At 54.3% G+C, this 57,417-nt stretch carries 57 protein-coding genes (2 of these 57 cut by a window edge); 13 read left to right on the top strand and 44 right to left on the bottom strand.

What is annotated here, in order from left to right:
• Positions 1-167, bottom strand: the 5' end (the start) of a protein-coding gene (locus tag AC0XWG_RS14480) for a GNAT family N-acetyltransferase (protein ID WP_475680733.1). 295 nt of this gene lie to the left of the window's left edge; only the first 167 of its 462 coding nucleotides appear in the window; it begins with the start codon at positions 165-167; its stop codon lies beyond the left edge, outside the window.
• 71 nt (positions 168-238) lie between these two features.
• Here AC0XWG_RS14480 and rbn point away from each other — a divergent pair, with 71 nt between their 5' ends.
• Together rbn and AC0XWG_RS14470 are read left to right on the top strand one after the other, a co-directional pair.
• On the top strand, positions 239-1,156 hold the full coding sequence (gene rbn, locus AC0XWG_RS14475) for a ribonuclease BN (RefSeq protein WP_475680732.1): 918 nt from the start codon (positions 239-241) through the stop codon (positions 1,154-1,156).
• A 64-nt stretch (positions 1,157-1,220) separates the two neighbouring features.
• The gene (locus AC0XWG_RS14470) at positions 1,221-2,225 is read left to right on the top strand and encodes a chemotaxis protein (RefSeq protein ID WP_108090827.1); all 1,005 of its coding nucleotides are present in this window, start codon (positions 1,221-1,223) and stop codon (positions 2,223-2,225) included.
• Between the two features lie 89 nt (positions 2,226-2,314).
• On the opposite strand, the gene nuoN is transcribed toward AC0XWG_RS14470, so the two are convergent.
• The 14 genes from nuoN to lrhA form a co-directional block, all read right to left on the bottom strand.
• Positions 2,315-3,772, bottom strand: a complete 1,458-nt coding sequence (nuoN, locus tag AC0XWG_RS14465; protein ID WP_028016249.1) for an NADH-quinone oxidoreductase subunit NuoN — start codon at positions 3,770-3,772, stop codon at positions 2,315-2,317.
• Between the two features lie 6 nt (positions 3,773-3,778).
• A complete protein-coding gene (nuoM, locus tag AC0XWG_RS14460; protein WP_028016248.1) occupies positions 3,779-5,308 on the bottom strand; it encodes an NADH-quinone oxidoreductase subunit M in 1,530 nt (509 codons plus the stop codon).
• A 76-nt stretch (positions 5,309-5,384) separates the two neighbouring features.
• On the bottom strand, positions 5,385-7,226 hold the full coding sequence (nuoL, locus tag AC0XWG_RS14455) for an NADH-quinone oxidoreductase subunit L (RefSeq protein WP_028016247.1): 1,842 nt from the start codon (positions 7,224-7,226) through the stop codon (positions 5,385-5,387).
• Positions 7,223-7,525, bottom strand: a complete 303-nt coding sequence (nuoK, locus tag AC0XWG_RS14450; protein ID WP_003861496.1) for an NADH-quinone oxidoreductase subunit NuoK — start codon at positions 7,523-7,525, stop codon at positions 7,223-7,225. Before nuoK ends, nuoL begins: the two co-directional genes overlap by 4 nt.
• A complete protein-coding gene (gene nuoJ / locus AC0XWG_RS14445; protein ID WP_008500212.1) occupies positions 7,522-8,076 on the bottom strand; it encodes an NADH-quinone oxidoreductase subunit J in 555 nt (184 codons plus the stop codon). Before nuoJ ends, nuoK begins: the two co-directional genes overlap by 4 nt.
• A 10-nt stretch (positions 8,077-8,086) precedes the next feature.
• The gene (nuoI, locus tag AC0XWG_RS14440; RefSeq protein WP_003861491.1) at positions 8,087-8,629 is read right to left on the bottom strand and encodes an NADH-quinone oxidoreductase subunit NuoI; all 543 of its coding nucleotides are present in this window, start codon (positions 8,627-8,629) and stop codon (positions 8,087-8,089) included.
• 13 nt (positions 8,630-8,642) lie between these two features.
• The gene (gene nuoH / locus AC0XWG_RS14435) at positions 8,643-9,620 is read right to left on the bottom strand and encodes an NADH-quinone oxidoreductase subunit NuoH (protein ID WP_008500211.1); all 978 of its coding nucleotides are present in this window, start codon (positions 9,618-9,620) and stop codon (positions 8,643-8,645) included.
• Complete coding sequence (gene nuoG, locus AC0XWG_RS14430; protein ID WP_475680731.1) at positions 9,617-12,340, bottom strand: NADH-quinone oxidoreductase subunit NuoG; 2,724 nt, start codon at positions 12,338-12,340, stop codon at positions 9,617-9,619. Before nuoG ends, nuoH begins: the two co-directional genes overlap by 4 nt.
• A gap of 54 nt (positions 12,341-12,394) precedes the next feature.
• Positions 12,395-13,732 (bottom strand): NADH-quinone oxidoreductase subunit NuoF, encoded by a 1,338-nt coding sequence (gene nuoF / locus AC0XWG_RS14425; RefSeq protein ID WP_023312536.1) that lies wholly within the window; start codon positions 13,730-13,732, stop codon positions 12,395-12,397.
• Positions 13,729-14,229, bottom strand: coding sequence for an NADH-quinone oxidoreductase subunit NuoE (gene nuoE, locus AC0XWG_RS14420; RefSeq protein ID WP_006176513.1), 501 nt, complete (start codon positions 14,227-14,229; stop codon positions 13,729-13,731). The genes nuoF and nuoE overlap by 4 nt, the downstream gene beginning before the upstream one ends.
• 2 nt (positions 14,230-14,231) lie before the next feature.
• A complete protein-coding gene (gene nuoC, locus AC0XWG_RS14415; RefSeq protein WP_028016245.1) occupies positions 14,232-16,034 on the bottom strand; it encodes an NADH-quinone oxidoreductase subunit C/D in 1,803 nt (600 codons plus the stop codon).
• An 89-nt stretch (positions 16,035-16,123) separates the two neighbouring features.
• Positions 16,124-16,798: an NADH-quinone oxidoreductase subunit NuoB gene (gene nuoB, locus AC0XWG_RS14410; protein WP_003861482.1), complete on the bottom strand. Its 675-nt coding sequence runs from the start codon at positions 16,796-16,798 to the stop codon at positions 16,124-16,126.
• 15 nt (positions 16,799-16,813) lie between these two features.
• A complete protein-coding gene (nuoA, locus tag AC0XWG_RS14405) occupies positions 16,814-17,254 on the bottom strand; it encodes an NADH-quinone oxidoreductase subunit NuoA (protein ID WP_014171000.1) in 441 nt (146 codons plus the stop codon).
• Between the two features lie 630 nt (positions 17,255-17,884).
• Positions 17,885-18,823 carry a transcriptional regulator LrhA gene (gene lrhA / locus AC0XWG_RS14400; RefSeq protein ID WP_028016244.1) on the bottom strand — a complete coding sequence of 313 codons (939 nt, stop codon included), beginning with the start codon at positions 18,821-18,823 and terminating at the stop codon, positions 17,885-17,887.
• Positions 18,824-19,759: 936 nt separating this feature from the next.
• Here lrhA and alaA point away from each other — a divergent pair.
• Positions 19,760-20,974, top strand: coding sequence for an alanine transaminase AlaA (alaA, locus tag AC0XWG_RS14395; protein ID WP_108090831.1), 1,215 nt, complete (start codon positions 19,760-19,762; stop codon positions 20,972-20,974).
• 94 nt (positions 20,975-21,068) lie between these two features.
• Positions 21,069-21,668, top strand: a complete 600-nt coding sequence (yfbR, locus tag AC0XWG_RS14390) for a 5'-deoxynucleotidase (RefSeq protein WP_475680730.1) — start codon at positions 21,069-21,071, stop codon at positions 21,666-21,668.
• Positions 21,669-21,708: 40 nt separating this feature from the next.
• Here yfbR and AC0XWG_RS14385 read toward each other — a convergent pair whose 3' ends face one another.
• The 4 genes from AC0XWG_RS14385 to yfbV all read right to left on the bottom strand — a co-directional run bounded on the left by AC0XWG_RS14385 (position 21,709) and on the right by yfbV (position 25,330).
• Positions 21,709-23,541 (bottom strand): SLC13 family permease, encoded by a 1,833-nt coding sequence (locus AC0XWG_RS14385; protein WP_475680729.1) that lies wholly within the window; start codon positions 23,539-23,541, stop codon positions 21,709-21,711.
• Between the two features lie 76 nt (positions 23,542-23,617).
• On the bottom strand, positions 23,618-24,277 hold the full coding sequence (locus tag AC0XWG_RS14380) for a sugar phosphatase (protein ID WP_049005854.1): 660 nt from the start codon (positions 24,275-24,277) through the stop codon (positions 23,618-23,620).
• 11 nt (positions 24,278-24,288) lie between these two features.
• Positions 24,289-24,783 carry a YfbU family protein gene (locus AC0XWG_RS14375; protein ID WP_028016239.1) on the bottom strand — a complete coding sequence of 165 codons (495 nt, stop codon included), beginning with the start codon at positions 24,781-24,783 and terminating at the stop codon, positions 24,289-24,291.
• 91 nt (positions 24,784-24,874) lie between these two features.
• The gene (yfbV, locus tag AC0XWG_RS14370) at positions 24,875-25,330 is read right to left on the bottom strand and encodes a terminus macrodomain insulation protein YfbV (RefSeq protein ID WP_028016238.1); all 456 of its coding nucleotides are present in this window, start codon (positions 25,328-25,330) and stop codon (positions 24,875-24,877) included.
• A 337-nt stretch (positions 25,331-25,667) separates the two neighbouring features.
• Between yfbV and ackA the strand changes: the two genes are divergently transcribed.
• Complete coding sequence (gene ackA / locus AC0XWG_RS14365) at positions 25,668-26,870, top strand: acetate kinase (protein ID WP_028016237.1); 1,203 nt, start codon at positions 25,668-25,670, stop codon at positions 26,868-26,870.
• A gap of 76 nt (positions 26,871-26,946) precedes the next feature.
• Entirely contained in the window at positions 26,947-29,088 is a 2,142-nt protein-coding gene (pta, locus tag AC0XWG_RS14360) for a phosphate acetyltransferase (protein ID WP_028016236.1), read from the top strand.
• Positions 29,089-29,132: 44 nt separating this feature from the next.
• Here pta and AC0XWG_RS14355 read toward each other — a convergent pair whose 3' ends face one another.
• The 5 genes from AC0XWG_RS14355 to AC0XWG_RS14335 form a co-directional block, all read right to left on the bottom strand.
• The gene (locus AC0XWG_RS14355; protein ID WP_108090834.1) at positions 29,133-30,086 is read right to left on the bottom strand and encodes a transketolase family protein; all 954 of its coding nucleotides are present in this window, start codon (positions 30,084-30,086) and stop codon (positions 29,133-29,135) included.
• Positions 30,079-30,909 carry a transketolase gene (locus AC0XWG_RS14350; RefSeq protein ID WP_128347389.1) on the bottom strand — a complete coding sequence of 277 codons (831 nt, stop codon included), beginning with the start codon at positions 30,907-30,909 and terminating at the stop codon, positions 30,079-30,081. Before AC0XWG_RS14350 ends, AC0XWG_RS14355 begins: the two co-directional genes overlap by 8 nt.
• A complete protein-coding gene (locus AC0XWG_RS14345; RefSeq protein ID WP_028016233.1) occupies positions 30,906-32,297 on the bottom strand; it encodes a PTS ascorbate transporter subunit IIC in 1,392 nt (463 codons plus the stop codon). Before AC0XWG_RS14345 ends, AC0XWG_RS14350 begins: the two co-directional genes overlap by 4 nt.
• Before the next feature lie 21 nt (positions 32,298-32,318).
• On the bottom strand, positions 32,319-32,591 hold the full coding sequence (locus AC0XWG_RS14340; RefSeq protein WP_003861447.1) for a PTS sugar transporter subunit IIB: 273 nt from the start codon (positions 32,589-32,591) through the stop codon (positions 32,319-32,321).
• Positions 32,592-32,671: 80 nt separating this feature from the next.
• Complete coding sequence (locus AC0XWG_RS14335) at positions 32,672-33,115, bottom strand: PTS sugar transporter subunit IIA (protein WP_128347388.1); 444 nt, start codon at positions 33,113-33,115, stop codon at positions 32,672-32,674.
• A gap of 235 nt (positions 33,116-33,350) precedes the next feature.
• Here AC0XWG_RS14335 and AC0XWG_RS14330 point away from each other — a divergent pair, with 235 nt between their 5' ends.
• Entirely contained in the window at positions 33,351-34,370 is a 1,020-nt protein-coding gene (locus AC0XWG_RS14330) for a LacI family DNA-binding transcriptional regulator (protein WP_128347387.1), read from the top strand.
• Positions 34,371-34,373: 3 nt separating this feature from the next.
• Here AC0XWG_RS14330 and yfcD read toward each other — a convergent pair whose 3' ends face one another.
• Genes yfcD through yfcF form a run of 3 tightly spaced genes read right to left on the bottom strand, consistent with a single transcriptional unit; the run spans position 34,374 to position 36,236 of the window.
• Positions 34,374-34,928: an NUDIX hydrolase YfcD gene (yfcD, locus tag AC0XWG_RS14325; protein WP_028016230.1), complete on the bottom strand. Its 555-nt coding sequence runs from the start codon at positions 34,926-34,928 to the stop codon at positions 34,374-34,376.
• 55 nt (positions 34,929-34,983) lie between these two features.
• Entirely contained in the window at positions 34,984-35,535 is a 552-nt protein-coding gene (gene yfcE, locus AC0XWG_RS14320; protein ID WP_028016229.1) for a phosphodiesterase, read from the bottom strand.
• A gap of 56 nt (positions 35,536-35,591) precedes the next feature.
• A complete protein-coding gene (gene yfcF / locus AC0XWG_RS14315; protein ID WP_028016228.1) occupies positions 35,592-36,236 on the bottom strand; it encodes a glutathione transferase in 645 nt (214 codons plus the stop codon).
• Between the two features lie 139 nt (positions 36,237-36,375).
• Between yfcF and yfcG the strand changes: the two genes are divergently transcribed.
• From yfcG to AC0XWG_RS14295, 4 genes are all read left to right on the top strand, one after another.
• Positions 36,376-37,005, top strand: coding sequence for a GSH-dependent disulfide bond oxidoreductase (gene yfcG, locus AC0XWG_RS14310; protein ID WP_049005864.1), 630 nt, complete (start codon positions 36,376-36,378; stop codon positions 37,003-37,005).
• A 67-nt stretch (positions 37,006-37,072) separates the two neighbouring features.
• Complete coding sequence (gene folX, locus AC0XWG_RS14305; RefSeq protein ID WP_028016226.1) at positions 37,073-37,441, top strand: dihydroneopterin triphosphate 2'-epimerase; 369 nt, start codon at positions 37,073-37,075, stop codon at positions 37,439-37,441.
• A gap of 13 nt (positions 37,442-37,454) precedes the next feature.
• Complete coding sequence (locus tag AC0XWG_RS14300; protein WP_128347386.1) at positions 37,455-38,348, top strand: TIGR01777 family oxidoreductase; 894 nt, start codon at positions 37,455-37,457, stop codon at positions 38,346-38,348.
• A gap of 44 nt (positions 38,349-38,392) precedes the next feature.
• Complete coding sequence (locus AC0XWG_RS14295) at positions 38,393-38,902, top strand: GNAT family N-acetyltransferase (protein ID WP_108090839.1); 510 nt, start codon at positions 38,393-38,395, stop codon at positions 38,900-38,902.
• A gap of 47 nt (positions 38,903-38,949) precedes the next feature.
• Here the strand turns inward: AC0XWG_RS14295 and hisP are convergent, their stop codons facing one another.
• From hisP to pdxB, 15 genes are all read right to left on the bottom strand, one after another.
• On the bottom strand, positions 38,950-39,723 hold the full coding sequence (gene hisP, locus AC0XWG_RS14290) for a histidine ABC transporter ATP-binding protein HisP (RefSeq protein ID WP_028016220.1): 774 nt from the start codon (positions 39,721-39,723) through the stop codon (positions 38,950-38,952).
• Positions 39,724-39,731: 8 nt separating this feature from the next.
• Positions 39,732-40,448 carry an ABC transporter permease gene (locus AC0XWG_RS14285; RefSeq protein WP_028016219.1) on the bottom strand — a complete coding sequence of 239 codons (717 nt, stop codon included), beginning with the start codon at positions 40,446-40,448 and terminating at the stop codon, positions 39,732-39,734.
• Positions 40,445-41,131 carry a histidine ABC transporter permease HisQ gene (locus tag AC0XWG_RS14280; RefSeq protein ID WP_014832782.1) on the bottom strand — a complete coding sequence of 229 codons (687 nt, stop codon included), beginning with the start codon at positions 41,129-41,131 and terminating at the stop codon, positions 40,445-40,447. Before AC0XWG_RS14280 ends, AC0XWG_RS14285 begins: the two co-directional genes overlap by 4 nt.
• A gap of 88 nt (positions 41,132-41,219) precedes the next feature.
• Positions 41,220-42,002 carry a histidine ABC transporter substrate-binding protein HisJ gene (hisJ, locus tag AC0XWG_RS14275; RefSeq protein WP_008502592.1) on the bottom strand — a complete coding sequence of 261 codons (783 nt, stop codon included), beginning with the start codon at positions 42,000-42,002 and terminating at the stop codon, positions 41,220-41,222.
• Positions 42,003-42,228: 226 nt separating this feature from the next.
• A complete protein-coding gene (gene argT, locus AC0XWG_RS14270; RefSeq protein WP_028016218.1) occupies positions 42,229-43,011 on the bottom strand; it encodes a lysine/arginine/ornithine ABC transporter substrate-binding protein ArgT in 783 nt (260 codons plus the stop codon).
• A gap of 291 nt (positions 43,012-43,302) precedes the next feature.
• On the bottom strand, positions 43,303-43,872 hold the full coding sequence (locus tag AC0XWG_RS14265) for a UbiX family flavin prenyltransferase (RefSeq protein WP_108090840.1): 570 nt from the start codon (positions 43,870-43,872) through the stop codon (positions 43,303-43,305).
• An 89-nt stretch (positions 43,873-43,961) separates the two neighbouring features.
• Complete coding sequence (gene purF, locus AC0XWG_RS14260; RefSeq protein ID WP_049005877.1) at positions 43,962-45,479, bottom strand: amidophosphoribosyltransferase; 1,518 nt, start codon at positions 45,477-45,479, stop codon at positions 43,962-43,964.
• A 33-nt stretch (positions 45,480-45,512) separates the two neighbouring features.
• Complete coding sequence (cvpA, locus tag AC0XWG_RS14255; RefSeq protein WP_000262116.1) at positions 45,513-46,001, bottom strand: colicin V production protein; 489 nt, start codon at positions 45,999-46,001, stop codon at positions 45,513-45,515.
• 165 nt (positions 46,002-46,166) lie between these two features.
• A complete protein-coding gene (gene dedD / locus AC0XWG_RS14250; protein WP_028016215.1) occupies positions 46,167-46,865 on the bottom strand; it encodes a cell division protein DedD in 699 nt (232 codons plus the stop codon).
• On the bottom strand, positions 46,855-48,123 hold the full coding sequence (folC, locus tag AC0XWG_RS14245; protein ID WP_049005878.1) for a bifunctional tetrahydrofolate synthase/dihydrofolate synthase: 1,269 nt from the start codon (positions 48,121-48,123) through the stop codon (positions 46,855-46,857). Before folC ends, dedD begins: the two co-directional genes overlap by 11 nt.
• Before the next feature lie 70 nt (positions 48,124-48,193).
• On the bottom strand, positions 48,194-49,099 hold the full coding sequence (accD, locus tag AC0XWG_RS14240) for an acetyl-CoA carboxylase, carboxyltransferase subunit beta (RefSeq protein ID WP_003861408.1): 906 nt from the start codon (positions 49,097-49,099) through the stop codon (positions 48,194-48,196).
• A 154-nt stretch (positions 49,100-49,253) separates the two neighbouring features.
• Positions 49,254-49,913, bottom strand: coding sequence for a DedA family protein (locus AC0XWG_RS14235; protein WP_475680728.1), 660 nt, complete (start codon positions 49,911-49,913; stop codon positions 49,254-49,256).
• A gap of 28 nt (positions 49,914-49,941) precedes the next feature.
• Complete coding sequence (truA, locus tag AC0XWG_RS14230; protein ID WP_028016212.1) at positions 49,942-50,754, bottom strand: tRNA pseudouridine(38-40) synthase TruA; 813 nt, start codon at positions 50,752-50,754, stop codon at positions 49,942-49,944.
• The gene (locus tag AC0XWG_RS14225) at positions 50,754-51,767 is read right to left on the bottom strand and encodes an aspartate-semialdehyde dehydrogenase (RefSeq protein WP_049005881.1); all 1,014 of its coding nucleotides are present in this window, start codon (positions 51,765-51,767) and stop codon (positions 50,754-50,756) included. The genes truA and AC0XWG_RS14225 overlap by 1 nt, the downstream gene beginning before the upstream one ends.
• 67 nt (positions 51,768-51,834) lie before the next feature.
• The gene (gene pdxB, locus AC0XWG_RS14220; RefSeq protein ID WP_257247451.1) at positions 51,835-52,971 is read right to left on the bottom strand and encodes a 4-phosphoerythronate dehydrogenase PdxB; all 1,137 of its coding nucleotides are present in this window, start codon (positions 52,969-52,971) and stop codon (positions 51,835-51,837) included.
• Positions 52,972-53,084: 113 nt separating this feature from the next.
• Between pdxB and flk the strand changes: the two genes are divergently transcribed.
• Positions 53,085-54,089 carry a flagella biosynthesis regulator Flk gene (gene flk, locus AC0XWG_RS14215; protein WP_108090842.1) on the top strand — a complete coding sequence of 335 codons (1,005 nt, stop codon included), beginning with the start codon at positions 53,085-53,087 and terminating at the stop codon, positions 54,087-54,089.
• Between the two features lie 42 nt (positions 54,090-54,131).
• On the opposite strand, the gene AC0XWG_RS14210 is transcribed toward flk, so the two are convergent.
• Both AC0XWG_RS14210 and fabB read right to left on the bottom strand, forming a co-directional pair.
• The gene (locus AC0XWG_RS14210) at positions 54,132-55,310 is read right to left on the bottom strand and encodes an MFS transporter (protein ID WP_128347383.1); all 1,179 of its coding nucleotides are present in this window, start codon (positions 55,308-55,310) and stop codon (positions 54,132-54,134) included.
• A 208-nt stretch (positions 55,311-55,518) separates the two neighbouring features.
• Positions 55,519-56,736 (bottom strand): beta-ketoacyl-ACP synthase I, encoded by a 1,218-nt coding sequence (gene fabB / locus AC0XWG_RS14205; protein ID WP_028016207.1) that lies wholly within the window; start codon positions 56,734-56,736, stop codon positions 55,519-55,521.
• Between the two features lie 158 nt (positions 56,737-56,894).
• Here fabB and mnmC point away from each other — a divergent pair, with 158 nt between their 5' ends.
• A protein-coding gene (mnmC, locus tag AC0XWG_RS14200) for a bifunctional tRNA (5-methylaminomethyl-2-thiouridine)(34)-methyltransferase MnmC2/FAD-dependent 5-carboxymethylaminomethyl-2-thiouridine(34) oxidoreductase MnmC1 (protein ID WP_128347381.1) crosses the window boundary here: on the top strand, positions 56,895-57,417 show its beginning. 1,475 nt of this gene lie beyond the right edge of the window; the window shows 523 of its 1,998 coding nt (coding positions 1-523); the start codon lies at positions 56,895-56,897; its stop codon lies beyond the right edge, outside the window.

The raw sequence follows: 57,417 nt of genomic DNA, 5'->3' as shown, positions 1-57,417 counted from the left end.
TCCCGCCAGCCGAGGATATGCCGGTTCTCGCCGACGAGATCGTCGCCGTCGATGTCCTGATACGGGCAGGTCTGTTCTACCACAAACACTTCGCAGCGCAGTTTGAGCAGCGCATACAGTGAATTAACGGTGAGCTCGCTATGGTGTAAATCTTGCCACTGGATCATGTCAGTCTCCTTCCTGGGGTTCATCACGTTATACTAAACCCCTCCCCGTTCAGCAAAGGGCTGATTGCGTTATGGAACTGATTTTTCTGGGTACGTCCGCTGGTGTGCCAACCCGCTCACGAAATGTGACCGCGATTCTGCTGGATCTTAAACACCCAACCCGTGGTGGGCTATGGCTGTTTGACTGTGGTGAAGGGACACAGCATCAGCTGTTACATACCGCTTATCACCCAGGCAAGCTGGATAAAATTTTTATCACGCATCTGCATGGTGACCATCTGTTTGGCCTGCCTGGCCTCCTGTGCAGCCGTTCAATGGCCGGGAACGCTAATCCGCTGACGATTTACGGGCCTGCAGGTATCCGGGAATTTGTTGAAACCACGCTACGCCTCAGTGGGTCCTGGACTGATTATCCGCTGGAGGTCGTTGAGATCGCCGGGGGGCTGGTTTTCGATGATGAGGATTATGTCGTCACCGCTCACCCTCTTAACCATCCGGTAGAGTGTTATGGTTACCGCATTGAAGCGCATGACAAACCCGGTGCACTGGATGCCGCCGCGTTAATCGCCGCGGGGGTAAAGGCCGGGCCGCTGTTCCAGCGTCTGAAGCAGGGAGAGACGGTCACGCTGGAGGATGGGCGCGTTATCAATGGTCAGGATTATCTCGCGGCACCCCTGCCCGGCAAAAAACTGGCGATTTTTGGCGACACCGCCCCCTGCCCGACAGCATTGAAACTGGCTCAGGGCGTGGATGTCATGGTACATGAAGCAACGCTTGAAACGGCCATGGAAGAGAAAGCCAACAGCCGTGGGCATAGCTCAACCCGTCAGGCGGCACAGCTTGCCCGTGACGCAGGCGTCGGGAAACTGATCGTTACTCATGTTAGCTCGCGCTACGATGCTCGGGGATGTGAAGGTCTGCTGGCTGAGTGCCGCGCAGTGTTCCCGAAATGTGAGCTGGCAGAAGATTTCACTCAAGTCAGCGTTTAGTCCTTCATTTTTCCCTCAGGATGCCGATAACGATTAAAAGGTCAGCATTTCTCTCGAGGGTAGAATGGATAATTTCCAGAAAGATATTGATGACAGGGCGAATCTAACCCTGTCGAACCGTTTTGAACTGTTGTTATTCCGGCTGGGCACGTCTCTGAACGAAAACAAATCAGAGCTTTTTGGCATTAACGTTTTCAAGCTGCGTGAAATTGTGCCGATGCCAGAGTTCACGAAACCCGCCGGGATGAAATCACCGCTGATGGGGATGGTGAATATTCGCGATCAGGTGATTCCGGTGATCGACCTGGCCGCCGTAGCGGGTTGTAAACCGACAACGGGGCTCAACATCCTGCTGATCACAGAATATGCCCGCAGCGTGCAGGCGTTTGCCGTGGAATCCGTTGAGAACATCATGCGCCTCGACTGGAAACAGGTACACGCGGCGGAAACCGCCGTCAGCGGACGTTACATCACCAGTATCGCCTGTCTGGACGAGAAGACTGATACCAACGAACTGGCGATGGTGCTCGATGTTGAGCAGATTCTGTATGACATCACCCCAGCTAACCACGATCTGCACGCCACTAATCTGCAAACCACAAAATTCCATATTAAGCCGGGTGCTGTCGCGATTGTTGCAGAAGATTCCAAAGTCGCGCGCTCCATGCTGGAAAAAGGTTTGCAGGCGATGGAGATCCCGGCGCAGCTACATATCACCGGTAAAGATGCGTGGGAAAAAATTGGCGTTCTCGCTGCTCAGGCGCAGGCGGAAGGGGTCCCGATCACTGATAAAATTGCCCTGGTGCTGACCGACCTCGAAATGCCGGAGATGGACGGTTTTACGCTGACGCGCAAAATCAAAACCGACCCGGTACTGAAAGATATTCCGGTGGTGATCCACTCGTCGCTTTCTGGTAACGCCAACGAAGATCATATTCGTAAAGTGAAAGCTGACGGGTATGTGGCGAAATTTGAACTGAACGAGCTGTCTTCGGTGATTGAGGAAGTTCTGGATCGTTCGATGAAGAAGATTGATGGGCCATTGATTAGCAGGAAGCAGCTGGCTTAAGCATGGTGCGGGCTGGTGCCCTCACCCCAGCCCTCTCCCACGGGGAGAGGGAGAAAATAAAAAAACCCGCCGAGGCGGGTTTTTTGTTTTTACATCAGCGGCATCGCATGCTGCACGATATCAATCAGCGGCTGCGGATAGATACCGAAGATCAGTACCAGCAGCGCGGAGATCAGCACCACAATACCACCGGCGCTGTACTGCCAGTTGGTTGGGGCATCACGGTTGAGTTGCTGAGGTGCACTCAGATACAGACTCACCGCCACACGCAGGTAGTAATACAGACCGATTGCAGAGCCGATAACCACGCCCGCAGTCAGCCACCACAGGTGCGCCTGCACACCGACGGCCAGCACGTAGAACTTACCGATAAAGCCCAAGGTCATCGGGATACCCGCCAGAGAGAGCATCATCACTGTCATCACCGCGGACAGAATCGGACGGTGCCAGAACAGACCACGGTAGGAGAACAGTGAATCCGCATCCGGGCCACGGTATGGGCTGGACATCAGGCTCACCACGCCGAACGCGCCGAGGCTGCTGAACAGGTAACCTGCCAGATACACGCCCACGGTTTCCATCGACATCTCGCCGCTCTGCAGCGCAATCAGTGCCACCAGCAGGTAACCCAGATGGGAGATAGACGAGTAGCCCAGCAGACGTTTGATATTGGTCTGGCTCAGCGCCATCAGGTTACCGAAGATGATGGATACGAACGCGATAATGCCGAGCACAACGCGAACCGCTTCACTCTCACCCACCGGTGCATACAGGAACAGACGCATGACCACACCGAAGATAGCGATTTTGCTCGCCGTCGCCAGGAAGGTGGAAACCGGTGCCGGAGCACCCTGGTATACGTCTGGCGTCCACAGGTGGAACGGAACCAGAGACAGTTTGAAGCCGAGGCCAACAATCATCATGCCCAGACCCGCCAGCAGCAGCGGCTCATGCAGCATGCCGTCGCCGAGGCTCTTGCCGAGCGCAACGAAGGAGAGGTTACCAGACTGAGCATACACCAGCGCGATACCGAACAGCAGGAAGGACGACGCTGCAGCAGACAGAATGGTGTACTTGATACTCGCTTCCAGTGAGCGCTTCTGACGGAAGGCATAACCAATCAGACCGAACAGCGGCAGAGAGATCAGCTCAATACCGAGGAACAGCGCGGCCAGGTGGTTCGCATTCGCCAGCAGAATGCCGCCCAGCGCGGCAATCAGTACCAGCAGGTAAAACTCTTCTTTGTTGTCGTTGTAGCCTTCAAGCCACGGATACGCAAAGGTACAGGTTGCCAGGCTCGCCAGCAGAACCAGACCCGTGTACAGCATGGCATAGCCGTCAACGCGCATCAGCGGGGTGACATCCATCGCGCCCGCCTGGCCAACAAACCAGAGGGAAACCAACGCAGCGTTCAGACCCAGAACGGACAGGGTCGCATTCAGGAAGTGATTGCGTCGCCACGCAATGGAGAGCATCACAACCACCACCGTCAATCCGACGATCAGCAGCGGTAGCAGCGCGATCAGTTGTTGTGGAGTTATTGTCATGGCGAATTACGGCCTTGTAGTAGAAGCAGAATTAACAAACCACTGCTGGATATTGCCCATCGCGGAGTGCGAGGTATCCAGAATCGGCTGCGGATAGAAGCCCAACAGCACCAGCAGTACGACCAGCAGCAGGATGATGAACAGCTCACGCAGCGACATCCCCGGCAGTTCTTGTGCAGCAATTTCGCTCTTCGCTTTACCGAAGTAGGCACGGTGCAGCATCGCCAGCGAGTAAACGGAAGCGAACACCAGACCGAAAGTCGAAACCACGGTAATGACCGGAACCACTTTGAAGCTGCCGAACAGAATCATAAATTCGCCGACGAAGTTACCGGTGCCAGGCATACCCAGAGTAGCCACCGCGAAGAACATGGACAGCGCTGGCAGCCATTTAATTTTGCTCCACAGACCGCCCATCATACGCATATCGCGAGTATGCAGACGTTCGTACAGCTGACCACACAGGATGAAGAGGCCGGCTGCGGACAGACCGTGCGCAATCATCTGGATCACCGCACCCTGGTACGCGAGCTGGCTGCCGGTGTAGATAGCAATCAGTACGAAGCCCATGTGGGAAACGGAGGTGTAAGCAATCAGACGCTTAATGTCGTATTGCGTGAAGGCCATCCAGGCACCGTAGAAGATACCGATCACACCCAGCCACATGGCAATTGGCGCGAACTCAGCGGACGCGTTCGGGAACAGCGGCAGCGCGAAACGCAGCAGACCGTAGGCTGCGGTTTTCAGCAAGATGCCCGCCAGGTCAACGGAACCCGCCGTTGGTGCCTGGGAGTGCGCGTCTGGCAGCCAGCCGTGCAGCGGAACCACCGGCATTTTCACCGCGAATGCGATGAAGAAGCCCAGCATCAGCAGATATTCAACGCCGTGAGACATAGGCGTCTTCAGCAGGTCTTCATAGTTGAATGTCCAGACTCCGGTCGCATCGTGGTGAACAAACACCAGCGCCAGAATGGCAATCAACATCACCAGACCACTCGCCTGGGTATAGATGAAGAACTTGGTTGCCGCCGTGATACGCGTTTTACCGTCGGACGCCTTGTGGCCCCACAGCGCGATCAGGAAGTACATCGGCACCAGCATCATCTCCCAGAAGAAGAAGAACAGGAACATGTCGATGGCAAGGAACACGCCGATAACACCGCCCAGGATCCACATCAGGTTCAGGTGGAAAAAGCCCTGGTATTTTTCGATTTCTCGCCAGGAGCAAAGTACCGCCAGAACGCCGAGCAGACCGGTCAGCACCACCATCAGCAGCGACAAACCGTCGATGGCCAGGTGGATCGTAATACCGAAACGTGGGATCCACGGCAGGATAAACTCAGACTGCCACTGCGGAATACCCGCAGACTGGGTCAGAGAGTAGCCACCCTGCAACCACAGTTGCAGACCAAGCGCGAGCGTCAATCCCATGGTGATCAGCGCGATCCAGCGCGGCATCTTCACGCCAAAGCGTTCAGTCTGCCAGCACAGGAAGCCGCCGATGAAGGGAATTAATATTAGCCAGGGTAGTAACATGGCGATTTACATTCCTTTTAAAGGCCCCCAGCAGGGGCCTGATTTTCAACGAATTCGAATAAAATTCACTTAACGATCAACGCAACACCATCAGCAGCGCCAGCACGACAACCGCACCGATGCTCATGGACGCCACATACCAGCGCAGGTAACCGTTCTCGCTGAACAGCAGGCCTTTACCTGCAAAGCGGGAAAGGATCGCCGGGATATTCATCATGCTGTTCAGTGGATCGCGTTTCACCAGCCACGCAACACCCAGGAACGGTTTGACGAAAATCATGTCGTACAGCCAGTCGAAGCCCCACGCGTTGTACCACCAGGTGCCCAGCAGGCGGCCTGGCGCACTGTTGGCAACAGAGGTTACCAGCGTACGTTTACCCAGCCACAGCCATGCTGCAATCAGGATGCCCGCGATAGCGACCACACCGGAGGTGATTTCAAGCGTCAGAACGCGACCGTGCTCAAGCTCGGTGGTGTCCGGCAGTACGCCCTGCAACGGTGGCACAATCATCGCGCCAACGAAGGTGGAGAGTACAAGCAGCACAATCAGCGGCAGGTGGTGGGTAATCCCCTTCCCTGCGTGAGCGTGAATTTGTTCTTTACCGTGGAATACGATGAAAATCATACGGAAGGTATACAGGGAGGTCATGAATGCACCGACCAGACCCGCAACCATCAGATTGATATGACCATTCGCCATGGCACCCGCAAGGATTTCGTCCTTACTGAAGAAGCCCGCAGTGATCAGCGGCAGTGCCGCCAGCGCCGCGCCGCCCACCAGGAAGCAGACATATACCAGCGGGATGGACTTACGCAGTCCGCCCATCTTGAAGATGTTCTGCTCGTGATGGCAGGCCAGAATCACAGAGCCGGATGACAGGAACAGCAGCGCTTTAAAGAACGCGTGTGTCATCAGGTGGAAAATGGCTGCGTCCCACGCCTGAACGCCCAGCGCCAGGAACATGTAACCAATCTGGCTCATGGTGGAGTACGCGAGAACGCGTTTGATGTCGGTCTGCACCAGCGCGGCAAAGCCTGCCAGCACCAGTGTTACCGCACCAACGATACCCACCAGATGCAGAATTTCCGGGGTCATCAGGAACAGGCCGTGGGTACGCGCAATCAGGTAAACACCGGCGGTAACCATGGTCGCAGCGTGGATCAGCGCGGAGACAGGAGTTGGACCCGCCATCGCGTCGGCCAGCCATGTTTGCAACGGCAGCTGTGCGGATTTACCCACAGCACCACCCAGCAGCATCAGCGTTGCCCACCACAGCATGTTGTTGCCTGCTGCGAAGTGCGCTGGCGCCAGTTCCACCATTTCGCGGAAGTTCAGCGTGCCCAGTTCGTTGTAAAGAATGAACAGCGCGAAAGCGAGGAACACGTCACCCACACGGGTCACGATGAACGCTTTCATCGCCGCTGCGCCATTCTTCGGATCGGTGTAGTAGAAACCGATCAGCAGGTAAGAACACAGACCCACACCTTCCCAGCCCAGATACATCAGCAGCAGGTTATCGGCCAGAACCAGAACCACCATGCTGGCGATAAACAGGTTGGTGTAGGCGAAGAAGCGGGAGTAACCCTCTTCACCGCGCATATACCAGGAAGCGAACATGTGGATCAGGAAGCCCACGCCGGTCACCACGGAGAGCATGGTCAGCGAGAGGCCATCCAGCACCAGGTTGAAACCGATGTTGAAATCACCGACCGACATCCAGGTCCACAGCGGCACGCTGAAAGGCTGACGTCCGTTGTTGAAGAAGTCGATGCCCGCATACGCCGTCACCAGCGCAGCCAGGCCGATAGAGCCAATGCCTACGGTCGCAGACAGATTCTCAGACCAGCGGCCGCGAGAAAACGCCAGCAGCACGAAGCCAATCAGCGGAAAAATAATGGTTAAGGCAAGCATGTTCATCCACGCAACTCACTTACTGAATCGATGTTCAGGTTCTGGCGGCGACGATGGAGCTGCAGCAACAGCGCCAGGCCAATACTCGCTTCGGCAGCCGCGAGGCTGATGGCGAGAATGTACATCACCTGACCATCGGTCTGGCCCCAGTAGCTTCCGGCGACCACGAAGGCCAGCGCGGAGGCGTTAATCATGATTTCCAGGCCGATCAGCATAAATAGCAGATTGCGGCGGATAACCAGACCGGTCAAACCCAGAACGAATAAAATCGCAGCGAGGATCAGTCCATGTGTTAAGGGGATCATGCGCGCTCCTCCGTTTTTCTTTTCGCGCGGTCGTCAGTGCGGTTGCTCAGCACCTCACCAGCACGCTCTTCGCGGCCAACGTGGAAGGCAACAACCAGACCAGCCAGCAGCAGCATCGACGCCAGTTCCACCGCCAGAACGTATGGGCCAAAGAGTGTAATGCCGACCTCTTTCGCGCCGATCGGCGTGCCGTCGATGCCCTGATCGTTCACGCCCAGAATGGCGTAAACAATCACCACCAGCATGATGGCCGACAAAATTGCCGGGCCAATCCACACCTGCGGTTTTAACCACTGACGTTCCTGCTCAATTTCAGAGCCGCCCAGGTTCAGCATCATCACCACGAACACGAACAGCACCATGATGGCCCCAGCGTAGACGATGATTTCCAGCGCACCGGCGAAGTGCGCGCCCAATGCAAAGAACACCCCGGAAATGGCCAGCAGCGAAATGATTAAGTACAGCAGCGCATGCACCGGGTTGGTGTGCGTGATCACTCGCAGCGTAGCCAGGATGGCGATAAGGCCACAGATATAAAAAGCGAATTCCATTGCCCTCTCCTTACGGTAACAGGCTCTTGACGTCGATAGGCTTAGCTTCGTTCTCTGCTTCGCCCTTATCTTTGCCGTCGATTGCCATACCCGCCATCCGGTAGAAGTTATATTCCGGGTATTTGCCCGGACCGGAAATCAGCAGATCCTCTTTCTCGTACACCAGGTCCTGACGCTTGTACTCACCCAGCTCGAAGTCTGGAGTCAGCTGAATCGCCGTGGTTGGGCACGCTTCTTCACACAGGCCGCAGAAGATGCAGCGTGAGAAGTTGATGCGGAAGAACTCAGGATACCAGCGGCCGTCTACCGTCTCTGCTTTTTGCAGAGAGATACAGCCGACCGGACACGCTACCGCACACAGGTTACAGGCAACGCAGCGCTCGGAACCGTCCGGGTCGCGCGTCAGCACGATACGGCCACGGTAGCGCGGCGGCAGATATACCGGTTCTTCCGGGTACATCCGGGTTTCGCGTTTCGCAAACGCGTGCAGGCCGATCATCCAGATACTGCGTACCTGGGTACCGAAGCCTACCAGTAATTCTTTTAAGGTCATGGTCTATAGCCCCTTATGGCTGCTGCCAGAGAATGACAGCGGCCGTTACCAACAAGTTGACGAGCGTCAGCGGCAGGCACACTTTCCAGCCGAAGGACATTACCTGGTCATAACGCGGACGAGGTAACGCTGCGCGAATCAAAATGAACATCATCATGAAGAACGCGGTTTTCAGCGCGAACCAGATGAACGGCGGTAAGAACGGGCCATGCCAGCCACCAAAGAACAGCGTTACCATCAACGCGGAAATGGTGACAATACCGATGTACTCGCCCACGAAGAACAGACCGAATTTCATACCGGAATATTCAATGTGGTAACCGTCGGCCAGTTCCTGTTCGGCTTCTGGCTGGTCAAACGGGTGACGGTGACACACCGCCACGCCCGCGATAGCAAAGGTAATAAAACCAAAGAACTGCGGGATAACGTTCCAGATGTCAGCCTGGTTGTTGACGATGTCGGTCATGTTAAATGAACCGGCCTGCGCCACCACGCCCATCAGGGAGAGCCCCAGGAACACTTCGTAGCTCAGCGTCTGCGCGGAAGCACGCATCGCACCCAGCAGGGAGTATTTGTTGTTACTGGACCAGCCTGCGAACAGCACCGCGTAAACCGCGAGTCCTGCCATCATCAGGAAGAACAGAATGCCGATGTTCAGGTCAGCCACAACCCAGGTCGGGCTGACAGGAACGATGGCAAACGCCAGCAGCAGCGAGGTGAAGGCGATCATCGGTGCCAGAGTAAAGATCACGCGGTCGGAGAAGCGCGGGATCCAGTCCTCTTTAAAGAACATCTTGATCATGTCCGCAACCAGCTGGAGTGAACCACCCCAGCCCACGCGGTTCGGTCCGTAACGGTTCTGGAACAGACCGAGCAGACGACGTTCACCAAAGCTCATGAACGCGCCGCAGGTGACAACCACCAGCAGGATGACAATCGCTTTCAGAATGCTCAGCAGGATGTCGATAAGATCCGGCGTTAACCAACTCATGCTTTTGCCTCCTGCAGATTATCAAGACGCGCACCCGCCAGTACCGGCGCGATGCCAGGCATACCCATTGGCAGACCCACCTGCCCTGCTGTCAGGCCTTCAGAAATAATCAGCGGCAGGCTGATTGTCTGACCGTCGTAGCTAAAGGCGATGTTCGCGCCCGCATTAACGCCAAGCTTCGCGGCATCCGCCGGGTTGAGCTTGATGTATGGCTGAGGCATACGTTGCTGGAATACCGGAGAGCGCTGGGACAGCTCGTCGCTACCAAACAGATGGTAGTACGGGGCGATACGCCAGTTCCCTTCCTGAGCCTGGAAGCTCGCCGGAACAGTCGTGAAGAAATCCAGACCGGTTTCGGAGGCTTCGATCAGACGCACGCCCGGATCGCCGTGACGCAGAGAACCGCCCACTTCCGCCTGGAACTTGTTCCATGCCTGTGGGGAGTTCCAGCCCGGTGCCCATGCGAATGGGATCTGTGAACGCGGGGCAGACGGCTGGTTGTTCCCTTCCATGGAGAAGGCGAACATAGTGTCTTTATCCTGCGGTTGACGCGGTTCGTGCACGCTGATGTTGGCGCGCATTGCGGTACGGCCACTGTAACGGTGCGGTTCACGCGCCAGTTTCTGGCCACGAATGCGGAAGCTCGCTTCAGGGGCAGCATCTTTAATGCCTGCCAGCTGAGGCAGTTTTTCGACAACCGCGTCGATAACGTGGTCGAGCTGCGTCCAGTCCACTTCACGGCTCTGCACGGTGCTGTGCAGGGAGTGCAGCCAGCGCCAGCTTTCCAGCATCACGGTGTTGCTGTCGTAGTACGCCGGGTCGTAAACCTGGAAGAAACGCTGCGCGCGGCCTTCGTTGTTAATAACCGTACCGTCGCTTTCTGCGAAGCTTGCCGCAGAGAGGACCAGGTGCGCTTTATCCATAATCGCGGTGCGCTGATGGTCGATCACCATCACCAGCGGCGCTTTGGAGAGCGCGGCGTCAACGCGTGCGGCAGAAGCATGGCGATGAAGGTCGTTTTCCAGCACCACAACGGCGTCAGCAGCACCGGAATCCAGTTCGCTCAACGCAGCTTCCAGCGAGCCGCCGCCAATCATCCCCAGACCAATGCTGTTTACCGCACGGGCAACCATGGTCACGCCAACGTCAGCACCGCGGCCTTTCAGGGCTTTGGCAACGTTCGCTGCCGCCTGAATGATCTCCGCGCTTCCGGCGTTAGTACCAGAAATAATCAGCGGTTTCTTCGCACCCGCCAGCGCCTGAACAATCACGTCAACCTTGTTTTGCAGGTCGCGATCCAGTTCAACGGCCGGAGAGTTGTTGTCCAACGCGTGTGCAATGGCAAAGCCAAGACGGGCCTGGTCTTCAACCGGCGCGCGGTAGGTCCACGCAGCGATATCATCCAGACGGGTGTCATCAATGCTGGTCACAAACAGAGGATGCTTGGCGCGCTGACCGATGTTCAGGATTGCCGCAATCTGCCAGTCAGCCACTTTCTGGGCTGCTGCCATTTCACGTGCTTTACCTTTCACCGCCTGGCGAACCGCCAGAGCCGCGCGAGCGCCGGTCTGAGTCAGGTCTTCACCCAGCACCAGAACTGCATCATAGGATTCGATTTCGCGCAGCGCAGGAGTATGAATACCGCCTTCGCGCAGCACTTTCAGCACCAGTTGCAGACGTTCCTGCTCACCCTGGGCGATACCGGTGTAGAAGTTTTCAGCCCCGACCAGTTCACGCAGCGCGAAGTTACTTTCAACGCTGGCACGTGGGGAGCCGATACCGATCACTTTCTTCGACTGACGCAGAATATCTGCCGCGCCCTGCATCGCCTGTTCAGCATTCAGGGTGATCAGGTCATCGCCACGACGCTGAACCGGCTGACGCGGACGGTCTTTCAGGTTCACATAGCCATAACCGAAACGACCGCGGTCGCACAGGAAGTAGTGGTTAACGGTACCGTTATAACGGTTTTCGATACGACGCAGTTCGCCGTAACGTTCACCCGGGCTGGTGTTACAGCCGAGAGAGCACTGCTGGCAGATGCTTGGTGCAAACTGCATGTCCCATTTACGGTTGTAGCGCTCGGAGTGAGTTTTATCCGTGAATACGCCGGTCGGGCAGATTTCTACCAGGTTGCCGGAGAATTCGCTTTCCAGCGTACCGTCTTCCGGACGACCAAAGTAGACGTTGTCATGTGCGCCATATACGCCCAGATCCTGACCGTCTGCATAGTCTTTGTAGTAACGCACACAGCGGTAACAGGCGATGCAGCGGTTCATTTCGTGAGAGATGAACGGCCCCAGATCCTGGTTGCGGTGGGTACGTTTGGTAAAGCGATAACGACGGAAGCTGTGACCGGTCATGACGGTCATATCCTGAAGGTGGCAGTTACCGCCTTCTTCACAGACCGGACAGTCGTGCGGGTGGTTGGTCATCAACCATTCCACAACGCTTTCGCGGAACTGTTTAGCTTCTTCGTCATCAATCGAAATAAAGGTGCCTTCGGTGGCTGGCGTCATACAGGACATCACCAGGCGACCACGCGTGTCTTCCGCGTTTTGATATTGCTTCACCGCACACTGGCGGCAAGCACCGACGCTGCCCAGCGCCGGATGCCAGCAAAAGTACGGAATATCAAGGCCGAGCGACAGACAAGCTTCCAGCAGGTTGTCCGCCCCGTTGACCTCATATTCTTTGCCGTCTACATGAATCGTAGCCATTAGCATGCTTCCAGTTGGCTCGGTCGAAACCGAGCGTTAATCAAAATTCTGTCTTTACCAGCGCGCTTTCAGCAGGTTCGGCTGAATCCCATTAATGGCATGGGTATTGCTGAACGGCTGCTTGATGCCTGCTTCGAATTCGTCGCGGAAATATTTAATCGCGCTCTGCAGTGGCTCGACGGCACCCGGTGCGTGGGCACAGAAGGTTTTGCCTGGGCCCAGGAATCGACACAGTTGCTCAAGTGTCTCAATATCACCCGGCTGGCCTTCGCCACGCTCGATAGCACGCAGGATCTTCACGCTCCACGGCAGACCATCACGGCACGGTGTACACCAGCCGCAGGACTCGCGGGCAAAGAACTCTTCCAAGTTACGCACCAGCGACACCATGCCGATCTCGTGGTCGACGGCCATCGCCAGCGCCGTACCCAGGCGGCTGCCTGCTTTACCAATGCTTTCGAATTCCATTGGCAGATCAAGGTGGGCCTCGGTCAGGAAGTCTGTCCCTGCCCCACCCGGCTGCCAGGCTTTGAATTTCAGGCCATCACGCATACCGCCAGCATAGTCTTCAAGAATTTCACGTGCGGTGGTACCGAACGGCAGCTCCCAGACGCCAGGGTTTTTCACGCGACCGGAGAAGCCCATCAGCTTGGTACCGGCATCTTTGCTTGAGGAGATGCCCTGATACCACTCCACGCCGTTGGCGAGGATTGCCGGAACGTTACACAGGGTTTCGACGTTGTTTACGCAGGTCGGTTTACCCCATACGCCGGAGCTTGCCGGGAACGGTGGCTTGGAACGCGGGTTCGCACGACGACCTTCCAGGGAGTTAATCAGCGCGGTTTCTTCACCGCAGATGTAACGCCCGGCACCGGTGTGCACGAACAGTTCGAAGTCAAATCCAGTGCCCAGAATATTTTTACCGAGCAGACCCGCTTCGGTGGCTTCGGCAATCGCGCGACGCAGGTTTTCTGCCGCTTCGATGTACTCACCACGCAGGAAGATGTAGCCACGGTACGCTTTCAGCGCGAACGCGGAGATCAACATACCTTCCACCAGCAGGTGCGGCAGTTGCTCCATCAGCAGGCGGTCTTTATAGGTGCCCGGCTCCATTTCATCGGCGTTACACAGCAGGTAACGGATGTTCATGGATTCGTCTTTTGGCATCAGGCTCCACTTCAGACCCGTGGAGAAACCTGCACCACCGCGCCCTTTCAGGCCGGAATCTTTTACCGCGTTAACGATATCGTCCGGTGCCATGCCACCGAGGGCTTTACGCGCACCGGCATAGCCGTTTTTGCTCTGATATTCGTCGAGCCATACCGGCTGTTTGTCATCGCGCAGACGCCAGGTCAGCGGATGGGTCTCAGCAGTACGAATTACCGTTTTCATTTGTACTGCTCCAGCAGGTCAGGAATGGCTTCCGGCGTCAGATGGCTGTGAGTGTCCTCATCAATCATCATGGTCGGCCCCTTGTCGCAGTTACCCAGGCAGCAGGTTGGCAGCAGAGTAAAGCGACCATCGAACGTGGTCTGGCCCGGCTTGATATTGAGCTTCTTCTCAATTGCTGCCTGAATGCCCTGATAACCGGTAATGTGACAAACGACGCTGTCACAATAGCGGATCACATGGCGGCCTACCGGCTGACGGAAGATCTGGCTGTAAAACGTGGCTACGCCTTCTACGTCACTGGCCGGAATACCCAGCACTTTTGCGATCTCATAGATCGCCCCATCCGGCACCCAACCACGCTGTTTCTGTACGATTTTCAGCGCTTCAATGGACGCCGCACGCGGGTCTTCGTAGTGGTGCATCTCGTGCTCAATGGCGGCACGCTCTGCTTCACTCAGCTCAAAAGCCTCGGTCTGTGGTTGTTGATTTTCGTGCATAATTAGCGGTCCACATCTGACATAACAAAATCGATACTACCCAGATACACAATCAGGTCGGAGACCAGACTGCCGCGGATGGCGGACGGGATCTGCTGCAGATGCGCAAAACTCGGCGTACGCACGCGGGTACGGTAGCTCATGGTGCTGCCGTCACTGGTCAGGTAGTAACTGTTAATACCCTTGGTCGCTTCAATCATCTGGAAGGATTCTTGTGCCGGCATGACCGGGCCCCAGGAAACCTGCAGGAAGTGGGTGATCAGGGTTTCGATATGTTGCAGCGTGCGCTCTTTCGGCGGCGGCGTCGTCAGCGGGTGATCCGCTTTGAACGGGCCTTCCGGCATGTTGTTGAGGCACTGCTCAAGAATGCGCAGACTCTGGCGCAACTCTTCCACTTTCAGCATCACGCGGGTGTAGCAGTCGGAAACGCCGCCGCCAACCGGGACTTCAAAGTCGAAGTTCTCATAGCCAGAGTAAGGACGGGCTTTACGCACGTCGAAATCAATACCGGTCGCACGCAGACCTGCACCTGTCGTACCCCACTCCAGCGCCTCTTTCGCACCGTAGGCAGCAACGCCCTGGGAACGGCCTTTCAGAATGGTGTTACGCAGTGCGGCTTTCTCGTAAGAGGCCAGACGTTTTGGCATCCAGTCGAGGAATTCACGCAGCAGACGGTCCCAGCCGCGCGGCAGATCGTGTGCCACACCGCCAATACGGAACCAGGCAGGGTGCATACGGAAACCGGTAATTGCTTCAACCAGATCGTAGATTTTCTGACGGTCGGTAAAGGCGAAGAAGACCGGAGTCATCGCACCCACGTCCTGAATGAACGTAGAGATGTACAGCAGGTGGCTGTTGATACGGAACAGCTCGGACAGCATAACGCGGATCACGTTAACGCGATCCGGCGTAACGATACCCGCCAGTTTCTCAACGGCCAGCACGTATGGCATTTCGTTTACGCAGCCGCCGAGATATTCGATACGGTCGGTATACGGAATGTAGCTGTGCCAGGACTGACGCTCACCCATCTTCTCAGCACCACGGTGGTGGTAGCCGATGTCAGGCACGCAGTCGACAATCTCTTCGCCGTCAAGCTGAAGAATAATACGGAATGCACCGTGCGCAGACGGGTGGTTCGGACCGAGGTTAAGGAACATGAAGTCCTCGTTGTCGGTACCGCGCTTCATGCCCCAGTCTTCCGGCTTGAAGGTCAGCGCTTCCATCTCCAGATCCTGCTTGGCTTTGGTCAGCTCAAACGGATCGAATTCGGTGGCACGTGCCGGGTAGTCTTTACGCAGCGGGTGGCCAGTCCAGGTATGCGGCATCATGATGCGCGTCAGGTGCGGGTGGCCATCGAAGGTCATGCCGAACATTTCCCAGGTTTCACGCTCATACCAGTTGGCGTTCGGGAAAAGTTTGGTGATCGTCGGCAGATGCATGTCGTTTTCAGACAATGCCACCTTGAGCATGATATCCGTATTGCGGTCTATTGAGATCAGGTGGTAGAAAACGGAAAAATCCGCAGCAGGGAGGCCCTGGCGGTGGGTACGCAGACGTTCATCCATGCCGTGTAAGTCAAACAGCATGACGTACGGTTTTGGCAATTTCTTGAGGAAATCGACAACTTCCAGTAATTGCTCACGCTTCACCCAAACAACGGGTACCCCGGTGCGGGTAGCCTGAACAGTAAAGGCATCCGGCCCAAAACGGTTGCGCAGTTCGCCAATGACTGGGTCATCCAGATGATCCCGTGTCTGCCAGGCGGCTTCTTGCGCGGTTAAGTCGGTCATATTGTTCACCATTGCAAATGGTCCGTGGTGACTGTTGAGCCTGGCTTCGCGCTATTTGAGTAGTGATATGCGAAGGTGTTCTCCAGGCCTACAGGCGCAAATTAAATTTCGTCAGGCGTACGCAGATTGGTGACGGCAATACGTTCACCACGTTTACGCTCGCGCTCAGACTGCATGTTCGCGCGATACACACCCTGATCGCCAACAACCCACGACAGTGGGCGACGTTCTTTACCGATAGACTCCTGCAGCAGCATCAGCGCCTGCATGTAGGCTTCCGGGCGTGGCGGACAACCCGGGATGTACACATCCACTGGGATAAATTTATCTACGCCCTGCACGACGGAATAGATGTCGTACATACCGCCAGAGTTTGCACATGCGCCCATGGAGATTACCCATTTTGGCTCCAGCATCTGGTCATAAAGACGCTGAATAACAGGTGCCATCTTGGTAAAGCACGTACCGGCTACCACCATCAGGTCAGCCTGACGTGGGGAAGCACGCAGTACCTCTGCCCCAAAACGCGCAACGTCATGCACCGCAGTGAATGACGTCACCATTTCAACGTAGCAGCAAGAAAGGCCAAAGTTGTAAGGCCAGATGGAGTTCTTACGACCCCAGTTGACCATATCGTGCATGGCATGCTCGAGTTTGCCCATGTACACGCTTTTATTGACTTCTTGCTCCAGGGGGTCGGTTACGATCTCCTGTTTTTGCAGGGGGTAACGGTCATTCTCACCGTTAGGATCTATGCGGGTGAGCGTATAATCCATCTTATTGCCTCGCTGTTACTGCTGACGATTAGAGATACTGTTTTCCGGGTTGATGTGTTCACGACGTGAACGCGCAGGCGTCCAGTCAAGCGCGCCAATGCGCACCAGATAAACCAGACCGGCCAGTAGCACTAAAATGAAAATTGCGGCCTCGACAAAGCCCACCCAACCACTTTCGCGGATGGACGTTGACCATGCGAAAAGGTAAAGCGCTTCCACGTCAAAGATGACGAAGAACATGGCTACCAGATAGAACTTGGCAGACAGGCGTAAGCGAGCGGAACCTACTGAATCAATACCTGATTCGAAAGGTGTGTTTTTGTGCCTTGCACGGGCGCGACCGCCCAGGAACCAGCCGCCGACTAACATCAGGCAGCACAGGCCAATGGCTACAATAAGAAAGATTGCGAATGCCCAGTGATGAGCGATGACTTCTGTGGATGTTGACATACTCATTGCTTACTCATCAAAAGTGATACCTACGACACTGCTCTTGCTGGCAGATGGGCATCACATCGATTCATGGGGAGGAACAAATAACCTTACACTAACTGTCAGAAATGAGACGGAGACAGCAAAATGATGGGGTTTTTTACTCCTTTCTATAACCTATTGTCAACTTTAACAAAGGTTTCTTCACATTAAATTACATCGAGCGATTCTCATTAACATTTGGTGCCCTTTAACCCTGGTGGGTGCATGACTTTCCGTCAAATGTATGTTGTTGAATCGTGTCCGTTTCGGAAGTAAAAAAAATAACCCTCCTATTTTGACAGGATTTGCCAGCGATTCCTCCCCCCAAATAGGAGTATTTTCTTGATCTGCGACACGCTTTTGTTAATTCAACCGGAAAAACGGCAACATATTTCCTGTTTTTTTAACATGAGAGAGATGTGGATGAAGTTAGAACGGGAAACGGACAAGTTTTAAGCAAAAGCATTTAGCTTATTGATAAATAGAGAGTATCCTGAAAATCCATGCGCCATAAGCGGGTATTATTGCCAAAAAAAAGCCACTGCATGCGAAAATGGCATGAGCGGCTTTTTTTTACACTTACATTTTGTTACCAGAATTTTGAGCTATTGATCACTCAAAATCACCTTCAACGATCAGGGAATCATCCCCCCCTTCGGAGGTAACGTGTTCGAACTGCCACGGGTTATGGTAGTTTTCCATTGCCTCGAACACCACTTTCGCCAGCTCGTTATGGGTGGACGAGTTGTGGCAAAGCAGATATTCCGTATCGGGCAACACCGGAAGACCATCAGACTTACCCAACACACGCAGATCAGGGCTCATCATCTCTACCGGGCGTGCCGTTACGCCAAGCCCTGCTTTCACAGCAGCGCGAACCGCTGGCAACGTGGAAGCCACATACGCTAAACGCCACGGAATATTGGCTTCATTTAACGCCGTCAGCACCATATCGCGGAAAGGACTTGGGTCATCCAGTAAAACCAGTGGAACAGGCTCCCCTTTTTGCAGCACATATTCTGCTGCGCAATACCAGTGCGTTGGCGATGTACGCAACGTCAGGCAATCAAACTGCCCGGGACGATGCGTGGTGACCACCAGGTCGACCTTTTTCTCATCTAACATCTCAACCATAAAGGCATTGCGTTTTACGCTCACATCCAGCGCAAGCTTCGGATAAACCGAACTAATTCGATTGAGAAGGAACGGCAATATCGTATCTGCTGACTCATCAGATGCCCCTAAGGTTAACACCCCCTGGAGGTTGCTAAACATTAATGACATACATGCTTCATCATTAAAGCGAAGAATTTTCCTGGCATAACCCAGAAGCTGAATACCGTGTTCCGTTAAGAGCTTATTACGCCCATGACGGGCAAAAAGCTCTTTACCAACCAGTTGCTCCAGCCGCTGCATTTGCTGGCTAACGGCGGACTGGGTTCGGCAAACGGCGGCAGCAGCAGCTGCAAAAGTGTTGAGATCGGCGACCGCAACAAACGTTCTCAGCAGATCGAGGTCGAGATTCATTATCGGACGATTTGCATTTATCATATCTATTCACTTTCAGGTTGCTCGTGCGGAGCTGCCCGGGTTGAAGCTGTGTGTAACAGTTAAGCAATTCCCTCTGAAGGTTTTCCCTCGCATCCCGGCCCGGCAGACTGCCTGACAGATAGTTATTGTGCTGCTTTATATCAACAGTCAGAAAGCACGTTTCATGACGTTATTTTTATTCTCTTAAACGTTCAGGATATTTAGATGTTCGCAGGGTTATGTAAATTACATTAAAGGTACAACACCTTTTCTGCCATCTATATCGCAGCGCTGTCAACGTAGCGGGAAATGTTCGACACATCCCAGCCAGAGATAACTCCAACAATAACAATCAATTAATTCAGATAAGCAGTTCCAGATAAACAAAACATATGCATCTGTTGCCTGCTTTCCTGAAAGACATCTTAACCCAAATCCACTTTATTTATAAGTCTTATTGCAATATTGCGGATTAAAACGGGTTGTTAACCTTCTAAACTGATTTTATTAATATTAACTAAAGTTGCATTTTGTTCGTTAATAATAAATAAATTTTAATTTAGATTAAGGTCTTTCATTAATAATGCTTAACATTAATTTCACATGAGTAACTTTTAGCCACATCATGCTATTACGGTCAAATGTAGCAAGCATTCAGGTTTTACGAAAAGTCACGCAGCGTGACTTCCCACTCGGAGCCGCTCGCCAGTTATTTTCGCCAGCACAATATACAGCATTTTTCCAAATGAACAGTACAATTAACCTAAGCATGTGCTGTGCGCATAACTTTAAGACAGTAAAGAGGCACATCTATAGCGAAATAGATTCACCAGACTTTTGCTCTCTTCACAAAATCTTCTACTGCACACCCTTCAAAACGAAGCGAGGGGGGAGTACATTATTCCGTGCTAACTTCCACGGCAGGGAGTGGCAATAATAGCAAAAAGGTTAAGGTTCATGTCCCCTATCGAAAAATCCAGCAAGCTAGATAACGTCTGTTATGACATCCGTGGCCCGGTTCTGAAAGAGGCAAAACGCCTGGAAGAAGAAGGCAATAAGGTTCTTAAACTCAACATTGGTAACCCTGCGCCATTTGGTTTTGAAGCGCCGGATGAAATTCTGGTTGATGTGATCCGCAACCTACCCACCGCACAAGGCTATTGCGATTCAAAAGGACTTTACTCCGCGCGTAAAGCTATCATGCAGCACTATCAGGCTCGCGGTATGCGTGATGTTACCGTTGAAGATATCTATATTGGTAACGGCGTCTCTGAACTGATCGTGCAGGCGATGCAGGCGCTGCTGAACAGCGGCGACGAGATGCTGGTACCTGCGCCGGACTACCCGCTTTGGACGGCAGCCGTATCATTGTCCGGTGGGAAAGCGGTGCACTACCTGTGCGACGAGTCTTCTGACTGGTTCCCGGATCTCGATGATATTCGTGCGAAAATCACCCCTCGTACGCGTGGCATCGTGATTATTAACCCGAACAACCCTACGGGTGCGGTCTATTCCAAAGAACTCCTGATGGAGATCGTCGAGATCGCCCGTCAGCACAACCTGATCATCTTTGCCGACGAAATTTACGACAAGATCCTGTACGACGCGGCGCAGCATCACTCTATCGCCGCGCTGGCACCAGACTTGCTGACCGTGACCTTTAACGGTCTGTCTAAAACCTACCGAGTGGCCGGTTTCCGTCAGGGCTGGATGGTATTGAACGGCCCGAAAAAACACGCCAAAGGCTATATTGAAGGGCTGGAGATGCTGGCCTCCATGCGTTTATGTGCCAACGTACCGGCGCAGCACGCGATCCAGACGGCGCTCGGTGGCTATCAGAGCATCAGTGAGTTTATTGTCCCTGGCGGTCGTCTGTACGAACAGCGTAACCGCGCATGGGAACTGATCAACGACATCCCTGGCGTTTCGTGCGTGAAGCCGAATGGCGCGCTCTATATGTTCCCGAAAATTGACGCGAAGCGCTTCAATATTCATGACGACCAGAAAATGGTGCTTGATTTCCTGTTACAGGAAAAAGTGCTGCTGGTTCAGGGAACGGCGTTTAACTGGCCGTGGCCGGATCACGTGCGTATAGTCACGCTGCCGCGCGAAGACGATCTCGAAATGGCCATCAGCAGATTCGGGCGATTCCTTTCCGGCTATCATCAGTAATCTTAAAAATCAGGCTACCTCGGTAGCCTGATTTGCATCTTCCCTCCCCTCCCCGCACAATGAAGTCTGTCGCAGTGAAGACAAAAGGTACCTTATGAGTCAGAGTCATTTCTTTGCCCACCTCTCCCGCCTGAAACTCATCAACCGCTGGCCGCTGATGCGCAACGTGCGCACTGAGAATGTATCGGAGCACAGTTTGCAGGTTGCCATGGTTGCTCACGCGCTGGCCGCCATTAAGAACCGCAAATTTAACGGCCTGGTCAACGCGGAACGCATTGCCCTGCTGGCGATGTACCATGACGCGTCTGAAGTGCTGACCGGCGATCTGCCTACGCCGGTGAAATATTTCAACTCACAGATTGCGCAGGAATATAAGGCCATCGAGAAAATTGCCCAGCAGAAGCTGATCGATATGGTGCCTGAGGAGTTACGCGATATCTTTGAGCCACTAATCGATGAGCATCAGTACACGGAAGATGAAAAGTCGCTGGTCAAACAGGCCGACGCGCTATGCGCCTACCTGAAGTGTCTGGAAGAACTCTCTGCAGGAAACAACGAATTTTTACTGGCGAAAACGCGTCTGGAGAAAACGCTTGAATCCCGCCGCAGCGAAGAGATGGATTATTTTATGCAGGTGTTTGTACCGAGCTTCCATTTATCGCTGGACGAGATTAGCCAGGATTCGCCGTTGTAACTTTTGCCGGGTGGCGGCTTCGCCTTACCCGGCAAAATTCTCAGAACGGGAACAGGACCGGTATCAATACCACGCACACCAGCATCACCAGCACGGTGAACGGCACGCCCAGTTTCACAAAATCGCTGAATCGGTAGTTCCCCGGCCCCAGTACCAGGGTATTGACCGGTGAAGAGACTGGCGTCATAAACGCTGCTGATGCCGCCATCGCCACCATCATCGCAAAGGGATACGGCGACACGCCCATGGATTTCGCCATCGCCAGCGCAATCGGCGCCATCAATACCGCCGTCGCGGTGTTTGAGATAAACAGACCGATGGTGGCGCACATAATAAACAGGCAGACCATCATCATGTACGGCCCATACCCGCCGCCAACGTCCATCAAACCTTTAACGATCAGATCTACCCCGCCGGTTTTTTGCAGCGCCAGGGCGAAGGGCATCATCCCGACGATGAGAATAATGCTCGGCCAGTGAATCGCTTTATACGCACTTTCGGCGTCAATACAGCGGAATTTTCCCATCAGTAAACAGGCAATAATCGCCGCCACAGGGTTAGGTATTTCATCGGTCAGCATCAGCGCGACCATTAGCACCAGACAAAAAATGGCGTGGGGAGCCTGACTGTGGGCCGGAGAGGCATCGCTCTCCTCAACTGGCATGTTGAGCACCACAAAATCACGCCCTTTTTGCCCGAGCTGGCTGATGAGCTTCCAGTTACCGACGACCAGAAAAATATCCCCCAACTGGATAGGCTCATCCACGACGGCCCCATCTATCGCGACGCCATCACGCTTCAATCCCACCACGTTTAAACCATAGCGGGTTCGGAAACCGATTTCGCGCACGGTTTTACCCAGTAATTCCGATTCCGGGATCAGCGACACTTCGGCCATGCCGACATCGAGCGCCTGGTCTGAGAAATACTCTCCGCGCAGTACCATCGGCTCCAGCATTTGCTCGCTACAGAATTCACGCAGATCCACATCTGCGGTGGACATATCAATCAGCAGGACATCCCGCGCACGGAATTCCGAAACCCCGTTAACGTTGACGATAACCCGGCGAAAACGACGCCAGCGCTCTACACCGATCACATTCGCGCCATAACGTTCACGCAGCCTCAGGTCGTCAAGCCGCTGCCCAACCATCGGCGAACCGGGGCGAATGGCCAGACGGCGCGCACGCCCTGTGAGGCGGTACTCTTTGATCAGATCGCGGAAGGTACGTCGCTTCCAGCCTTCTTTGGTTTTATCCTGCTTTTCCCCTTTCAGAGCAAAACGGGTCAGCAGCATGTAGACCACGCCCAACAGAAGAATGACCAACCCAAGCGGGGTGACGCTGAAAAAACTGAACCCCTGGAATCCTTCCCGGATCAGCTCGCTGTTAACAACCAGGTTTGGCGGCGTTGCCACCAGCGTCATCATACCGCTGATCAAACCCGCAAAACTCAGAGGCATCATCAGGCGCGACGGCGAGGTCTGCATCCGCATGGAAACACTCAGCACCACCGGGATAAAAATCGCCACCACGCCCGTTGAGCTCATAAACGCCCCCAGCCCGGCGACGGTCAGCATCAGATAGATCAACATCTTTGTTTCACTGCTACCGGCCACCTTCACCAGCCATGCTCCCATGATGGTCGCTACGCCGGTACGCACCAGTCCATCGCCAATAATAAACAGGGCGGCAATCAGAATGACGTTGGGATCGCTAAACCCGGAGAAGGCTTCCGGCAGCGTGAGCGTACCGCTCAGCACAAAAGCAACGATGATAAACAAGGCGACCGCATCCATACGCACCTTGCCCGTGGCGAAAAGAATGATGGCGATTAAAAGCAGGCTAAGGACCCAAATCAGTTCACCGTTCACAACATGTCCTTGTCAGTGGGAGATGAGAATTTTTTACCATAAAAAAGCCCCAACAAGGTGGGGCTATATCATGGGATTACATTTTCAGCGAGACTGTTACAACGCCATCTGGTGCTTTTGAAACAGCCAGTGCCGTCAAAGAATCAAGTACAAAGTCCGCTTCACTCAGCCGGGGGGAGCCCGTCGGAACGTTGACGGCGATAACGTGGCTACCGGCGTTTAACCCGGCAAGGACACCTGCTGCTGCATCTTCGACCACTACACACTCTGCCGGAGCGAGCCCCAGCAATTCAGCACCCAGTAAAAAAGCGTCGGGTTCAGGTTTTCCGCGCTTAACGCGCTCCGCCGTGATAAACACTTCGGGCGTTGGCAGACCTGCCGCCTTGTGTCGGGCGTGAGCAACCGGCACGGAACCGGAGGTGACAATCGCCCATGGGATCTGTGCCTCGTTCAGATGCTCAAGCAGTTCGCGTGCCCCTGGTAATGCAGTGATGCCGTCCGTATCGGTGGCTTCAATGTGTTCCAGGTATTTGAACTCCGCCTGAATGTCGTCCTCAGAGCGTCCGGCCAGGAAGTGCCTTAGCGAGGTTATGGCCTGTTTGCCATGGATAAAATTCAGCACGTCCTGATGGTCGATGCCATGTCTGTCAGCCCAATGGCACCAGGAGCGCTCCACAACCGGCAGCGAATCCACCAGCGTACCGTCCAGATCAAACAGAAAACCTCTACACTGCACACGCACCTCCGTCAGGCATTAATGATTTGTTGAATTTCGTTGCTGCTTAAATGGTACTGGCGCGGACAGCCGTGCCACGCGCTCAACATGCGCTGGTATTTATCCCACATTGGGGTCTGCGCGTTGAAGCCGTGAGTGCCCGCATCAAAGTGGGTATAACGCCCCTCGGTATTCACCATAAAGCGAACATAGCTCAGATAACGCGCTTCTGTAGCAGCATCAAAGCCTAAGAAGGTGACACGGCGCTCGTCAATGGACTGCTGATCTTTAAGATTCGTCCAGGACACATGCAGGGCGTGATACATCTCCATAATGTCGATCACGATGCGGCAGGTTTCTTCTTTCAGCTCACCAAACTCGCGATCCAGTTCGCGCATTTGCAAACCAAAGCCGCGTTCGACGATGGTCTGCAGGCGGCTGTAGCGCGCAGCGTTATCGGGATCAAGCATAGTCATCATCTTGTACTGGTTAGACAAAATCAGACGTTGAGCATGGGTCATTTCCATCTTTCGACTCCTGTAGCGCATTGCACTTAAAAAAAAGACACGGTAACTGATTGTTACTGTGCCTTCTTTTAATAGTCGTTTCGATGATCAATCACAAATCATCGAGGAATGTTTTATCAAGTTGCTTAAAAGCTCGCTTAAGCGTGTCGGCCAGCGCCTGGTAATCCGGCTTGCCTTCGACCGGGGCAAGCGCCTGGCCTGCCTCTTCCAGTTTTCCGCGAACTTCATAAAACCAGTGTAAAATAGAAGGCGGAAGCGGTGTGATGGAGCGTTTACCTAACCACCAGAGCCCCTGCATTGGCAGACTTAACGCGAAAAGCGCCGTCGCGACCGCCGGACCAAGCTGACCGCCCAACGCGATTTGCCAGCACAGGGTAAAGATAGCGACGGGAGGCATAAATCGAATCGCATAGCGCGTTGCGCGGATGGTACGATTCTCTATAAACATGGGTGCAAGACGCTTTTCCATCGGCCACGTCTTTGCGTAATGCTGTCCCCGACGAAACAGACTAAAGAAATTTACGGTCGGGTTCTCTGGTGTCGACATGGCTGTACCTCAACTTCACATATAAAATTTAAAATTTTCGTGCAAAACCACAACAGGCGATGACAACGTTCAAAATATTTTGTCATCCCTACCCCGTATCGGGTATCCTGTGCCAGCCTGATAGGGCCATAGACGAGAATCATTAACTCGTCAAATTATCGCATATTATGCCATTGTCTGAAAAATGTTCAAAATGGCATAAAATCATAGGTATTTCTTTCATCATGCCAGAATGTTCGTTTGGCATGATGTTAATCATAAATGTCTGAGTCATCATGCGTTACGCTGTTAGACTCACTGACGTTTTTTTAGCCACGTATCAATAATAGGTACTTCCATGTCGAGTAAGTTAGTACTGGTTCTGAACTGCGGTAGCTCCTCACTGAAATTCGCCATCATCGATGCGCTCAACGGTGACGAATACCTCTCTGGTTTGGCCGAATGTTTCCATCTGCCTGAAGCACGTATCAAGTGGAAGATGGACGGCAGCAAACAAGAAGCGGCTTTAGGTGCAGGCGCCGCTCACAGTGAAGCGCTGAACTTTATCGTTAACACTATTCTGGCACAAAAACCAGAACTGTCTGCTCAGCTGACTGCGATTGGTCACCGTATCGTCCACGGCGGCGAAAAATACACCAGCTCCGTCGTGATCGACGACTCTGTTATTCAGGGCATCAAAGATGCTGCCTCGTTTGCACCGCTGCACAACCCGGCGCATCTGATCGGTATCGCTGAAGCGCTGAAATCCTTCCCGAATCTGAAAGATAAAAACGTGGCCGTGTTTGACACCGCGTTCCATCAGACCATGCCGGAAGAGTCTTACCTCTATGCCCTGCCATACAGCCTGTACAAAGAGCACGGTGTTCGTCGCTACGGCGCGCACGGCACCAGCCACTTCTATGTGACTCAGGAAGCGGCAAAAGTACTGAACAAGCCAGTTGAAGAGCTGAACATCATCACTTGCCACCTGGGCAACGGTGGTTCTGTTTCTGCTATCCGCAACGGTAAATGCGTTGATACCTCCATGGGTCTGACCCCACTGGAAGGTCTGGTGATGGGTACACGTTCCGGTGATATCGACCCGGCGATTATCTTCCACCTGCACGACACTCTGGGCATGAGCGTTGATCAGATCAACAAGATGCTGACCAAAGAGTCTGGCCTGCTGGGACTGACCGAAGTGACCAGCGACTGCCGTTATGTTGAAGACAACTACGCAGAAAAAGAAGACGCTAAACGTGCAATGGACGTTTACTGCCACCGTCTGGCGAAGTACATCGGCTCTTACACTGCGCTGATGGAAGGCCGTCTGGACGCAGTTATCTTCACCGGTGGTATCGGTGAGAACGCGGCAATGGTGCGTGAACTGTCCCTGGGCAAACTGGGCGTTCTGGGCTTCGACGTTGATCACGAGCGTAACCTGGCTGCCCGTTTCGGCAAGTCTGGCTTCATCAACAAAGAAGGCACCCGCCCGGCTATCGTTATCCCAACTAACGAAGAGCTGGTCATCGCGCAAGACGCAAACCGTCTTACCGCCTGATTCCACACCGCCAGCTAAGCTGGCGGTGCTGTTTTGTAACCCGCCCAATTTCGGCGGTAACGAAAGAGGATAAACCGTGTCCCGTACTATTATGCTGATCCCTACCGGAACCAGCGTCGGCCTGACCAGCGTCAGCCTTGGCGTTATCCGTGCTATGGAACGCAAAGGCGTTCGTCTGAGCGTCTTTAAGCCAATCGCCCAGCCTCGTGCCGGTGGCGATGCGCCAGACCAGACCACCACCATCGTTCGCAAGAACTCCAATCTGCCAGCGGCTGAACCGCTGAAGATGAGCCACGTTGAGTCTCTGCTGTCCAGCAACCAGAAAGACGTGCTGATGGAAGAGATCATCGCCAACTACCACGCTAACACGCAAGACGCGGAAGTGGTGCTGGTTGAAGGTCTGGTCCCGACCCGCAAACACCAGTTTGCCCAGTCTCTGAACTTCGAAATCGCGAAAACCCTGAACGCAGAGATCGTTTTCGTGATGTCTCAGGGCACTGATACCCCTGAGCAGCTGAACGAGCGTATCGAACTGACTCGCAGCAGCTTCGGCGGCGCGAAAAACACCAACATCACTGGCGTAATCGTTAACAAACTGAATGCGCCAGTTGATGAGCAGGGCCGTACTCGCCCTGATCTGTCCGAGATCTTCGACGACTCCTCCAAAGCGAAAGTCATCAAAGTTGATCCGGCTAAACTGCAGGAATCCAGCCCGCTGCCAGTACTTGGCGCGGTACCATGGAGTTTCGATCTGATTGCCACCCGTGCAATCGACATGGCGCGTCACCTGAACGCCACCGTCGTTAACGAAGGCGACATCAATACCCGCCGCGTGAAATCCGTGACCTTCTGTGCGCGTAGCATTCCGCACATGCTGGAACACTTCCGCGCAGGTTCCCTGCTGGTAACGTCCGCAGACCGTCCTGACGTCCTGGTTGCAGCGTGCCTGGCCGCGATGAACGGTGTGGAAATCGGCGCTATCTTGCTGACCGGTGCCTACGAGATGGACCCGCGCGTCAGCAAACTGTGCGAACGCGCGTTTGCCACTGGCCTGCCAGTCTTCATGGTGAACACCAACACCTGGCAGACCTCTCTGAGCCTGCAGAGCTTCAACCTGGAAGTACCGGTTGATGACCACGAGCGTATCGAGAAAGTTCAGGAATACGTTGCGGGTTACATCAACGCAGACTGGATCGAATCCCTGACGGCGACCTCCGAGCGCAGCCGTCGTCTGTCTCCTCCTGCGTTCCGTTATCAGCTGACCGAGCTGGCGCGTAAAGCGGGCAAACGCGTTGTTCTGCCAGAAGGCGACGAACCACGTACCGTTAAAGCGGCGGCTATTTGTGCAGAGCGCGGCATCGCGACCTGCGTGCTGCTGGGCAACCCGGACGAGATCAACCGCGTAGCGGCCTCTCAGGGCGTTGAACTGGGTGCCGGTATCGAAATCGTTGACCCGGAAGTGGTTCGCGAAAGCTATGTTGCACGTCTGGTTGAGCTGCGTAAGAGCAAAGGCATGACCGAAGCCGTTGCGCGTGAACAGCTGGAAGACAACGTGGTGCTGGGTACGCTGATGCTGGAGCAGGACGAAGTTGACGGTCTGGTTTCTGGTGCAGTTCACACCACTGCGAATACCATTCGCCCGCCATTGCAGCTGATCAAAACAGCGCCAGGCAGCTCTCTGGTTTCGTCCGTGTTCTTCATGCTGCTGCCTGAACAGGTTTATGTTTACGGTGACTGCGCGATCAACCCGGATCCAACCGCAGAACAACTGGCTGAAATCGCTATCCAGTCTGCTGACTCCGCGATTGCCTTCGGCATCGAACCACGTGTGGCAATGCTTTCCTACTCCACCGGTACCTCTGGTGCAGGTAGCGATGTAGAGAAAGTCCGTGAAGCAACACGTCTGGCACAGGAAAAACGTCCTGACCTGATGATCGATGGCCCTCTGCAGTACGATGCTGCGGTTATGGCTGACGTTGCGAAATCCAAAGCGCCGAACTCACCGGTTGCAGGTCGCGCGACCGTGTTCATCTTCCCTGATCTGAACACCGGTAACACCACCTACAAAGCGGTACAGCGTTCTGCAGACCTGATCTCCATCGGGCCAATGCTGCAAGGTATGCGCAAACCTGTGAACGACCTGTCCCGTGGTGCGCTGGTAGACGATATCGTCTACACCATCGCGCTGACCGCGATCCAGTCTTCACAGCAGCAGTAAGTTTTACTGCAACAAAAAGGCGACCCTCTGGTCGCCTTTTTTATTTACAGCAGCTCACGCGCCGCCGACACAATGCCATGTGCCGTCAGGCCATACTCCTTCTGCAGGAAATCCTGTGTCCCCACCTGGCCATAACGCTCCTTCACGCCAACCCGACGCATCGGTACCGGGCAGGTTTCTACCAGCACTTCCGCAACGGCTGAACCCAGCCCGTTATGAATACTGTGGTTTTCGCAGGTGACGATACGCCCGGTTTTCTCGGCGTAGTTTTTCACCAGCATCCGGTCGATAGGCTTCAGGGTAAACATGTCGATGACCGCCGCGCTGACGCCCTCCTTCTCCAGCTGACGCGCCGCTTCCAGTGCTTCCGCCACCATAATGCCATTGGCAATCAGGGTAATATCGGTGCCTTCGCGCAGCACATTGCCTTTGCCGATGGTAAACGTCGAGCCAGGCGCGTACACGCTCGGTGCTTGCTTACGGATGGTACGTACCCAGTAGAAGCCTTCGAGGTCGATAAGCTGGCGCAACACGTCTTCAAACATTACCGCGTCGGTGACTTCCAGCACCACCGAGTGCGCCAGACCGCGAACGATACCCATGTCTTCAAACGACATATGCGTTCCGCCGTTGTGGCAGGCCGTCACGCCTGCATCTGAAGCTATCACCTTCACGTTGTTGCGCTGGTAGTCAAGGGACATAAACAGCTGATCAAAACAGCGACGGCTGGCGAAGGCGGTAAAGGTATGAACAAACGGTTTACGCCCGGTGAGAGACAACCCTGCAGCCGTACCAATCACGTTCGCTTCCATGATGCCGCAGTTAATCACATGCTGCGGATAATCACGCGCCACGCTATCCATCGCCATAGAGCTCATCAGATCCGCTTCAAGGGCGATAATCTCACTTCCCGCCTCAATCTGCTTAGCCACAAAACTCGCGTAGACTTTACGCATCTCAATGGCATCTTTCTGTCCTGCTGGTGCAACCTTAATCATGTGTAGCCTCCAGTTGGCGGATAGTCTCATCGAGGGCCGCTTTGCTCTCTGCGGTCAATCGCAGATGGTGCGAGTTACTGAGCTGCTCCAGATACGGCACCCCCTGCCCTTTAATGCTGTCCAGGATCACCACTCTTGGGCGAGCATCTTTCGCCGGAACCAGAGAGGTCACTTCCAGCAGCGCCGGAATATCGTCTCCTTTGACCGTCACCACGTCATAGCCAAAAGCGCGGAATTTTCCTTCCAGGTCGAACGCACAGATAATATCGTCCAGCTCGCCATCCAGCTGCTGCTTGTTCCAGTCCACGAATATCGTCAGGTTATTCAGACGATGGTGCGCAATAAACTGGAAGGCTTCCCAGCACTGCCCTTCGTTCAATTCGCCGTCACCGACGATGCAGAAGACCCGATTCGGTCGCCCAGCCAGCTTGTGCGACAGCGCCATTCCCCCGGCAATGGAGATCCCTTGCCCCAAGGATCCCGTGGTGGCATCCACGCCACGCGTTTTCAGGCGATCCGGATGGCTTGGCAGTCGGGTACCGTTCTGGTTCAGCGTGCTCAGTTCTTCCACCGGGAAGTAACCCTTGATCGCCAGCGTGCTGTAGAGCGCCGGGCCCGCATGACCTTTCGACAGGACAAAGTAGTCACGCTCTGGCCAGTCCGGATCGGCCGGGTCGATTTTCATCACCGCGCCGTACAGCACGGCCAGCGTTTCAACCACCGACATACTGCCACCGTAGTGTCCAAAGCCCAGCTGCGTCAGGGATTTCAGCGTCTCAAGACGGATCTGACGCGCGAGTTCGGTTATCTCTTTCTCATTCATGATTTGGCTCCGGTGTTTTCCTGCGCGTTACCGCCTGCAGGTTTGTTTTTCGCGAAGACGTTGTACGCCACCAGCAGCGCGAATAGCGCCACAACCAGCCCGGTAATGGCAAGCGGCGACAGGAAGCGCGCCAGATTGCCGAGCACAATCCCAACCGCGCCGAAATCTGCGTCCGAGAACGTTGTGTTAGCAAAGCCAATTGCGCCCAGCACCGGTAACAGCAGTACCGGCAGGAAGGTGATCAGCAACCCGTTGGCAAAGGCGCCAATCATTGCCCCGCGACGTCCACCGGTGGCGTTACCGAACACGCCCGCCGTTGCGCCGGTGAAGAAGTGCGGCACCACGCCCGGGAGTATCAGTACCCAGTTAAACTGGCCGCAGATGATCAGCCCCACAATCCCACCCAGAAAGCTGAACAGGAAGCCAATCAGCACCGCGTTTGGTGCATACGGATAGACCACCGGGCAGTCCAACGCCGGGCGCGCATTGGGCACCAGTTTTTCCGAGAAGCCGGTAAAGGCCGGAACGATTTCCGCCAGGATCAGGCGCACACCCTGCAGGATGATGAACACGCCCGCCGCGAAGGTAATCGCCATGATGATGGCGTAGACCAGGTAGTTCTGACCGCCGCTGAAGGTGGCCTCAACGTATTCACGCCCGGCACTCACCGCCATGATCAGATAGATAATCATCATGGTCAGCGAGATGGAGATAGAACTGTCGCGAAGGAAGCTCAGGTTCTTCGGCAGGTTCATCTCTTCGGTTGAGCGGGAGCCTTTGCCAACCTTGCTGCCAATCCAGCCGGAAAGCACATAGCCCAGCGTGCCGAAGTGACCAAAGGCGATATCGTCGTTACCGGTGATACGCTTCATATAACGCTGCGCAATCGCCGGGAAGAAGGCCATTACCAGACCGAGGATCAGCGAGCCGGTAAAGACCAGCCCTACGCCTTCAAAGCCCGCTACCGTCAGGATCACACCAATCATGCACGCCATATAAAAGGTGTGATGCCCGGTCAGGAAGATATACTTCAGGCGGGTAAAGCGAGCGACGATAATATTCGCCACCATCCCGAAGGCCATAATCAGTGCGGTTGCGGCACCGTATTTCTCAAGCGCAATCGACACAATCGCTTCATTGTTTGGAATAATCCCCTGGATAGTAAAAGCGTGCTCAAACATGCCGCCTAAAGGATTCAATGACCCTACCAGTACTGTGGCACCACCACCCAGCACAATAAATCCCAGGATAGTTTTAATTGTCCCTTTCACCACGTCCGAAAACGCTTTTTTCTGTGCAACCAAACCGATTAACGCAATTAACCCCACCAGCACCGAAGGGACTTTTAATATATCAACAACGAAATTCAGCGTTTCAAGGATAAACATATCCACCTCGCCTTATCAGGGTTATTGTCTTTCGAACCAGGCACGCAGTTGCGCTTCAAGTTCGTTGATGTCGATGATGTTGTTGATCACCACCAGCTGGCTTTCCGGCACGCTGGCGCTGGCCGCAATGTCTTTTGCCATCACGAACAGGTCGGCCGCGCCCGGTGTGGCCGAGGAGAGATCGGAGTGTTCAACCTCGGCCTCAATCTCCAGCTTTTTGAGCACCTTTTTGATATTCATTTCGACCATAAAACTACTGCCCAGGCCAGAACCGCAAATAGCCATGATTTTCATTGTTGTCCCCTTTTTTTGAGTAGAGCACGCCCCATCACGCCGGCGCGTAATGTTGTGAAAAATCGGATTAAAGAATTAAATCAGAAGCGGTCAATAATCGTTTTAATTTCCTCCAGGGTATTCGCCTGATGCAATTCAGCCATATCTTCATCGCTGGAAAATAGCTCAGCCAGTGAAGAAATCATCTCGATATGGCTATGTTTGTCCGGCGCCGCGAGCATAATAATGACATCGACAGGGTCAAACTCACCGGCACCAAAAGAGACGCCCTGTTTTAGTTTTAATAAAGACAACCCCAGTCCTTTGGCTCCTTCCTCCGGCCGCGCATGCGGCATCGCCAGCCCTGGTGCCAGCACATAGTAAGGTCCTAATGTACGATGTTGTTCAACGATCGCCGTGACGTATTCCGGCGCGATCACCTTCAGATCCAGCAACGGTTTTGCACATATCTCCAGCGCCTGTGGCCAGCTTTCAACGCTTTCCTGAAGCGTGATGGTTGTATCATATATCCATTTATTCAGCACTTTTCACTCCCGTCACACTGCAAAAGATGAGCAAACTTTATTCAACACATCAATACTTGGCTGCGATCAAGATCACAAAGATAGCGCTACCAACCGCTAACATTCAGAAATGTGATAGCGCTATCAAATTGTAATCATGGAGTGAAATCACAGCAAAAAAAGGGATTTAGGGCGTATACTGCCTGTCACGTGAAACGAAGGAAAATAAGAACGCGTCTGGTCAGCAGGAAGGTGTATGTCTCTAACCCGAAAACGGCGCAGTACCGGTAAAGTGACACTCGCCGATGTCGCACAGCTTGCCGGTGTGGGCACGATGACCGTGTCCCGTGCACTCCGCACGCCCGAACAGGTTTCCGATAAACTGCGAGAAAAAATTGAAGCCGCGGTGCAAGAGTTAGGTTATATGCCCAATCTTGCGGCCAGTGCACTGGCCTCAGCCTCGTCATGGACGATTGCGATGGTCGTTCCTAATCTCTCCGAGGCTGGCTGTTCCGAGATGTTCGCCGGGCTACAGCAGGTGCTGCAGCCTGCCGGCTATCAGATCATGCTGGCAGAATCCCAGCATCGTCTTGAACAGGAAGAGAAGCTGCTGGAGACACTTCTGGCGTCGAATATTGCCGCCGCCATTTTGCTCAGTGTTGAACACTCTGACACTGTCCGCCACTGGCTGAAAAATGCCTCCATTCCGGTAATGGAAATGGGGGCCATGCGTGCCGATCCGATTGATATGAATATCGGGATTGATAACGTAGCGGCCATGTACGAACTGACGGAAATGGTCATTAAGCGCGGCTATCAAAATATTGGTCTGCTGTGCGCCAACCAGGAACAGTGGATTTTCCAGCAGCATTTACAGGGCTGGTACAAAGCGATGCTTCGACACCATATGTCACCGAACCGGGTCATTAACGCTGCCATGCCGCCAGTTTTCTCGACCGGCGCCGCGCAACTGCCGGAATTCCTGCTGGCATGGCCTGAACTGGATGCGCTGGTGTGCGTCTCAGACGAACTGGCCTGTGGCGCGCTGTATGAATGTCAGCGCAGGCGAATCAAGGTACCAGACGATCTGGCGGTGGTAGGCTTTGGCGACAGCGATGTGAGCCGCGTCTGTCAGCCGCCGCTAACGACGATGGCAGTGCCGCATCGTAAGATTGGGATTGAAGCGGGGAAAGCACTTCTGGAACGTCTGAATGACGGAGACTGGCGCGATCAAAAGCCCATCGCGTCCAGTCTGTGTCTGCGAGAGAGTTGCTAAGGCTTACTCAGCCTCTTCCTCTTTCTCTGATTTGGTCGACTCGTTATTCGCGTTACGGCTCATCCACAGTGCCAGCGCTTTTAATGAATCTGGAGTGAACTCGTCGCAACGCGCGGTAATTTCTTCCGGCGTCATCCAGTTCACTTCGCTGACTTCTTCTTCCTGCAGGGCAAACGGCCCGTGAGAGACGCAGCTAAACAACCCACCCCAGACGCGGCAGTTTTCATCCTCAAAATAGAACTGCCCATGTTCGGCAAACGGTACGCCCGCAATACCTAACTCTTCTTCCGCTTCACGACGCGCGGAATCCAGCAGCACTTCATCAGCCTGGACCACACCGCCTGCAGTGGCATCCAGCATACCCGGGAGAAAATCTTTGGTGTCCGTGCGGCGCTGAACCAGAATTTTACCCATACCGTCATGAACAACGATATATGTCGCACGATGACGCAGACGTTCCGCACGCATTTGTTCGCGGCTGGCCTGCGCGATCACTTCATTCTCTTCGCTGACAATGTCAACCCACTCTGTACTTGCCAAATGATTCTGCTCCACCATCGGGAAACCTTCTCGTCTAAGCGCTCTTTCGGCGCGTTTGCAGTTGAGGTGTAACTTACGGATTAATCGCTACCTGCGCAATAACTTGCTGATCATTAAGTGCGATAACGCTTAACGTATTTCCATCGAGCATGCCATAGCTTGCAGGGTATCCGCCTTTGGGTATGCTGACCGACCCCGGGTTAAAGTGATAAATCTCACCGCGCTTTTCAGCAACCGGAATATGAGTATGACCGTAAACCAGGACATCGCCAGCCGCCAGCGTCGGGAGATTATCCGGGCTAAAAAGATGCCCATGCGTCAGAAACAGGCGACTTTTTTCCAGCAGTACCTGTTGCCACGGCGCGGTAAGAGGAAAATGCAACAGCATCTGGTCCACTTCGCTGTCGCAGTTACCGCGAACGGCGATGATGCGCGAGGCATGCTGGTTGAGCTTTTCCGCCACTTGCGCCGGGGCATAGCCTTCCGGTAGCGCATTACGCGGTCCGTGATTGAGCACATCGCCCAGAATGATCAGCCACTGCGCACCGCTTTGCGCAAACAGGGAAAGAACTCGCTCGGTAGCGGGCAGCGATCCATGGATATCCGACGCAAACATTAGTTTCATCAGTCACTCCTCGGGAAAACAAACTGCCCTTATCATACCTGAAGCGCCAGGGGTTATCAGCCCGCACGCTTAGCGGAGAGTGCCACATAGCGCTGCACAGAGGCTCGCTGCCATTGAAACGCAGCATAATCCACCAGCAGTTGCGGCACTTCATCACCGTTGAGGATTAAGCGGTTTAACATCAACGCCAGATCGGCGTCGGCAATGCACCACTCGCCGAACAGGTTCGGGTTGCCATGCGCAAGCAGTGAGGTAGCGGTTTCAATCAGTTTTTGCGCGCTTTCTGTGCCTTCTGCGCTCAGGGCTGGTTTTTTCACCCCGGCAAACACAACGTCCGTCGAGCGTTCCACGCGAATCGGTACCAGATCGCTACGCAGCCACGCCTGAATCTGCCGCGCCCGGGCACGCTTTTGCAGATCGTGAGGGTAGATACGTTCCCATTCTGGTGGCGCGAAGCGATCTTCCAGATATTCATCAATCGCTGACGATTCGCTCAGCGCAAATCCATCTATTTCCAGCACCGGTACACGTCGGGTCAGGTCGTAGCCCTGCCACTGCGGCTTGAGATGTTCACCACCATCAAGATCAACGGTCTTCAGCGTAAAAGTGAGCCCCTTTTCAGCCAGCGCAACGTATACGCTCATTACATAGGGAGAAAAGAAATTCGCATCGGACCACAATGTGATTACAGGCTGGTTCATAACATCCTCATCGGCTGATCGGTTTTTACTCAACATATAATCTCTTTGCCTTGCTGTCACTTGATGAAAACTCACGATTTACAACAACCACCTATACTCATTTTCATGACGCCATTCTTCACATGGAGAAGAGTTGAAAATGATCGACCTTTATTATGCCCCTACCCCAAACGGCCAAAAGATCACCCTCTTTCTTGAAGAGGCCGAACTGGATTACCGGATCATTCGCGTGGATATCAGCAAAGGCGATCAATTTAGCCCTCTCTTTCTGGCTATCTCACCAAACAATAAAATCCCAGCCATCATAGATAACCAGCCAGCGGATGGGGGCAGACCATTGAGCCTGTTTGAATCCGGCGAAATTTTACTCTATCTGGCGGAGAAAACCGGCAAACTGTTGAGCGGTGAATTGCGTGAACGGCACCATACTTTGCAATGGCTGTTCTGGCAGGTGAGTGGGCTGGGTCCCATGCTGGGGCAAAATCACCATTTTACCGCTTACGCCCCGCAGCCCATTCCCTATGCGATAGAACGTTACCAGGTAGAAACTCAACGGCTCTATGGCGTCCTGAATCGTCGCCTGGAGAAAACGCCGTGGCTCGGGGGCGATCATTACAGTATTGCTGATATCGCCTGCTGGCCATGGGTGAATACCTTCGAAAAGCACCGAATTGACCTGGCCTCTTACCCGGCGGTGAACAACTGGTTTGAGCGTATTCGGACCCGCCCGGCCACCGAACGCGCGATGCAAAAAATCCAGCAAATTTAACCCTGTATGAGGCTGGGTGCCTCTCATGTATTATGAGCAGGAAATACTGACACGGAGAAGACCTGCAATGTCACAGCCAGACGCTATTATTCGTATAAAAAATTTACGCCTGCGTACCTTCATCGGTATCAAAGAGGAAGAGATCGCCAACCGTCAGGATATTGTCATTAACGTGGTGATTCACTACCCGGCAGATAAAGCGCGGGCGAGTGAAGACATCAATGATGCGCTGAACTACCGCACCATCACCAAAAACATCATCCAGTACGTGGAAAATAACCGCTTCTCTCTGCTGGAAAAATTAACTCAGGATGTGCTCGACATCGCACGCGAACATCACTGGGTCACTTATGCTGAAGTAGAGATCGATAAACTTCACGCCCTGCGTTATGCCGATTCCGTCTCCATGACGTTAAGCTGGCAACACCAGGCGTAAACCTGGAGGTTGTATGAAGATTTTGCTGACCGGCGGTACAGGATTGATTGGTCATCATCTCGTTGCGCGCCTGCAGGCGCTGCATCACGACATTACCGTTGTGACGCGCAGCCCGGAGAAAGCGCGCCAGGTGCTGGGGACGGGTGTCGACATCTGGAAAAATTTGTCCGAGCAGCAAAATCTGGACGGCTTTGACGCCGTCATCAACCTGGCAGGCGAACCCATCGCCGATAAACGCTGGACGGAAGAGCAAAAACAGTTGCTCTGCAGCAGTCGGTGGAACATTACCGAAAAGCTGGTTGAGCTTATCCGCAATAGCCACACCCCGCCTTCGGTGTTGATTTCAGGCTCAGCAGTGGGCTATTACGGCGATCTCGGCGAAGTGGTAGTGACCGAGGAAGAGCCCCCCCATAACGAGTTTACCCACAAACTCTGCGCCCAGTGGGAACGCATTGCCTGTGCCGCGCAGAGCGATCGCACCCGCGTCTGCCTGTTGCGTACCGGCGTAGTGCTTGCGCCGAAAGGCGGCATTCTGGCGAAGATGCTTCCCCCTTTCAGGCTCGGGCTCGGCGGCCCCATAGGTAATGGCCGCCAGTATATGGCGTGGATCCACATTGACGATATGGTGAACGGCATTCTCTGGCTGCTGGATAACGATCTGCGCGGGCCGTTTAACATGGTTGCGCCGTATCCGGTGCGTAATGAGCAGTTTGCTCATGCGCTGGGGCACGCCCTGCATCGCCCGGCGATTTTACGTGTCCCTGCAACGGTAATTCGCCTGATAATGGGTGAAGCATCGGTGCTGGCATTAGGTGGGCAACGGGCGCTGCCAAAACGGCTGGAAGCGGCCGGATTTGCGTTCCGCTGGTATGAATTAGAAGAGGCGCTGGGGGATGTAGTACGGTGAATATGTTACAGTGACAGGCCATGTTCCGAATAAATGGCGTAACAATGGCAACGATCACCACTCCCCGGCTTCACCTCACTCCTTTTGAACCCACTGACTGGGCCTTCTTCCGCTCGCTACGAGAAGATCGCAGCATCATGCGCTATATGGCCGCCATCGCGCCGGAAAAAGAGACCCGACGCGTGTTTGCCGCGCGACTCGCTGCTGCCCATGTGTTTGTCATTCGTTTGCGGGATGATGACACACCGCTTGGTGACATTGGCCTGCAAATCAGCCCTGAGAATCGTGAAGAGGCCGATATCGGCTATACGGTTGTGCCTGCCGCGCAGGGAAAAGGGATTGCCAGCGAGGCGCTGCGCGCGGTGTGTGACTATGCGTTTAACCAGACCGGCGTGAAAGCGATTAACGCCTACGTGCTGGCAGATAACGGCGGCTCGGTGCGAGTATTAGAGAAAGCCGGGTTTGTACGCACGCAGGTGCTGGAAAAGGCGTACGAGATTGACGGCGTGCGCTATGACGACTGGGTGTATCGGCTGGAGTGCGGTACAGTTTGATGCAGCACTCCAGCCCTCTCCCAAAGGGGAGAGGGAGAAAGGCAAATCTACTTCAGTGAGCCTTTCAGGAACTGCTGTAAACGCGGGCTTTGCGGGTTTGCCAGCACCTCGTCCGGATGCCCCTGCTCTTCTATTTTCCCCTGATGCAGGAAGATAACGTGATTCGAGACGTTACGGGCGAAGCCCATCTCATGGGTGACCACCACCATCGTTTTCCCCTCTTCAGCCAGCTTCTGCATAATGCGCAGCACTTCGCCGACGAGTTCTGGATCGAGCGCGGAGGTCGGTTCGTCGAACAACAGCACCTCGGGTTCCATCGCCAGCGCGCGGGCGATGGACACACGCTGCTGCTGACCACCGGATAGATGCACCGGGTATTTCATCTGCTGGCGCTCATCGATACCCACTTTCGCCAGGTATTTCACCGCGCGCTCGCGGGCTTCCTGCTTGCTCAGGCCCAGCACCTGAACCGGTGCTTCCATCACGTTCTCCAGCACCGTCATATGGCTCCAGAGATTGAAGTGCTGGAACACCATCGTTAGCCGCGTACGCAGCAAGCGCAGCTGGTTCTTATCTGCAACCTTAAGCTGGCCGTCTTTATCACGGACCAGGTTAATATTCTGTCCGCTCACCACAATCGAGCCTTCACTCGGTTTTTCGAGGAAGTTGATGCAGCGCAGGAAGGTACTTTTTCCCGAGCCGGATGAGCCGATAATACTGATCACGTCGCCCGCATTCGCCTGCAGCGACACCCCTTTCAGCACTTCATGTTCGCCGTAGCGTTTGTGCAAATCAATAACGTTTAATTTGTTCTCAGCCATCATCTTTCTCAGTGCGTCGAAGAAGGTTTTATATGCTGCAACCAGCGTTTTTCAGCCTTACGGAACAGGCTAATCAGAACATAAGAGATAATTAAATAGAGCACCGCCGCAATGCCAAACGCGGTAAACGGCTGATAGGTCGCGGAGTTAATATCGCGCGCAATTTTAAGCAGATCCGGCACCGTCGCGGTAAAGGCGAGCGCGGTGGAGTGCAGCATCAAAATCACTTCGTTACTGTACGCCGGTAGCGCGATACGCAGCGCCGACGGCAGAATAATGCAACGGTAAAGTTTCACTGATGAGAAACCATACGCGCGCGCCGCCTCGATTTCACCGTAAGGCACGGAACGAATTGCCCCCGCGAAAATCTCGGTGGTATAGGCGCAGGTATTGAGCGTCAACGCCAGCACCGTACAGTTCAGGCCACTGCGGAAGAACGCATTCAGCATCTCAGTGCCTTTTACGATCTCAAGCGTATACATCCCCGAATAGAACACCAGCAGCTGCACGTACAGCGGTGTGCCGCGAAACACATAGGTAAACAGCCAGATCGGGAACTGGATATATTTATTGTTCGACACGCGGCCAATGGCAAGAAACACCGCCAGAATGCCGCCCATCACCACGGAGGAGATCAGCAGCCAGAGCGTAATCGCCACGCCGGTAAAGCGATAGCCATCTGTCCACAGCAGCGATTTCCAGTATTCCTGAATAATCTCAATCACAGGTCAGCCCTCTTCACACCCACGGAGTAGCGACGCTCGAGCAGAAGCAGCACACCATTGGAGACGGTCGTAAAGACCAGATAAATCACGCCACAGACCACCGCAAAGTAGAACGGCTCCCAGGTGCTCTTGCCCGCCAGCTGAGTCGCTTTAACGACGTCTTCCAGACCGAGCAGCGAGACCAGCGCCGTCGCTTTGAGGATAACCTGCCAGTTGTTACCGATACCCGGAAGCGCATAGCGCATCATGGCCGGGAACATGATTCGGCGAAACGTTTGTGAGGAGGTAAAACCAAATGCGGTTGCCGCCTCAATGTGACCTTTCGGCACGGCCATGTAAGCACCGCGGAAAGTTTCAGTGAAGTAGGCTCCGTAGATAAAACCGAGGGTGATAATACCAGCCACCATCGGGTCAATATCAATTTGTCCCATTCCCATCGCGTCCGTCACGCTGTTCAGCGCAATCTGCAGACCGTAGAAGATAAGCAGCATCAGCACCAGATCGGGAACACCGCGAATGAGCGTGGTATAGCCTTCAAAAATCAACGCCAGTGGTTTGTTAGCTGAAAGCTTCGCACCGGCACCCGCCAGACCTATCAGCACCGCCAGCACCACGGAGCTGATCGCCAGCTCAAGGGTGACAAGCGCGCCCTGTAAAATAACGCCAGAAAATCCGTACAGCATACCGCGAGCCCTGTCGTATCGTGAGTGGTGGAACCGTGTCTTTTCCCCTCCCACTGCGGGAGGGGCCGCACGTTATTTGACGGGGCGATTAGCCGCCGTAAACATTAAAATCAAAGTATTTTTTCGCCAGTTTGTCGTACGTGCCGTCAGCGCGCATTTCGGCAAACGCTTTGTTCAGCGCTTCACGTAATTCGTTATCTTCTTTACGCAGGCCCATACCGGTGCCCACGCCAAACAACTTCACATCCTTAATGGACGGACCGCCAAACTTGTAATCTTTACCCACCGGCGTCTTCAGGAAGCCTTCGCTCGCTGCGACTTCATCCTGGAATGCTGCATCGATGCGGCCTGCCGTCAGGTCAGCGTAGATATTTTCCTGGCCCTGATAGGAGACAATTTCAATCCCTTTCGGTGCCCAGTGTTCGTTACCGTAGGTTTCCTGCGTGGTGCCCTGCAGCACGCCGACGCGTTTGCCTTTCAGCGACTCCAGCGTTGGTTGAATGTCAGACGATTTCGCCACCACCAGACGGGAATCAGCCGCGTAGAGTTTGTCCGTGAAAGCAATCTCCTGCTGGCGTTTTTCGGTGATAGAGAGTGAGGACATAATCACGTCGATTTTTTTGGCTTTCAGAGAAGGGATCAACGCGTCCAGTGGGTTTTCAACGTAGGTACATTGTGCTTTGATGCGTTTGCACAGCTCATTGGCCAGATCGATGTCAAAACCAACCAGTTCACCCTTAGAATTCTTTGACTCGAATGGCGCATAGGTAGGATCGGTACCAATACGAATTTTCTGCGGAATGGCTGCGAATGCCGCGGTGGCGCTGGAAAAAGCCAGTACCAGAGATAGTGATAACACGAGTTTTTTCATATCTGTCCTCAACAAACTGTCTTCATACGGGATTTTTACGACGACGGGGTGGTGCTAATGTGCCATCAATCCCCTCCTACAGGCAAAGATTAATGCCCTTCAGATGGGATTTTTTGCATTATAAATGCGTAAGTATGCACAAAACGATCCAATACAGTGCAACAAATGCACTGCATTGGGTCAACCGCTCCCGTAACGCACCTTTCTGGTGCGTTACCGCCAGGTGTTATTCACCGTATACGTTGAAGTCGAAGTATTTCTTCGCCAGTTTGTCGTAAGTACCGTCTTTACGCAGCTCTGCGAACGCTTTGTCAAAGGCGGCTTTCAGCTCGGTATCATCCTTACGCAGGCCAATACCGGTACCGTCACCAAAGTACTTTTTGTCCTTCACTGACGGGCCTGCAAACGCGTAGTCTTTACCCGCAGGTTGCTTCAGGAAGCCTTCGCTTGCGGCCACTTCATCCTGGAATGCCGCATCCAGACGACCTGCTGCCAGGTCAGAATAAATCAAATCCTGGTTCTGGTACGCGACGACGTCTACGCCCTTCTCACGCCAGTTTGCATTGGCGTAACCTTCCTGAGTTGACCCCTGAAGCACACCGACATGCTTGCCTTTCAGCGAGTCAATGGTTGGCTTGATAGGGGAACCTTTCTGCGCAATCAGGCGAGAATCCGCAGCGTAGAGCTTGTCAGAGAAGGCAATCTCCTGCTGACGTTTTTCGGTGATGGAGAGAGAAGAGATAATGGCGTCGATTTTCTTGGCTTTCAGCGACGGGATTAACGCGTCAAAGTCGCTGCCCACCCATGTGCATTTCACCGCAATGCGTTTGCACATCTCATTTCCCAGATCGATATCAAACCCCACGAAATCGCCTTTCGCATCTTTGGAAGAGAATGGCGCGTAGGTTGCGTCTGTACCGATACGAACTGTCTGTGGAAGCGCTGCGTAGCTACCTGCTGCCGCACTTAACCCCACGAGCAAAGACAGAGCCAGAACCGTCTTCTTCATACATTTACCCTCAAGTACCGTGATTTTATTATGTATTGTGTTGTGTGTTGTGTTGCAGGCTTCATCTTGCAGGTCTTATGCCACATTGCCGTCTGGTCAAAACTTCGACGTTAAATATGTTAATAAAACGTTGCGATATTGCCTTAATGGTGAAAGATAGCAGGTCTGCCGAACGAACCGGAGAGAGAAAAAGGGAAAAAACGAATTAAATGTCGAGGATATGATCGCCGTTGCATAATTGCCCTGAAACAGGGCAACGACTCTTTTCATGCACTCTGTTTGTGCACAGAATCAGGCCCCTTGCCAGCGGGTGAAGAGGTCTTCAGGCAGGTCGATATCAAACTGATCCAGTACACGGTTAACGGTCTGGTTAATCACATCATCCAGTGAGACAGGACGATGATAAAACGCCGGCACCGGTGGCATGATCACCGCCCCCAACTCGGCGGCCTGCGTCATTAAACGCAGGTGGCCCAGATGCAGCGGCGTTTCCCGCACACAAAGAACCAGAGGGCGGCGCTCTTTCAACACCACATCTGCCGCGCGCGTCACCAGCGTGTCGGTATAGCTGTTCACAATGCCGGAGAGCGTTTTAATAGAACAGGGCAGGATAACCATGCCGGCGGTTTTAAATGAGCCTGAGGAGATGCTGGCGGCGATATCGCGGGCATCGTGAACGACATCTGCGAGTGTCTGAACGTCACGCAGGGAAAGATCGGTTTCCAGAGAGAGAGTCTGCCGCGCCGCCTGACTCATCACCAGATGGGTTTCGACTTCCGCTACGTTACGCAGAACCTGTAACAGCCGTACGCCGTAAATCGCGCCACTGGCACCGCTGAGCCCAACAATGAGTCGTTTCATGATTTTCGCCCTTACTGATTTCAGGGCAGACTGTGCAGGATTTTGCGGGGAGTTGCAAGTGAGGGCGAATACCCTCACTTGCAGAGACATCAACCTTCGTTGTGCATCTCTAAACTTTCGAGATCGTTTTGCAACTGGACGGCTTTCGCATCGTCGTTGCGCAGCGAATCCAGATAGTCGAGGTACTTCTGGTCAACATCTTTGGTCACGTAGACGCCGTTGAAAACGGAGCACTCGAACTGCTGAATCTCTGGGTTCTCGGCACGCACTGCGTCGATGAGATCGTTCAGATCCTGGAAAATCAGGCCGTCGGCACCGATGATCTGGCGAATTTCGTCCACTTCACGACCGTGGGCAATCAGCTCGTTAGCGGTTGGCATATCAATACCATACACGTTCGGGAAGCGAATTTCTGGCGCTGCGGAAGCCAGGTAGACTTTCTTCGCACCCGCTTCGCGCGCCATCTCGATAATCTGCTCTGAGGTAGTGCCACGGACGATGGAGTCATCCACCAGCAGAACGTTTTTGTCGCGGAATTCCGCGCGGTTGGCGTTCAGCTTGCGACGCACGGACTTACGGCGCAACTGCTGGCCCGGCATGATGAAGGTGCGGCCAACGTAGCGGTTCTTCACAAAGCCCTGACGGTACGGCTTATCCAGAATGCGGGCGATTTCCAGGGCGATATCGCAGGAGGTTTCCGGGATAGGAATAACGACGTCGATGTCGAGGTCATCCCACTCGCGGGCAATTTTCTCACCCAGCTTCGTGCCCATGTTTACGCGTGCGCTGTAGACAGAAATCTTGTCGATGAACGAGTCCGGACGCGCGAAGTACACGTATTCGAACAGGCACGGATTACTGACCGGGTTATCTGCACACTGGCGGGTAAACAGCTGCCCCTTCTCAGTAATGTAGACCGCTTCACCCGGGGCTACGTCACGCAGGAATTCGAAGCCCAGGGTATCCAGCGCCACGCTCTCAGAGGCAACCATATATTCGGTACGACCATCGCCAAGGTCGCGCTTGCCGAGCACCAGGGGACGAATGCCGTTTGGATCGCGGAAGGCCACCATGCCATGACCGATGATCATCGCCACGCAGGCATATGCGCCGCGGATCTGGCGGTTTGTGGCAGCAATAGCAGCAAAAATGTTGTCTGCTTCCAGCGGGTAGTGACGGAAATTATCCAGCTCGCTGGCGAACACATTGAGCAGGATTTCAGAATCAGAGGTAGTGTTAATGTGGCGACGTTTCTCTTCGAACAGCTTTTTACGCAGCTCGTGCGCGTTGGTCAGGTTGCCGTTATGGGCAAGGGTAATGCCATACGGTGAGTTGACGTAGAAAGGCTGTGCCTCAGAGGCGCTGGAACTGCCAGCAGTAGGATAACGAACGTGACCGATCCCCATATTACCTTGCAGACGCTGCATATGGCGGGCTTCAAACACATCGTTTACCAGGCCATTCGCCTTACGTAAACGGAAGCAGTTGTTTGCATCAATGGTGATGATACCCGCAGCATCCTGCCCACGGTGCTGAAGCACCGTTAACGCGTCATAAATCGACTGGTTTACCGGCATGAAACCGGCGATACCGACAATACCGCACATTCGTCTTTTCCTCGTTAAGCCACATCTCAGGGTTTATGCCCTGGGCAAAAAACTCGACGAGCTTTGCAGATAGTCAAAGAACCATCTGATGATGAAGCTGAACTCTGGAATGAGCTGCGATTTCTGCCAGTCTTCACTTTTGGAGAACCCGGTGAAGGTATCCAGGAAGAACAAGATCGCGGCTACAATCAGTACGCCTCGTAATGCACCGAAACAGATCCCGAGCACCCTGTCCGTTCCTGACAGACCGGTTTTCTCGACCAGCTGACCTATCACGTAATTCACGATAGCGCCGACAATCAGCGTCGCGATAAACAGCACCGCGATAGCGATTCCATTTCGGACCAGTTCATCTTCAAAGCCCGTGAACCAGACAGACAGGTAAGTGTAGTAATGACTGGCAACAAAGAAAGCACAACCCCATGTCACCAGCGATAACGCTTCACGAACAAAGCCACGGATCAGGCTAACCAGACAGGAAAAACCAATCACCGCAATGATGGCGTAATCAATCCAGACCATATGTGTCCCACGATTTAACGCCCTGTCATCCAGTTCGGGGCGAATTCTAACAGAAAAAGAAAACGTTTGCGTAGGGATTTCCTTCCCGCGCGTAAATAAAAAAGGCGCTGAAAAAATGTTCAACGCCGTGGCCTATCGCCTCTCTCTTTCAGGAGCAGGTCGTACTTAGTTAGCGCTGTAGCTCATCACTACACCACTCAGACCGGAGATCTGCTTCAGCTCGCCGAGCGAACCTTTCAGTTTGTCTTTAGACGCCTCTGGCCCCACGAGGATACGGGTAATTTTACCCTGCACCGGCGTGGAAGGTGAAGTGTAAACACGATACCCCGCACTGCGCAGTTTCCCCACCACCTCATTGACTTTATCCGCATTTTTCAGCGCACCAAGCTGCACAACGTAAGCTTTGCCCGTTGGGGCTGCGGCCTCTTGCTGAGCCGGTTTCGCTGGCGGAGCTGTCTCTGAAGCAGCGGCCAGCTGTTCTGCTGTCTTATCGCGCTGTGGTTTCGGCTGTGGTTTGTCGACCGGCTTCGGTTTTTCAACAGGTTTAGGCTGCTCTACCGGCACTGGGTCGATCTCATTGTTGCTTGTTGCCGCCAGACGGGACGGGTCGAGCGACGGTGCTGCAGCATCGCCCGCACGAACCTCTTCTGCCGCACCTTCCGGTGGTTGAGCAGGAAGTGCTTGCGTTGCCGCAGGCAGCATATCCGGCTCATCGCGGTCACCCGGTTTAGGGACCAGCGGAATAGCGGCAAACTCATCCTGATAATGCTTTTTCTGCCCGTCGAGCAGACCCGGGAGGATAATCACCCCGAGCGCGACCAGCACAATGGTTCCTGTTAAACGGTTCTGAAACTTACTCGCCACCGGTTCTCCCCGCGTCCATCACTTCCATGACATGTGCTACAGTGTGGAATGAGCCACACACCAGCACGGTATCTTCTGGTTTAGCATCCGCCATCGCGGCATGCCAGGCCTGGGCCACGCTATTGTAGATTGCGCCTTTGCCAAGATGTTCCATCAGTTGCTCGGCTGTTGCACCACGCGGCCCCTCCAGAGGAGCACAATACCAGCTATCGACCACACTCTCCATGCAGGCCAGCGTCCCGCCGATATCTTTATCATGAAGCATACCGATAACTGCCAGTACGCGCCCGGTTTTTGGTAACGATTTAAGACGTCCGGCAAGATAAGCCGCCGCATGTGGGTTATGGGCCACATCCAGAATGAGACGTGGTGACTCGCTGACGATCTGGAAACGCCCGGGCAGAATCGCGTTCTGTATACCATCGCGGATCGCCTGCTCGCTGACCGCGAGGCCGCTGGCGCGCAGTGCTGCCAGTGCCGTTGCCGCGTTCGGCTGTGGCACCTGCGGCAGAGGCAGGTTGTCCAGCGCGCCCTGTGCATCGCTAAAGCACCAGGCGTTGTCACGCACTTCATACTGCCAGTCAACGCCGCGGCGCAGCAGACGCGCGCCCTTCTCGTTTGCCACGTCAGCGATGGTGTGTGGCATATCCGGCTCGCCGACCACGGCGGGCTTATTGGCCCGGAAAATACCGGCCTTCTCGCGGCCAATGCTTTCACGGTCCGGTCCCAGCCAGTCGGTATGATCCAGCGCGATGCTGGTGACCACCGCCACATCTGCATCCACCATATTGGTGGCATCAAGACGCCCACCCAGTCCGACCTCAAGGATCACCACATCGAGTTGCGCCTGCTTGAACAGCCATAGCGCCGAAAGCGTACCGTATTCGAAATAGGTTAATGAGATCTCACCGCGCGCGGCTTCAATTTCCGCGAACGAGGTCGTATGTGCCGATTCCGGCAACTCGCTGTTCTGCACGCGAACCCGTTCGGTATAGCGTACCAGGTGTGGAGAGCTGTAAACGCCAACCTTATAACCCGCAGCCATCAGAATGGATTCCAGCGTACGGCAGGTCGTCCCTTTACCGTTGGTGCCCGCGACAGTAAAAACGAAAGGCGCAGGTTTCAGCACATCAAGACGCGCAGCGACCTGGCTTACGCGCTCAAGGCCCATATCAATGGTTTTGCTGTGCAGGTTTTCCAGATAAGAAAGCCACGCGGCCAGGGGCGACGTGGCTTGGGGAATGCTTTTATTTTCCATGATGCCCGGTTGTCATTAACAGTTTAGAAAGCAAAAGGGCAGCGCCAACCGGCCCTGCCCTTTTCAGTTATCAGGCCTCGGGTTCCTGATCCGGTACCACCACGCCTTCGCGCGGCTCATCCGGGTTTGGCGCTGGCAGGTTCATCAGCTTCGCCAGAATGCTCGCCAGCTTCAGGCGCATTTCCGGACGACGGACGATCATGTCGATGGCACCTTTTTCAATGAGGAACTCACTGCGCTGGAAGCCCGGAGGCAGTTTTTCACGCACGGTCTGCTCAATAACGCGAGGACCTGCAAAGCCGATCAGCGCTTTTGGCTCAGCGATGTTCAGATCGCCCAGCATCGCGAAACTAGCGGAGACGCCACCCATGGTTGGGTCGGTCAGCACAGAGATGTAAGGCAGACCACGCTCCTGCATTTTTGCCAGTGCAGCAGAGGTTTTCGCCATCTGCATCAGAGACATCAACGCTTCCTGCATACGCGCACCGCCAGAGGCAGAGAAGCAGATCAGCGGGCAGTTGTCTTCCAGCGCCTGCTCAACGGCACGAACAAAACGCGCACCCACCACTGAACCCATTGAGCCGCCCATAAAGGAGAACTCAAACGCAGCAGCAACAACCGGCATCTCATGCAGGGTGCCCTTCATGACGATCAGCGCGTCTTTCTCGCCGGTCTCTTTCTGTGCAGAGGCCAGACGATCTTTGTATTTTTTGGAATCGCGGAACTTCAGCACGTCTTTTGGCTCAAGCTCGCTACCCAGTTCTACCAGAGAACCTTCGTCCAGCAGGCTATGCAGGCGGTTACGCGCCGACATACGCATGTGGTGGTCACACTTCGGACACACCTCTAGGTTGCGTTCCAGTTCTGCGCGATACAGAACCTGGCCGCAGCTATCACACTTCGTCCATACCCCTTCAGGAATGCTCGCTTTGCGCGTTGGGGTAATGTTGCTTTTAATTCGTTCAATCCAGCTCATTGATAACCTTTCTGCCTGAACCTGGTCGTATGCCAGTTTTGCTATAAGAGGCGAATAATGCCATTTTTGCCTCCAACAGACCATGAATGTTGCACATTAAAACATAACAGCCCGAAACTTTGGATAAAAAAGTGGTCGAACCGCCAGTGTGCATTTACTTCGTTTGTTTCGCCGCCGCACGTTTGTGACGAATAATTTCAATCACGCCCGGCAGTATAGAAAGCACAATAATCGCTACAATCAGTAACTTAAGGTTTTCCTGCACCACCGGAAGATCGCCAAACAGGTAGCCTGCATAGGTAAAGAGCAGTACCCACAGCAGCGCGCCAACCACGTTGTATGCCGCAAAGTGACGATAGGACATATGTCCCATTCCCGCCACAAACGGTGCAAATGTACGCACAATAGGCACAAAACGCGCAAGGATAATGGTTTTGCCACCATGGCGTTCATAAAACGCATGGGTCTTGTCTAAATAGCTACGACGGAAAATTTTCGAGTCCGGATTACTGAAAAGCCGCTCACCAAATACTCGCCCAATCGTATAGTTGACCGCATCACCAATAATGGCGGCAATCACCATCAGCACAACCATCAGATGTACATTCAGATCATTGGTCGGTAACGCTGATAACGCCCCGGCGACGAACAGCAGCGAATCCCCGGGTAAAAAAGGGGTGACGACCAGACCGGTTTCACAGAACAGAATGAGGAACAGAATAGCGTAAACCCAGACGCCATATTGCGCGACAAGCTCTGCCAGGTGAACATCAATATGCAGGATGAAATCAATCAAAAAACGAATTACGTCCATATTGTTTAAGCCCTAATTGCACCTTTGTTTAGTCCGCTAAAAATAGCGGGCCCATTGGCGGTTTCGGCAGGTCAAACCGATCCGGATAGTCTACCGAGACCAGATACAACCCCTCCGCTTTCGCCGTGGCTGCCGCAAGCGTTCTGTCCTTCGCTGCCAGCAGTTCAGCAATCCAGCTCTCCGGCTGGTGTCCGGCACCCACTTCCATCAGGCTGCCCACAATATTCCGTACCATATGATGTACAAAGGCATTGGCTTTGATATCCACCACCACATAAGCGCCAAAACGGCTGACGTTTATGTGCATGACATTACGCCACGGCGTGCGGGACTGACACTGCACCGCACGAAACGACGTAAAGTCATTCTCACCAATCAGACATTGCGCCGCACGATGCATACGTTCAGCATCAAGCGGTTCATAAAAATGCGTCACACCCTGGCTTAACACCGCTGGACGAAGACGTTGATTGTAGATGACATAACGGTAGCGACGCGCCGTGGCGCTGAAGCGCGCGTGAAAATCATCCGGCACAGCTTTCACCCAACGAACAGCAATGTCACCAGGTAAATTCGCATTTACACCCAGCGTCCAGGCGGCATCTTTACGCACGGCAGTGGTTTCAAAGTGAACCACCTGCCCCGTGCCATGAACACCCGCGTCCGTACGGCCCGCGCACAGGACGTTAATTGGCTCGTTTGCCACCTGAGAGAGCGCTTTTTCCAGCTTCTCCTGGACGCTGCGCACCTCATTCTGACGCTGCCAGCCATAGTATTTACTGCCATCGTACTCAATACCGAGAGCAATTTTATGAACTGGCTTTTGATCCACGTCTGACATCAGTACAGGTACTCCTGTACCAGTTTTTCAGCGATTTTGACCGCCATCAGCGCACCGCCGAAACGAACGTTGTCAGCAACGGACCAGAACTGGACCTGCTCCGGCATACCATAGTCGTTACGCACGCAGCCAACGGAAAGATGCGCGCTACCGGTGGCATCGCCCACCTGGGTCGGGAACTCGCTCTCTTCGGAAAGCACAATGTCTTCCCCACGACCAAACGCATCGCGCGCTTCTTCTGCCGCCAGCGGACGCAGCGCTTCAAAACCTACCATCTGCGCGTGACCGTAGAAGACCGGGGACTGCACGACGTTCGCGGAGATCATCAGGCCGTCGTCCTGCAGAATTTTACGAACTTCATCGACGATCCGGCGCTCTTCGCGCACGGAACCCTCGCGATCGGGCAGCAATGGCAGCATGTTGAACGCCAGCTGGCGACCAAAGAAATCGTCTTCGTCAATCGGGATACCGTTCAACAACTTCGCGCTCTGACCGGCCAGCGCATCGACGGCCTTTTTGCCATTTGCGGAGGCGGACAGCAGACTGGTGACAGTAATACGCGACAGGCCGCCGTCGTCAATAAGTGGTTTCAGAGCGGTCAGCAACTGGCTGGTCAGGCTGTTTGGTACCGCGATGATATTGCGATTACGGTAATCAGCCAGCACAAACGGGTTCACGTCCGGCACCACCAGCGGCACATCCGGCTCCATGGAGAACAGACCGCTCAGGTCGATCACCAGACAGCCTGCGTTAGTCGCCTCTTCAATGTAAGCAGCAGTGGCTTCAACGCCCGCGGCGAAAAATGCCAGCTGCGCCTGCGTCCAGTCGAACGCTGCCGCATCCTGAACCATCACGGATTTACTGTTGAAACGCAGATGCTCACCCGCGCTATCGGTACGCGCCAGCGCATAGATATCGCCCACCGGGAACTGACGCTCAGCAAGGGTTTCGAGCAGGGCTTCGCCCACGGCACCCGTGGCACCTAAAATGGCAATGTTCCAGCCTTCAGACATGGTGGTTTACTCCAGAAATAAAAAAGCGTCCCTGTCGGAGTATCCGACAGGGAGCATTAAGAAGACATTAATGCGCCGGGTGATGAACGGCGTTAAAACCCAGTTTATGCAGTAGCGTTGCAGCCTTTGCGTCATCGCAAATCACATACAGAGAGGACCACTCACGGCGCTCAACATAGTTTTTGCGCAGCTTGTCAAACTCACCCGGGATCCCCGCCACCTTACGCAGTAGCGCATCATCGCGGCGCACATCATACACCAAATGTACCAACCTTTTCAGCGTCGCCTGATCGAGCGGACCATGCAGAGTAATGCGGCCAAATTCAGGTGCAGGCAGTAAGGTATCCAGCGCGACCTGCTGCGGATGCCCAATAAAGGCACTGTAGGCTTCGAAGACCTGAGTCGTGCCGCGCGCTTTCCCCTCGAGGGTGTAACCGGCGATATGCGCAGTACCCACGTCCACCTTGTTAAGCAGCTCAACGTTGAGATCCGGCTCTGGCTCCCAGACGTCCAGCACCACGCTGAGGTCTTGCCCATCATTCAGACATGTCAGCAGCGCGGCATTATCCACCACCGGACCGCGGCAGGCATTTATCAGAATAGTGCCAGGTTTCAGACGACGGATCAGGGCTTCATCGGCAAGATGCAGCGACTTATACGGCCCTTCTTTAAACAACGGCGTGTGGAAAGTGATCACATCGCACTGTTCAACCAGTTCATCCAGCGGGCGGAAATCCCCTTCCTCACCGTTGTCTTTGCGCGGAGGGTCGCACAGCAGAGTACGAATACCCAACGCTTCCAGACGTTTTTGCAGGCGTCCGCCCACATTACCCACACCGACAATCCCTACGGTACGATCCTGCAACGCAAAACCGTCACGCTCGGCAAGCATCAGAAGGGAGGAAAAAACGTATTCCACTACAGCAATGGCGTTACAGCCCGGCGCGGCGGAAAAACCGATCCCCGCCTGCTTAAGCCATTTGTCATCCACATGATCGGTCCCTGCCGTTGCGGTCCCGACGAACTTAATCGCTTTACCGGCGAGCAACGCCTCATTTACTTTGGTCACCGAGCGCACCATCAGCGCATCTGCATCATCCAGTTCGTTAACCGGGATTGGACGACCAGGGACAGCCTTAACGTTACCCAGGCGGCTAAACAGCTCACGGGCATAAGGCATATTTTCATCAACGAGGATTTTCACGTCTGAGTACCTGTTTGAGAGGAAGAAAACCTGCCAAGTGTGCCATAATCTGGCCGCCAGGCATATACGTATGCCTGGTTTACGCTGAGTTTTGACTTTAAGGATTTTTGACGATGCAGCCCATTTCAGGTACGCCGCCACGCCCTCCGGGTGAAGGCCCTGTCACGCCGAACGTTGCCGGTGAACAACCGCTATCCACACAACAGCGCACTGTGCTGGAGCGACTGATCACGCGCCTGATTGCGCTGACGTCACAGCAAAACGCGGAAGTCTGGGCCGGGGTTAAGCATGATTTAGGTGTCCGGAACGATGCACCGCTGCAGTCGCGCCATTTCCCTGCGGCCGAGCAAAATCTGAATCAGCGTATTACCGCCGCACAGCAAAATCACACCACCCGGCAGATTGTCTCACAGCTCACCGAGCTGTTAGGCCAGGGTAATAACCGACAGGCGGTCAGTGATTTCATTCGCCAGCAGTTTGGCCAGACCGCCCTGAGTCAGCTGACGCCAGAGCAGTTGAAAACCGTGCTGACGCTGCTGCAAACCAATCAGCTGACCATCCCGCAACCGCAACAGCGTCCGTCAACCGAGCGTCCGCTGCTGCCTGCTGAACACAATACACTGAACCAGATGGTGACCAAACTGGCCGCCGCCACCGGCGAGTCAACGAAGCTTATCTGGCAGTCGATGCTGGAGCTTTCCGGCGTGAAAGCGGGCGAGCTGATCCCGGCGAAACAGTTTACCCATCTGGTGACCTGGCTACAGGCCCGTCAGACGCTGAGTAGCCAGAGTACCCCTACCCTGCATACGCTCCAGGCGGCACTGAAACAGCCGCTTGAGCCGCATGAGTTTGAGGTGATTCGGGATTACGCCCAGCAGACCTGGCAGGCCACGCCGCAAACGGTACTGACCACCGCGCAGGTGCAGGATTTGCTGAATCAAATCTTTATCCGCCGCGCCGAGCGTGAAGGCGGCGTGCCGGAAGTCAGGGATATTCAGCCGATCTACAACCCGCTGTTTGCACCGGTCGTGGAGACCTTCAGAACGCTGTCTGCCCGTCCGGGGCTGTTGTTTATTGCGCTGATGATTGCGCTGGCGATTTTCTGGCTGGTTGCCTGAGGTTTTGCCCGGTGGCGCTGCGCTTACCGGGCCTACAACGGCTCAAGTCCTGCGAAACGCCACCAGCGTCACAATAATCCCAACCACCGCAGAAACCGCTCCGGCCAGGAACACTGACGGATAGCCAAACGAAGTGGCTAACAGCCCCGCCAGCGGCCCGGTGACACCGTATGAGATATCCTGAAACGCCGCATAGCCGCCCAATGCTGTACCACGCACCTGCGGGGCAACACGCTTCACGACTTCAACGCCGAGCGCCGGGAAGATCAGTGAACAACCGCAACCGGTGAGTGCTGCGCCGATCAGTGCAACAGAAGCGACCGGTGCGTTCCACAGTAGCAACAAGCCAACGGTTTCTATCATCAGCGACGCTACCGCCACTTTCACACCGCCAAAACGATCCGGCATCCAGCCGAACAGCACTCGCATCAGCACAAATGCGCCGCCAAAGGCAGTGAGGGTAAAGCCCGCCATCGCCCAGCCACGGCTCATGAAATAAAGCGAGACGAACGTACCAATCACCGCAAATCCCACACCCTGCAGTGCCAGGCCAAGACCCGGCTGCCATATTTGACCAACCACGCTCCACAGGGAAGGACGCTCCCCTTTATGGGCAGGTACTTTACGGACCGAGCCGTTAAACGCCCACGCCAGGAGCGGTAACAGCATGGTGGTGGCAGCCAGCGCCGCAAATCCAAACTGGCTATTGATCAGCAGTCCAAGCGGTGCGCCCGCGGCCAGCGCGCCGTAGATGGCCATACCGTTCCAGGACATCACTTTTCCGGAACGCGCAGGCCCCACAAGACCCATACCCCAGGTCAGGGTACCGGTCAGCAGCTGGCTTTCACCAAAGCCGAGGATTAAACGGCCCAGCACCAGCAGCGCAAATTTATACGCGGTGTCGACCGGCAGGAGAGCAGCCAGCAGCCACGCACCACCTGCCAGCCCGCAGGCAAACATCCCCTGCAGTGCGGAACGTTTAGCACCGTGCTGATCCGCCAGACGACCGGCGTATCCACGCGTTAATACCGTGGCTAAAAACTGAATGCCCACGGCAATGCCGACCATGGTGTTGCCATAGCCCAGTTCCTGATGAACGAACAGCGGGATCACCGGCAACGGCAGACCAACGGTCATATAGGTCAGAAATACGGCAAAGGCGATACGGAACAGCGAGACGTTCGCTGAAGGGGTTGTTTCTGTTTGAGTTATTGCAGTCATGCTTTACTCCGAAATGAAGAGTAAGGCGGGGAAATGCCACGCCCCCTCTACCTGATTATCAGGATTAAGGTGCGTTGGTTGACGTTAAACGCTTACGCATTATCGTGAGGATAATGTTGAGTGGTGAAGTTTGCCTGTCAGATCAGCCAGTTGTCAATGCATAAAAAAAGGGAGCCTTATGGCTCCCTTTCTGAATCAAACATAAAACTTATGCTTTCAGCTTGCGCATCACCAGCGTGGCGTTGGTGCCGCCGAAACCGAAGCTGTTGGACATGACGGTGGTGAGCGTCGCGTCCATTGGTTTGGTCACGATGTTCAGGCCAGCAGCCTGCTCGTCCATCTCTTCGATGTTGATGCTTGGGGCGATAAAGCCGTTTTCCAGCATCAGCAGAGAGTAGATCGCTTCCTGCACGCCAGCCGCACCCAGAGAGTGTCCGGTCATCGCTTTGGTCGCGGAGATTGCCGGGCTGTTGTCGCCGAAGACTTCACGGATTGCACCCAGCTCTTTCACGTCGCCTACCGGAGTAGAGGTACCGTGGGAGTTCAGGTAGTCGATTGGGGTATCAACACCGTGCATCGCCATCTTCATGCAGCGCACCGCACCTTCTCCAGATGGCGCAACCATGTCAGCGCCATCAGACGTTGCACCGTAGCCCACGATCTCAGCATAGATGTGCGCGCCACGTGCCAGCGCATGTTCCAGCTCTTCAACCACAACCATACCGCCGCCGCCAGCGATAACGAAACCGTCACGGTGCGCATCATAGGTACGGGATGCTTTATCCGGGGTTTCATTGTATTTGGTGGACAGTGCGCCCATCGCGTCGAATTCACAGGCCATTTCCCAGCCCAGCTCTTCGCCGCCGCCAGCAAATACGATGTCCTGTTTACCCAGTTGGATCTGCTCAACAGCATTACCGATGCAGTGTGCAGACGTCGCACACGCGGAGCTGATGGAGTAGTTCACACCGTGGATTTTGAATGGGGTCGCCAGGCACGCGGAAACCGCAGAACCCATGGCTTTGGTTACCACGTACGGACCTACCGCTTTCAGACCACGCGGGCTGCGCATTGCGTCAGCACCGAATACCTGCGCTTTTGATGAGCCGCCGGAACCGGCAATCAGACCCACGCGCGGGTTGTTCTGATAAACCTCTTCACTCAGGCCGGAATCTTTGATCGCTTCCTGCATGGAGAGATAAGCATAAATAGAGGCATCGTTCATGAAACGAACCACTTTGCGGTCAATCAAACCGGTGGTGTCCAGTTTGACGTTACCCCATACGTGGCTGCGCATACCTGAATCTTTAAACTCTTCAGAGAAAGTGATCCCGGAGCGTCCTTCACGCAGAGATGCCAGGACTTCCTGCTGGTTATTACCGATGCTGGAGACAATGCCCAGGCCAGTAATCACTGCACGTTTCATTCAATACCTCTGTAAGTCGCACTATAGTAAGTTTCGAGTCGCACAATAGCGTACACTTGTACGCCGAACAAGTCCGATCAGCCATTTTCTGCGGAAATTTGCACCGATGGGCTCACATCGTTAAGATCGTGCCACTGCCTGTCAGACGAGTAACTTACGTGAAACAAAATGCTATACAACCCGCCAACCTCGAATTCAACGCTGAGGGTACACCTGTTTCCCGAGATTTTGATGACGTCTATTTTTCTAATGATAACGGACTGGAAGAAACCCGCTATGTTTTCCTCGACGGAAACCAGCTCAGCATTCGCTTCCCTGTACATCCGCGGAATCTGTTCGTGGTCGCCGAGAGCGGCTTCGGTACCGGACTGAATTTTCTGACCCTCTGGCAGGCGTTCGATCAGTTTCACACTGCACACCCTGAGGCTACGCTACAAAGATTACATTTCATCAGTTTCGAAAAATTCCCGCTCACGGCGCACGATCTGCGGCTCGCCCATCAGCACTGGCCGGAACTTGCACCGTTGGCAGAGCAGCTTCAGGCGCAGTGGCCGCCTCATATTGGGGGCTGTCACCGTTTACTGCTGGACGGCGGACGCATCACACTGGATCTGTGGCTTGGCGACATCAATGAACTGACCGATAAGCTCGATGATTCGATGAATCAGAAGGTAGATGCAT

The sequence above is a fragment of the Enterobacter sp. DVT3837 genome (genome assembly GCF_056238685.1).
This window is presented reverse-complemented; position numbering and strand designations above follow the sequence as displayed.

What these genes read in the sequence shown, in the direction of transcription:
- rbn (WP_475680732.1), top strand. Translation starts at nt 239, where the DNA reads ATGGAACTGATTTTTCTGGGTACGTCCGCTGGTGTGCCAACCCGCTCA.
- AC0XWG_RS14470 (WP_108090827.1), top strand. Translation starts at nt 1,221, where the DNA reads ATGGATAATTTCCAGAAAGATATTGATGACAGGGCGAATCTAACCCTG.
- nuoN (WP_028016249.1), bottom strand. Translation starts at nt 3,772, where the DNA reads ATGACAATAACTCCACAACAACTGATCGCGCTGCTACCGCTGCTGATC.
- nuoM (WP_028016248.1), bottom strand. Translation starts at nt 5,308, where the DNA reads ATGTTACTACCCTGGCTAATATTAATTCCCTTCATCGGCGGCTTCCTG.
- nuoL (WP_028016247.1), bottom strand. Translation starts at nt 7,226, where the DNA reads ATGAACATGCTTGCCTTAACCATTATTTTTCCGCTGATTGGCTTCGTG.
- nuoK (WP_003861496.1), bottom strand. Translation starts at nt 7,525, where the DNA reads ATGATCCCCTTAACACATGGACTGATCCTCGCTGCGATTTTATTCGTT.
- nuoJ (WP_008500212.1), bottom strand. Translation starts at nt 8,076, where the DNA reads ATGGAATTCGCTTTTTATATCTGTGGCCTTATCGCCATCCTGGCTACG.
- nuoI (WP_003861491.1), bottom strand. Translation starts at nt 8,629, where the DNA reads ATGACCTTAAAAGAATTACTGGTAGGCTTCGGTACCCAGGTACGCAGT.
- nuoH (WP_008500211.1), bottom strand. Translation starts at nt 9,620, where the DNA reads ATGAGTTGGTTAACGCCGGATCTTATCGACATCCTGCTGAGCATTCTG.
- nuoG (WP_475680731.1), bottom strand. Translation starts at nt 12,340, where the DNA reads ATGGCTACGATTCATGTAGACGGCAAAGAATATGAGGTCAACGGGGCG.
- nuoF (WP_023312536.1), bottom strand. Translation starts at nt 13,732, where the DNA reads ATGAAAACGGTAATTCGTACTGCTGAGACCCATCCGCTGACCTGGCGT.
- nuoE (WP_006176513.1), bottom strand. Translation starts at nt 14,229, where the DNA reads ATGCACGAAAATCAACAACCACAGACCGAGGCTTTTGAGCTGAGTGAA.
- nuoC (WP_028016245.1), bottom strand. Translation starts at nt 16,034, where the DNA reads ATGGTGAACAATATGACCGACTTAACCGCGCAAGAAGCCGCCTGGCAG.
- nuoB (WP_003861482.1), bottom strand. Translation starts at nt 16,798, where the DNA reads ATGGATTATACGCTCACCCGCATAGATCCTAACGGTGAGAATGACCGT.
- nuoA (WP_014171000.1), bottom strand. Translation starts at nt 17,254, where the DNA reads ATGAGTATGTCAACATCCACAGAAGTCATCGCTCATCACTGGGCATTC.
- lrhA (WP_028016244.1), bottom strand. Translation starts at nt 18,823, where the DNA reads ATGATAAATGCAAATCGTCCGATAATGAATCTCGACCTCGATCTGCTG.
- alaA (WP_108090831.1), top strand. Translation starts at nt 19,760, where the DNA reads ATGTCCCCTATCGAAAAATCCAGCAAGCTAGATAACGTCTGTTATGAC.
- yfbR (WP_475680730.1), top strand. Translation starts at nt 21,069, where the DNA reads ATGAGTCAGAGTCATTTCTTTGCCCACCTCTCCCGCCTGAAACTCATC.
- AC0XWG_RS14375 (WP_028016239.1), bottom strand. Translation starts at nt 24,783, where the DNA reads ATGGAAATGACCCATGCTCAACGTCTGATTTTGTCTAACCAGTACAAG.
- yfbV (WP_028016238.1), bottom strand. Translation starts at nt 25,330, where the DNA reads ATGTCGACACCAGAGAACCCGACCGTAAATTTCTTTAGTCTGTTTCGT.
- ackA (WP_028016237.1), top strand. Translation starts at nt 25,668, where the DNA reads ATGTCGAGTAAGTTAGTACTGGTTCTGAACTGCGGTAGCTCCTCACTG.
- AC0XWG_RS14355 (WP_108090834.1), bottom strand. Translation starts at nt 30,086, where the DNA reads ATGATTAAGGTTGCACCAGCAGGACAGAAAGATGCCATTGAGATGCGT.
- AC0XWG_RS14350 (WP_128347389.1), bottom strand. Translation starts at nt 30,909, where the DNA reads ATGAATGAGAAAGAGATAACCGAACTCGCGCGTCAGATCCGTCTTGAG.
- AC0XWG_RS14345 (WP_028016233.1), bottom strand. Translation starts at nt 32,297, where the DNA reads ATGTTTATCCTTGAAACGCTGAATTTCGTTGTTGATATATTAAAAGTC.
- AC0XWG_RS14340 (WP_003861447.1), bottom strand. Translation starts at nt 32,591, where the DNA reads ATGAAAATCATGGCTATTTGCGGTTCTGGCCTGGGCAGTAGTTTTATG.
- AC0XWG_RS14330 (WP_128347387.1), top strand. Translation starts at nt 33,351, where the DNA reads ATGTCTCTAACCCGAAAACGGCGCAGTACCGGTAAAGTGACACTCGCC.
- yfcD (WP_028016230.1), bottom strand. Translation starts at nt 34,928, where the DNA reads ATGGTGGAGCAGAATCATTTGGCAAGTACAGAGTGGGTTGACATTGTC.
- yfcE (WP_028016229.1), bottom strand. Translation starts at nt 35,535, where the DNA reads ATGAAACTAATGTTTGCGTCGGATATCCATGGATCGCTGCCCGCTACC.
- yfcF (WP_028016228.1), bottom strand. Translation starts at nt 36,236, where the DNA reads ATGAACCAGCCTGTAATCACATTGTGGTCCGATGCGAATTTCTTTTCT.
- yfcG (WP_049005864.1), top strand. Translation starts at nt 36,376, where the DNA reads ATGATCGACCTTTATTATGCCCCTACCCCAAACGGCCAAAAGATCACC.
- folX (WP_028016226.1), top strand. Translation starts at nt 37,073, where the DNA reads ATGTCACAGCCAGACGCTATTATTCGTATAAAAAATTTACGCCTGCGT.
- AC0XWG_RS14300 (WP_128347386.1), top strand. Translation starts at nt 37,455, where the DNA reads ATGAAGATTTTGCTGACCGGCGGTACAGGATTGATTGGTCATCATCTC.
- AC0XWG_RS14295 (WP_108090839.1), top strand. Translation starts at nt 38,393, where the DNA reads ATGGCAACGATCACCACTCCCCGGCTTCACCTCACTCCTTTTGAACCC.
- hisP (WP_028016220.1), bottom strand. Translation starts at nt 39,723, where the DNA reads ATGGCTGAGAACAAATTAAACGTTATTGATTTGCACAAACGCTACGGC.
- AC0XWG_RS14280 (WP_014832782.1), bottom strand. Translation starts at nt 41,131, where the DNA reads ATGCTGTACGGATTTTCTGGCGTTATTTTACAGGGCGCGCTTGTCACC.
- hisJ (WP_008502592.1), bottom strand. Translation starts at nt 42,002, where the DNA reads ATGAAAAAACTCGTGTTATCACTATCTCTGGTACTGGCTTTTTCCAGC.
- argT (WP_028016218.1), bottom strand. Translation starts at nt 43,011, where the DNA reads ATGAAGAAGACGGTTCTGGCTCTGTCTTTGCTCGTGGGGTTAAGTGCG.
- AC0XWG_RS14265 (WP_108090840.1), bottom strand. Translation starts at nt 43,872, where the DNA reads ATGAAACGACTCATTGTTGGGCTCAGCGGTGCCAGTGGCGCGATTTAC.
- purF (WP_049005877.1), bottom strand. Translation starts at nt 45,479, where the DNA reads ATGTGCGGTATTGTCGGTATCGCCGGTTTCATGCCGGTAAACCAGTCG.
- cvpA (WP_000262116.1), bottom strand. Translation starts at nt 46,001, where the DNA reads ATGGTCTGGATTGATTACGCCATCATTGCGGTGATTGGTTTTTCCTGT.
- folC (WP_049005878.1), bottom strand. Translation starts at nt 48,123, where the DNA reads ATGGAAAATAAAAGCATTCCCCAAGCCACGTCGCCCCTGGCCGCGTGG.
- accD (WP_003861408.1), bottom strand. Translation starts at nt 49,099, where the DNA reads ATGAGCTGGATTGAACGAATTAAAAGCAACATTACCCCAACGCGCAAA.
- AC0XWG_RS14235 (WP_475680728.1), bottom strand. Translation starts at nt 49,913, where the DNA reads ATGGACGTAATTCGTTTTTTGATTGATTTCATCCTGCATATTGATGTT.
- truA (WP_028016212.1), bottom strand. Translation starts at nt 50,754, where the DNA reads ATGTCAGACGTGGATCAAAAGCCAGTTCATAAAATTGCTCTCGGTATT.
- AC0XWG_RS14225 (WP_049005881.1), bottom strand. Translation starts at nt 51,767, where the DNA reads ATGTCTGAAGGCTGGAACATTGCCATTTTAGGTGCCACGGGTGCCGTG.
- flk (WP_108090842.1), top strand. Translation starts at nt 53,085, where the DNA reads ATGCAGCCCATTTCAGGTACGCCGCCACGCCCTCCGGGTGAAGGCCCT.
- AC0XWG_RS14210 (WP_128347383.1), bottom strand. Translation starts at nt 55,310, where the DNA reads ATGACTGCAATAACTCAAACAGAAACAACCCCTTCAGCGAACGTCTCG.
- fabB (WP_028016207.1), bottom strand. Translation starts at nt 56,736, where the DNA reads ATGAAACGTGCAGTGATTACTGGCCTGGGCATTGTCTCCAGCATCGGT.